This is a genomic window from Longimicrobium sp., from assembly GCF_035474595.1.
Classification (GTDB): domain Bacteria; phylum Gemmatimonadota; class Gemmatimonadetes; order Longimicrobiales; family Longimicrobiaceae; genus Longimicrobium.
This window is the reverse complement of sequence record NZ_DATIND010000091.1, coordinates 1-57,671: the sequence shown is the minus strand read 5'-3', so window position 1 is coordinate 57,671 and position 57,671 is coordinate 1. Positions and strand designations below refer to the sequence as shown.

The 57,671-nt window shown below is 71.2% G+C and carries 44 protein-coding genes (1 of these 44 running past the window's edge); 25 read left to right on the top strand and 19 right to left on the bottom strand.

Features of this window, described 5'->3' with window-relative positions:
• The 3 genes from VLK66_RS16550 to VLK66_RS16540 form a co-directional block, all read left to right on the top strand.
• Positions 1–1,167, top strand: partial view of a YihY/virulence factor BrkB family protein gene (locus VLK66_RS16550; protein ID WP_325310560.1) — the 3' portion only. 48 nt of this gene lie to the left of the window's left edge; the window shows 1,167 of its 1,215 coding nt (coding positions 49–1,215); its start codon lies beyond the left edge, outside the window; its stop codon occupies positions 1,165–1,167.
• A 72-nt stretch (positions 1,168–1,239) separates the two neighbouring features.
• Positions 1,240–2,199, top strand: a complete 960-nt coding sequence (locus tag VLK66_RS16545; RefSeq protein ID WP_325310559.1) for a hypothetical protein — start codon at positions 1,240–1,242, stop codon at positions 2,197–2,199.
• Between the two features lie 289 nt (positions 2,200–2,488).
• On the top strand, positions 2,489–3,769 hold the full coding sequence (locus tag VLK66_RS16540) for a M12 family metallo-peptidase (protein ID WP_325310558.1): 1,281 nt from the start codon (positions 2,489–2,491) through the stop codon (positions 3,767–3,769).
• Between the two features lie 187 nt (positions 3,770–3,956).
• On the opposite strand, the gene VLK66_RS16535 is transcribed toward VLK66_RS16540, so the two are convergent.
• From VLK66_RS16535 to VLK66_RS16460, 16 genes are all read right to left on the bottom strand, one after another.
• Entirely contained in the window at positions 3,957–4,133 is a 177-nt protein-coding gene (locus tag VLK66_RS16535; protein ID WP_325310557.1) for a hypothetical protein, read from the bottom strand.
• A gap of 25 nt (positions 4,134–4,158) precedes the next feature.
• Positions 4,159–4,323, bottom strand: coding sequence for a hypothetical protein (locus tag VLK66_RS16530; RefSeq protein WP_325310556.1), 165 nt, complete (start codon positions 4,321–4,323; stop codon positions 4,159–4,161).
• A 96-nt stretch (positions 4,324–4,419) separates the two neighbouring features.
• Positions 4,420–4,578 carry a hypothetical protein gene (locus tag VLK66_RS16525; RefSeq protein ID WP_325310555.1) on the bottom strand — a complete coding sequence of 53 codons (159 nt, stop codon included), beginning with the start codon at positions 4,576–4,578 and terminating at the stop codon, positions 4,420–4,422.
• A gap of 101 nt (positions 4,579–4,679) precedes the next feature.
• The gene (locus VLK66_RS16520; protein ID WP_325310554.1) at positions 4,680–4,838 is read right to left on the bottom strand and encodes a hypothetical protein; all 159 of its coding nucleotides are present in this window, start codon (positions 4,836–4,838) and stop codon (positions 4,680–4,682) included.
• 404 nt (positions 4,839–5,242) lie between these two features.
• Positions 5,243–6,415 carry a hypothetical protein gene (locus tag VLK66_RS16515; protein WP_325310553.1) on the bottom strand — a complete coding sequence of 391 codons (1,173 nt, stop codon included), beginning with the start codon at positions 6,413–6,415 and terminating at the stop codon, positions 5,243–5,245.
• Positions 6,416–6,426: 11 nt separating this feature from the next.
• Positions 6,427–7,884, bottom strand: a complete 1,458-nt coding sequence (locus VLK66_RS16510; protein WP_325310552.1) for a radical SAM/SPASM domain-containing protein — start codon at positions 7,882–7,884, stop codon at positions 6,427–6,429.
• 110 nt (positions 7,885–7,994) lie between these two features.
• Positions 7,995–8,141, bottom strand: a complete 147-nt coding sequence (locus tag VLK66_RS16505) for a hypothetical protein (RefSeq protein ID WP_325310551.1) — start codon at positions 8,139–8,141, stop codon at positions 7,995–7,997.
• 366 nt (positions 8,142–8,507) lie between these two features.
• A complete protein-coding gene (locus VLK66_RS16500) occupies positions 8,508–8,657 on the bottom strand; it encodes a hypothetical protein (RefSeq protein ID WP_325310550.1) in 150 nt (49 codons plus the stop codon).
• 407 nt (positions 8,658–9,064) lie between these two features.
• Positions 9,065–9,220, bottom strand: a complete 156-nt coding sequence (locus VLK66_RS16495) for a hypothetical protein (protein WP_325310549.1) — start codon at positions 9,218–9,220, stop codon at positions 9,065–9,067.
• Positions 9,221–9,436: 216 nt separating this feature from the next.
• The gene (locus VLK66_RS16490) at positions 9,437–9,589 is read right to left on the bottom strand and encodes a hypothetical protein (RefSeq protein ID WP_325310548.1); all 153 of its coding nucleotides are present in this window, start codon (positions 9,587–9,589) and stop codon (positions 9,437–9,439) included.
• 71 nt (positions 9,590–9,660) lie between these two features.
• Positions 9,661–9,822, bottom strand: a complete 162-nt coding sequence (locus VLK66_RS16485) for a hypothetical protein (RefSeq protein ID WP_325310547.1) — start codon at positions 9,820–9,822, stop codon at positions 9,661–9,663.
• 293 nt (positions 9,823–10,115) lie between these two features.
• Positions 10,116–10,277: a hypothetical protein gene (locus tag VLK66_RS16480; protein WP_325310546.1), complete on the bottom strand. Its 162-nt coding sequence runs from the start codon at positions 10,275–10,277 to the stop codon at positions 10,116–10,118.
• A 298-nt stretch (positions 10,278–10,575) separates the two neighbouring features.
• The gene (locus tag VLK66_RS16475; protein WP_325310545.1) at positions 10,576–10,728 is read right to left on the bottom strand and encodes a hypothetical protein; all 153 of its coding nucleotides are present in this window, start codon (positions 10,726–10,728) and stop codon (positions 10,576–10,578) included.
• A 301-nt stretch (positions 10,729–11,029) separates the two neighbouring features.
• Positions 11,030–13,162, bottom strand: coding sequence for a dehydrogenase E1 component subunit alpha/beta (locus tag VLK66_RS16470; RefSeq protein ID WP_325310544.1), 2,133 nt, complete (start codon positions 13,160–13,162; stop codon positions 11,030–11,032).
• Positions 13,163–13,328: 166 nt separating this feature from the next.
• Positions 13,329–14,465 carry a hypothetical protein gene (locus tag VLK66_RS16465; RefSeq protein ID WP_325310543.1) on the bottom strand — a complete coding sequence of 379 codons (1,137 nt, stop codon included), beginning with the start codon at positions 14,463–14,465 and terminating at the stop codon, positions 13,329–13,331.
• 147 nt (positions 14,466–14,612) lie between these two features.
• The gene (locus VLK66_RS16460; protein WP_325310542.1) at positions 14,613–15,533 is read right to left on the bottom strand and encodes a type II CAAX endopeptidase family protein; all 921 of its coding nucleotides are present in this window, start codon (positions 15,531–15,533) and stop codon (positions 14,613–14,615) included.
• Positions 15,534–15,880: 347 nt separating this feature from the next.
• Between VLK66_RS16460 and VLK66_RS16455 the strand changes: the two genes are divergently transcribed.
• The 4 genes from VLK66_RS16455 to VLK66_RS16440 all read left to right on the top strand — a co-directional run bounded on the left by VLK66_RS16455 (position 15,881) and on the right by VLK66_RS16440 (position 18,711).
• Positions 15,881–16,837 carry an MBL fold metallo-hydrolase gene (locus VLK66_RS16455; RefSeq protein WP_325310541.1) on the top strand — a complete coding sequence of 319 codons (957 nt, stop codon included), beginning with the start codon at positions 15,881–15,883 and terminating at the stop codon, positions 16,835–16,837.
• 18 nt (positions 16,838–16,855) lie between these two features.
• Entirely contained in the window at positions 16,856–17,254 is a 399-nt protein-coding gene (locus tag VLK66_RS16450; RefSeq protein ID WP_325310540.1) for a type II secretion system protein GspG, read from the top strand.
• Positions 17,255–17,435: 181 nt separating this feature from the next.
• Positions 17,436–18,050 (top strand): dephospho-CoA kinase, encoded by a 615-nt coding sequence (coaE, locus tag VLK66_RS16445; protein ID WP_325310539.1) that lies wholly within the window; start codon positions 17,436–17,438, stop codon positions 18,048–18,050.
• On the top strand, positions 18,043–18,711 hold the full coding sequence (locus tag VLK66_RS16440; protein ID WP_325310538.1) for a PHP domain-containing protein: 669 nt from the start codon (positions 18,043–18,045) through the stop codon (positions 18,709–18,711). Before coaE ends, VLK66_RS16440 begins: the two co-directional genes overlap by 8 nt.
• Positions 18,712–18,766: 55 nt before the next feature.
• Here VLK66_RS16440 and VLK66_RS16435 read toward each other — a convergent pair whose 3' ends face one another.
• Entirely contained in the window at positions 18,767–18,973 is a 207-nt protein-coding gene (locus VLK66_RS16435) for an AbrB/MazE/SpoVT family DNA-binding domain-containing protein (RefSeq protein WP_325310537.1), read from the bottom strand.
• A gap of 38 nt (positions 18,974–19,011) precedes the next feature.
• Here VLK66_RS16435 and VLK66_RS16430 point away from each other — a divergent pair, with 38 nt between their 5' ends.
• Positions 19,012–19,692, top strand: a complete 681-nt coding sequence (locus VLK66_RS16430) for an endonuclease/exonuclease/phosphatase family protein (RefSeq protein ID WP_325310536.1) — start codon at positions 19,012–19,014, stop codon at positions 19,690–19,692.
• A 79-nt stretch (positions 19,693–19,771) separates the two neighbouring features.
• On the opposite strand, the gene VLK66_RS16425 is transcribed toward VLK66_RS16430, so the two are convergent.
• Positions 19,772–20,191, bottom strand: coding sequence for a hypothetical protein (locus tag VLK66_RS16425; RefSeq protein WP_325310535.1), 420 nt, complete (start codon positions 20,189–20,191; stop codon positions 19,772–19,774).
• Between the two features lie 278 nt (positions 20,192–20,469).
• Here VLK66_RS16425 and VLK66_RS16420 point away from each other — a divergent pair, with 278 nt between their 5' ends.
• A complete protein-coding gene (locus tag VLK66_RS16420) occupies positions 20,470–22,413 on the top strand; it encodes a pyridoxal phosphate-dependent decarboxylase family protein (protein WP_325310534.1) in 1,944 nt (647 codons plus the stop codon).
• Between the two features lie 289 nt (positions 22,414–22,702).
• Here the strand turns inward: VLK66_RS16420 and VLK66_RS16415 are convergent, their stop codons facing one another.
• The gene (locus VLK66_RS16415) at positions 22,703–23,068 is read right to left on the bottom strand and encodes a hypothetical protein (RefSeq protein ID WP_325310533.1); all 366 of its coding nucleotides are present in this window, start codon (positions 23,066–23,068) and stop codon (positions 22,703–22,705) included.
• Positions 23,069–23,919: 851 nt separating this feature from the next.
• Between VLK66_RS16415 and VLK66_RS16410 the strand changes: the two genes are divergently transcribed.
• The 16 genes from VLK66_RS16410 to VLK66_RS16335 all read left to right on the top strand — a co-directional run bounded on the left by VLK66_RS16410 (position 23,920) and on the right by VLK66_RS16335 (position 57,456).
• Positions 23,920–26,049 carry a hypothetical protein gene (locus VLK66_RS16410; protein WP_325310532.1) on the top strand — a complete coding sequence of 710 codons (2,130 nt, stop codon included), beginning with the start codon at positions 23,920–23,922 and terminating at the stop codon, positions 26,047–26,049.
• Positions 26,046–27,539, top strand: a complete 1,494-nt coding sequence (locus tag VLK66_RS16405) for a GspE/PulE family protein (protein ID WP_325310531.1) — start codon at positions 26,046–26,048, stop codon at positions 27,537–27,539. The genes VLK66_RS16410 and VLK66_RS16405 overlap by 4 nt, the downstream gene beginning before the upstream one ends.
• Positions 27,536–28,144, top strand: a complete 609-nt coding sequence (gene gspG, locus VLK66_RS16400; RefSeq protein ID WP_325310530.1) for a type II secretion system major pseudopilin GspG — start codon at positions 27,536–27,538, stop codon at positions 28,142–28,144. Before VLK66_RS16405 ends, gspG begins: the two co-directional genes overlap by 4 nt.
• The gene (locus VLK66_RS16395) at positions 28,135–29,361 is read left to right on the top strand and encodes a type II secretion system F family protein (RefSeq protein WP_325310529.1); all 1,227 of its coding nucleotides are present in this window, start codon (positions 28,135–28,137) and stop codon (positions 29,359–29,361) included. Before gspG ends, VLK66_RS16395 begins: the two co-directional genes overlap by 10 nt.
• A gap of 429 nt (positions 29,362–29,790) precedes the next feature.
• On the top strand, positions 29,791–31,161 hold the full coding sequence (locus tag VLK66_RS16390) for a PilN domain-containing protein (RefSeq protein ID WP_325310528.1): 1,371 nt from the start codon (positions 29,791–29,793) through the stop codon (positions 31,159–31,161).
• Entirely contained in the window at positions 31,158–31,820 is a 663-nt protein-coding gene (gspM, locus tag VLK66_RS16385) for a type II secretion system protein GspM (RefSeq protein WP_325310527.1), read from the top strand. The genes VLK66_RS16390 and gspM overlap by 4 nt, the downstream gene beginning before the upstream one ends.
• Positions 31,817–32,338: a hypothetical protein gene (locus tag VLK66_RS16380; protein ID WP_325310526.1), complete on the top strand. Its 522-nt coding sequence runs from the start codon at positions 31,817–31,819 to the stop codon at positions 32,336–32,338. Before gspM ends, VLK66_RS16380 begins: the two co-directional genes overlap by 4 nt.
• Positions 32,339–32,613: 275 nt before the next feature.
• Positions 32,614–34,296, top strand: coding sequence for a type II secretion system protein GspD (locus VLK66_RS16375; protein WP_325310525.1), 1,683 nt, complete (start codon positions 32,614–32,616; stop codon positions 34,294–34,296).
• Positions 34,297–34,492: 196 nt separating this feature from the next.
• Positions 34,493–34,951: a GspH/FimT family pseudopilin gene (locus VLK66_RS16370; RefSeq protein WP_325310524.1), complete on the top strand. Its 459-nt coding sequence runs from the start codon at positions 34,493–34,495 to the stop codon at positions 34,949–34,951.
• Positions 34,938–35,336 carry a type II secretion system protein gene (locus VLK66_RS16365; RefSeq protein ID WP_325310523.1) on the top strand — a complete coding sequence of 133 codons (399 nt, stop codon included), beginning with the start codon at positions 34,938–34,940 and terminating at the stop codon, positions 35,334–35,336. The genes VLK66_RS16370 and VLK66_RS16365 overlap by 14 nt, the downstream gene beginning before the upstream one ends.
• Before the next feature lie 294 nt (positions 35,337–35,630).
• On the top strand, positions 35,631–36,371 hold the full coding sequence (locus tag VLK66_RS16360; RefSeq protein WP_325310522.1) for a prepilin-type N-terminal cleavage/methylation domain-containing protein: 741 nt from the start codon (positions 35,631–35,633) through the stop codon (positions 36,369–36,371).
• Positions 36,295–37,212 (top strand): type II secretion system protein GspK, encoded by a 918-nt coding sequence (locus VLK66_RS16355; RefSeq protein WP_325310521.1) that lies wholly within the window; start codon positions 36,295–36,297, stop codon positions 37,210–37,212. Before VLK66_RS16360 ends, VLK66_RS16355 begins: the two co-directional genes overlap by 77 nt.
• A gap of 62 nt (positions 37,213–37,274) precedes the next feature.
• Positions 37,275–38,288 carry a sigma-54 dependent transcriptional regulator gene (locus VLK66_RS16350; RefSeq protein WP_325310520.1) on the top strand — a complete coding sequence of 338 codons (1,014 nt, stop codon included), beginning with the start codon at positions 37,275–37,277 and terminating at the stop codon, positions 38,286–38,288.
• A gap of 1,083 nt (positions 38,289–39,371) precedes the next feature.
• The gene (locus VLK66_RS16345) at positions 39,372–44,810 is read left to right on the top strand and encodes a multicopper oxidase domain-containing protein (protein WP_325310628.1); all 5,439 of its coding nucleotides are present in this window, start codon (positions 39,372–39,374) and stop codon (positions 44,808–44,810) included.
• 765 nt (positions 44,811–45,575) lie between these two features.
• Positions 45,576–51,005 (top strand): multicopper oxidase domain-containing protein, encoded by a 5,430-nt coding sequence (locus tag VLK66_RS16340; protein ID WP_325310519.1) that lies wholly within the window; start codon positions 45,576–45,578, stop codon positions 51,003–51,005.
• 796 nt (positions 51,006–51,801) lie between these two features.
• Positions 51,802–57,456, top strand: coding sequence for a multicopper oxidase domain-containing protein (locus VLK66_RS16335; RefSeq protein ID WP_325310518.1), 5,655 nt, complete (start codon positions 51,802–51,804; stop codon positions 57,454–57,456).
• Positions 57,457–57,671 lie beyond the last annotated feature (215 nt).

Below are 57,671 nucleotides of genomic sequence, written 5' to 3'. Positions count from 1 at the left end.
AAGGACTTCGGCGAGGACGAGTGCCCCACCTCGGCGGCGGCGCTCGCGTACTCCACCGTCTTCGCCCTGCCGCCGCTGCTGATCCTGATCCTGATGCTGGTGGGCGCCTTTGTCAGCCGCGAGCAGGTGCAGGAGGCGATGAGCGGGCAGATGGGGAGCATGGTGGGCCCGGACGGCGCGAAGACGATCCAGACCATGCTCACCCAGGCCAAGCAGCCCGGCGGCGGCGCGCTCGCCACGATCATGGGGATCGTGGCGCTGGTGCTGGGCGCCACCGGGGCGTTCATGCAGCTGCAGGGCGCGCTGAACCGCGCCTGGGAGGTGAGGCCCGACCCGAACGCCGGCGGGCTGAAGAACTTCATCTTCAAGCGCCTGCTGTCGGTGGGAATGGTGCTGGTGATCGCCTTCCTGCTGCTGGTGTCGCTGGCGCTGAGCGCCGCGCTCACGGCGGTGGGCGGCGCGGTGAGCTCGCTGATCCCCGGCGCGTCCAGCGTGGTCGTGGGCATCCTGCAGACGCTGGTCTCGCTCGCGGTGGTCACGCTCCTGTTCAGCGCCATCTTCTACGTCCTTCCCGACGCGAAGATCGCGTGGAAGGACGTGTGGGTGGGCGGGCTGGTGACCGCGATCCTGTTCGAGATCGGCAAGTGGGCCATCGGCCTGTACCTGGGGAACAGCAACCCGGGGAAGGCGTACGGCGCGGCGGGGTCGCTGGCGGTGCTCCTGGTGTGGATCTACTACACGGCCATGATCGTGCTCTTCGGCGCCGAGTTCACGGAGACGTGGGCCACCGAGCGCGGGTCGGGGATCGAGCCCGAGGAGGGCGCGGTGTGGCGCGAGGATGCGTCCGGCGGCAAGGGGAAGACCGGGGAGGGGGAGAAGGATTCCGGCAGCTCCGCGCGCGGCGGCCAGCGGGAGAGCGCGCTCAGGCGCGAGGACGTGTCGAAGCGCGCCGAGGCCGCCGCGAAGAAGGACCGCGCGCCGGACTCGTCGCCCGGCAACCAGAGCGGCCTTCCCGGCGGCGGCGTGGGGCGGCGCGAGGCGGTGGGCGGCTCCGGCATCCATCCCGTCTCCGCCGGCACGGCGCCGAAGAACGCCGAGACGCGCACCCCCGCCGACATCGCCGATCCCGACGCAGGAGCGGGGGAGGACGACGAGCGCCGGCGGTGACGCGGCATCCCCGCGTCTCCGCGTGAGACCCGCTTCGATTGAAAGACGCAGAGATTTCCGATCGCGCCCCGCTTGGACTATCCCGGCGGGGCGCGTAGCTTTCCGGCGCCGTCCATCTCCCGCCCCATCCCCATCCCCATCCCCATCCCCCAACGCCGCCCGATGCAGAGCCCCGCACCCGAATCTCCCGATCCCCAGCCGCAGACCGGGCCGCCCGGCGAGGCGCGGCGGATCGAGCTGAAGTACCGCGCGTGGAACCGGGCGCAGCCGCCGCGGCGCATCCGCATGGCTATCCCCGGCTGGGCGGGGGAGCTGCAGCCGGCGGAAGACGGGGCGACGCCGCAGCCGTGGCACTGCCGCCCCTTCGCCGACGCGTCCACGTACGGAATCGAGCTGGTGTACGCCTTCGAGACCGAGTGCCGGGTGACGCGCGAGGATGGCGCCATCCGCTTCGACGGCGACTTCTCGGGCGAGATCGCGCGGGCGGCGGAGCGGGGGGAGAAGGTGGAGGTGCCGTTCGGGGCGTTCGCGCCGCACCACTACGGGATGACGACGGCGATCGACATCCTGCCGCCGCCGGGGCACGTGCTGCGGGTGGAGCCGCACCCGCGCTTCTTCACCGACACCACGGGCGAGGTGCCCGCCGCGGTGCCGGGGCACATCGAGCGCTTCTGGCCGCGGATGTTCTTCGCGGTCTTCAAGGCGCCGCGCCCGGGCGAGACGCACGTGTTCCGCCCCGGCGAGCCGTTCGCGCAGCTGCTGGTGGTGCCCGCGTCGGCCGGCTACACGCTCACGCCGATGGAGGAGGAGGAGGCGGAGGAAAGGCGGACGCAGGAACAGCAGGTATCGTCGCTGAAGTGGCTGCTGGCGAAGCACATCTGGCGCGCGGACAGCGGGCTGTGGTTCGACGACACCTACAAGCAGCTCCAGCGCATCCACCGCGCGTCGGGGCCGGACGGCGTGCGCACGCACCTGCGCACCCTGGCCGTGCTCGCGCGCATGGGCGGCACCGGTACGGATCCGCGGGGATGATGGATGGCACGTGGAGACATTGAGCACCTTTAGAGACAAGGATAGATTAAAGGTCGTTTCTCCCGGGGAACTGTCTGCTTCGATGCATTGGAGCCCATAAAACAAGTTGTTGCCTCAGATCGGTGCGGTCCGCCCCGGGCTGCATCGCCACCTGCGTACACATGTTTACGCACGGTTTCGGCTAAAACCTGCATCTCCAGAGAGTTGGCGCGCGCGGAGCGGAATGGCCTGGAGGATGCCTTCAGCGTGGCTGCTCCTTCCAGCCCACCCCACTCCTGGAGTCGTACCGATGAAAGCACCGCTCGTGCTGGTCCTCGCCGCATCCGTCGGTCTGGCCGCGTGCCAGAGCGACGACATCACCCGCCCCGCCGACACCTCGATGAGCGCCGCCGCGGCAGGCCAGCAGGACCTGCTCACCCTGGTTCCCCAGGCCGCGCTCGACAACGTGCAGGCCGGCCGCCTCGCCGCCATCCGCAACCGCCCGAGCACCGCCGAGGTGCACCTGGCGCGCATCGCGGCGGCGCCGGGCCAGCTCCTGCGGCAGGGGAGCGTCCTGCGCCTGGGCGTGGCGCCGGGGCTGCAGGTGGTGGCCACCGGCGAGCACGCCACGCAGCGTGCCGCGCAGGACATCTCCTGGTCCGGGCCCATCCGCGGAGGCTACGGCTGGGTGCAGCTGGTGATGATGGACGGCGAGGTGACGGCCACGGTGACCGTGGGCCAGACGCAGTACAGCATCGAGCCGATCGGCAACGGGCTGCACGCCGTGTCGAAGATCGACCAGAGCGGCTTCCCGCCGGAGCACACGCCCGACAACCCCAGCGGCGCGCTGACCACGCAGATGAGCGACGCCGCCGGCCGGATCCAGGCGTCGCGCGTTTCCGGCGCCCTGAGCGCGACGGCGCTCACCACCATCAACGTCATGGTGGTGTACACCGCCTCGGCCGCGTCGGCGGCGGGCAACATCACCAGCAAGATCCAGCTCGCGGTGGATGAGACCAACCAGTCGTACGCGAACAGCGGGATCAACATCTCCTTCAACCGCGTGTACACCGGCCAGGTCACGTACAGCGAGGCCGGCCGCAGCTTCTCGCAGCACGTGAGCGCGCTGCAGAGCACCACCGACGGCATCATGGACAACGTCCACACGCTGCGGAACACCTACGCGGCCGACCTGGTGATGCTGGTGGTGAACGACACCGAGGCGTGCGGCCAGGCCGCGGCGATCAAGGCGACCGCCAGCTCGGCCTTCGCCACGGCGGACCAGAGCTGCATCACCGGCTACTACTCGTTCGGCCACGAGCTGGGCCACCTGCAGGGCGCCCGGCACGACCGCTTCGTGGACGGCACCCTCACGCCGTACCAGTACGGCCACGGCTACATCCCGTCCACCAAGAACTGGCGGACGATCATGGCGTACGGGAACAACTGCGCCAACTGCACGCGCATCCAGTGGTGGTCGAACCCGCTCAAGACCTACCCGGCCACGGGGCAGGTGATGGGGACCACCGCGTACGAGGACAACGCGCGGGTGCTGAACCTGACGGCGCCCACGGTGGCGGCCTTCCGGTAAGCCGCACCACGCCCGGCAACGACCAGCCCCGCCCGGAGCACATCCGGGCGGGGCTGGTTGCTTGCTGACGATCGGTGGATCAACCGCGTCGATCAGGAGACGGGTTCACGCAGAGCAGCGGAGAACAGAGAATCTGTCTCTGCTCCTCTGCTTTTCTGCATGAGCCCGTCTTTGCCCGATGGCGAATTCACCCGCCGTTCAGGCCGATGGTCGGCGCGCAGTTGTGGTCCAGCGAGCACGCGACTCCGCAGTTCGCGTTGGGCTCGTTGTCGATCCCGCCCGCAGCGTCGTCCAGCTCGTGCACCGCGAGCGGCTCGTCGGGCGCACGGTCCGGCGGGTCGGGGTGTGGCGTCGGCTTTCGCATGGGTCCGCCTTCGTGGGCGCGTGGCTCAGATGGCGCTCGCGGCGGCCTTGCAGCCGCTGTTCACGGTGCAGGCGTACACGCAGTTGGTGTTGTCGCCTTCCACGCCGCCGGCCACCACCTCGAGCTCGTCCACCGAAAGCTCGTCGTCGTGCGCGGCCGCCGGAATCCTGTCGTCGTCGGGTCTGGACATGCTCCTCCTGGGGAAAGACGGCCGGGCGCGGCCGCGGCGTGATGTGCGTGCGCGCTTCCGCCGCCGGGTGCGGGCGGGGAGGCGCGCCGACCCTCGTCAGGCCAGGAGCGGCGGCTTGCAGCTGTTGTTGACCGTGCAGGCTTCCACGCAGTTGGTGTTGTCGCCTTCCACGCCGCCTGCCACCACCTCGAGCTCGTCCACCGTAAGCTCGTCTTCATGCGCGGCGGCCAGGGGCCGGTCGTCGGGTCTGGACATGCTCCTCCTTGGGGAAAAGTCGGCCGGACGCGGCCGCGGCGTGGATGTGCGTGCGTGCCTCCGCCGCCCGGGTGCGGGCGGGGGAGGCGCGCGGGCCTTCGTCAGGCCAGGAGCGGCGGCTTGCAGCTGCTGTTGCTGGTGCAGCTCTGCGAGCAGTTGGTGTTGTCGCCCTCGATGCCGCCGGCGGCGGACTCGAGCTCCTCGACCGACAGCTCGTCGGAGTCCTGCGGGGCGGGTTCGCGGTCCTTGCGGTCGGCCATGGCTTCCTCCGATGGCGGGAGTGTTGGGAGAGCAGGACGGAAAGGTCCTGTCCGGGTGATGCAAAGGCACGCCTCGTACCGGTTTCCGCGTCGAACGCAAGCAGTTCAGCCGCAACTGCTTACGCCTGAACGTACCGCGCGGGGACGCACCTTTCCCCGGCGCTCCGCATCTAACCGATAGAGCGGCGGGTCTATCCATCGGAGCACCCCTCGTGGCGACCCGGATCTCGAAAAACCGATCCTCACGCGGAGACGCGGAGACGCAGAGAACTACGGGTCCTCCGCGTCTCCGCGTCTCCGCGTGAGATTACGGGATCATGGAGGGAGAAGGGATGACGGAGACGCGAAAAGGCCCGGGAGCGAGCCCGGGCCTTTTCTCCGCGTGCTGATTGCCGCGCCGGCGCTCAGTACGCGAACTGGTCCAGCAGCTCGTCGAAGAGCGTTTCGATCTCCAGGTCCTCGACGGGGCCGCCCTTGCGGAACTTGGCGTAGCGCGTGGTGGCTTCGAGCCGCGACAGCTCGTCCGTCCACCGCGCGTGCTCGGCGTCGTCAGGAATCCCGGCCAGGAGCCGCAGCGCCTCGATCTCCAGCACCTGGTCGCCGCCGGCGCGGGCACCCTCCAGCATGGCCCGCCCGACGCTTCCCGCGTGCTCGTGGCTCCCCGCCTCGCGCAGGGTGCACCCCAGCCGGTTCAGCACGTACACGGTGTTCAGGTCGCCCCGTACCTCGGGGGAGAGCTGCACCACCACGCCGGCCATCTGCGCGAGCAGCCCCGTGGCGCGCTCGGTCTGGCCGGCGGCCAGCAGCGCCTCGCCGCGGCGCACCCGGAACACCGCGCGGTGCCATCCGCTGGTCTGGCGCTCGGCGGACAGCGCCACCTCGTGCGCCTCCTCGGGATCGCCCAGGCGCGCGAGGGCCACCACCGCCGCCTCGTCGCCCACGCGCTGCAGGGTGGGGCGGGTGTCGTCGGCCAGGGCGGCCCGGAAGGCCATGATCTCGTCCCAGCGGCGGTTCAGCAGGAGCGCACGGAAGGTGTCCATCACCCGCACCGTCTCCAGGAACGCCTCGAACTCCTCGCGCGTGGGCGTCACGGCCGCCCACGCGCCCGAGTCGATGCGCGCGCACCCGGCCATCAGCTCGCCGTCGCGCGCGTACTGGGCCAGCGCCCCGAAGCGCGCCACGGCCGCCTCCCACTGGCCGCGCAGCACCTCCAGCCGCCCCAGGTTCACCCAGGGCTGGGCCGCGTAGGCGTTCAGCCCCGGGTCGCCCAGCACGCGAGCGCGCCGGGCGTGCCACTCGATCTGCGTTTCGCACAGGGTGCCGGCCAGCGTGCCGCGCCCCAGGTGCGCGGCCATCAGCGCCGCGTTGTTGCCGATGGAGCCGACCTCGCCGGCCAGGTTGCGCGCGTCCAGCCCGGCGGCGCGCGCGGTCTCCAGCCGGCCCATCAGCTCCACCGCCCAGTCCACCAGCGGCTTGCGGCCGATGCGGTCGGTGGGGCTCAGGAGCACCGCGCCCGGGACGGTTGCGGCCGCCGGGGCCGCGGCGCGCGGCGGGGCGGGGGAAAGGGTGGCGGTCATGGGCGCGCTCCTCAGACGGGCTGGGGTTCGGCGGCGCGCGCCGCGGCGGCCTCGGCCATGTCGGCCATGGTGAAGCGCATCTCGCGCTTCAGGTTGCTCTTCACCGTGCAGCAGGTGCGCGTTCCGCTGGTCACCCGCGACAGCGGGCAGTGGCCGCCCTGGCACCCCGGAAGGACGTGGCAGCTCTGGCACATGGCGTCGGTCTCGAAGTGGGGGTTCACCCACTTGCTCATGTTCAGGTCGTCCAGCTCCAGCGAGCCGTCGGGGTGCAGCTGCCCCACGCGGTTCTCGGGCATGTCGTACAGCGCGATCGTGCACTTCATCAGCTGACCGGTGGCGCCCACGATCAGGTTGAAGGGGCGCGCGGCGTAGCACACCTGGCTGCCCAGCGTGGCGATCTCGCGGATCCCCGCCTCCTGGCCCAGCTGCAGCTGCTTGGCCCGCTCCTGCAGCTCGCGCATGTAGGTGCGGCTGTCGGTGGTGCCGCAGGTGTCCAGGTTGGCGTCGTTGGCGCCGCCCCACTTGCCCACCGCGCGGAAGCGCATGCGGAAGCGCGTGTCGCCGCCGAACTCCTCGCTCATGGCCTCGAGGAAGGGCCCCAGCTTGGGGAAGTTGCTGCGGTCGAAGTTCACGCGCAGGTCCACGCCGAACTCCTCGCCGCGGCGCTCGCGCAGCGAGCGCAGGTTGTCGAGGATGGTGGAGAAGGTGCCGCTGCCGTCGCGCCCCACGCGCTTGCAGTCGTGCTCCTCGGCCAGCCCGTCGAGCGTGATCTGGAAGTTGCGGCACCCCCACTCCAGCAGGTGTGTGGCGCGCTCCTCGGTCAGGAGGTACGCGTTGGTGGTCATGTGCTGGCCGTAGCGGATCCCGTGTTCGTCGCAGGTCTTGCGGAAGTAGGGCGACAGATCGCTCACCGCGTCCCAGCCGTACAGCGGCTCGCCGCCGAACCACGAGACGCTGAACTCCTTCAGCCGCGGCGCGCGCTGGTCCAGCAGCGCCTTGATCCCCTGCCGCGTCTCGGGGGTCATGGTGCCGCGCTCGAACTTCTCGTAGCAGTACACGCAGCGGAAGTTGCAGTCCTCGCTGGCCAGCAGGATCAGCTGCAGGGTGTCCTGCCGCCACTGGTCGTTGGCGTAGCGGTAGCGGAAGATGTCCAGCTCGTTCACGCCCTCGCGCACCAGGTAGCCGCGGCGCGTCAGGTACTCGCCCGCCTTGCCCAGCGGCTCGCGGACCCCTTCCACCGACAGCGCCTCGAGCACGCGGTCGCGGTCCTTGGGGGCGAAGACGCTGATCGTGCCGTTCAGCGTGTTCCACAGCATCAGCCGGCCGTCGTCGCCGACCGCGCGCGCGTTGTAGCGCGAGGGGACCCAGCGCTGCGCGGCCTTGTAGCGCAGCTGCACCAGGGATGTCGTGGCGAGGGCGGTACCGTTGCGGTCGTGCGGGGACTCGAACATGTCGGTGGTCGGCGTCATCACTCGTCATCTCCTGGTTCGTTGGGTCGCCGCCCGGCGCGCATCGCCCGGCGCCCTCTCCACCTTCGCCCGGGCATGGCGCCCGGGCGAAGGTGCGGCACCGTCCCGCGTCAGCCGAGAGCGGGCTCGCGGCCGCAGTTGCTGTTGGACGTGCAGCCCTGCGAGCAGTTGGTGTTGTCGCCGATGATGCCGCCGGCGGCGTCCTCGAGCTCCTCGACCGACAGCTCGTCTTCGCGGATGTCCTTGGGGTCGGCCATGTGTGCCTCCGGGTGTGGGAGAGATAATGAGACGGGTGAGCCTGCGGGGGGAACCGGGAGGCAGGCGTTGTGCCGTTTCCCGCCCCTTTTACAAGCGCTTCCGCCGCACTCACTTGCGCCGCGCACGCCTCCGTCCGGCGCGGCTCTCCCACGGCGCCCGGCGTCTACGGATAGACCGGGGGCTCTACTCGCCCGTGCCGGTGCTCCATCGTGTTCGAAGGTGTCTGTATTGCTCCCCCGCGCGTGCGCCGGTGCGATTCCGCACTTCCCGAACTGCCTCCCGGCCGCCTCACCGAGTACATTCCTCTCGCCTCCGCCGCTATGCGCACCCGCTACGCCGCGGCGGTGGCGGAGAAACCGACCTGGTCACTGAGGATCTACTGTGGGAAGGCAGCCCTGGGTGCAGTTGGTGTTGATGGTGCAGTGGAGGTTGTCACCGTCTCCGCCTGCTGCTGCTTCGAGTTCTTCGACGCTCAGCTCCCCGTCTTCGGCGCGGAACTCCTTGGGGTCGGACATGCATTCCTCCACTGATAGGGTTGAGTGGGATCGTACCGTCGGGGACATACTTGAGCATATCATGCGCCATTTGGGTCATTCGATTGAAGTACGTGCGGGGCGGCCCATTACGCGTTTTCTGCCAATGAATTGCGAATTGGCCCATAGAGTTCTGCTGCCTGTTGTAGACCAAAGGCTCTATCGCGGTAGTGCCACACCGCTACACACAGGCATGCAGGATTGTTGGCACAAACCGACGGGGATCGTGGGCGGGGCGAGATCACTTCTGAGCGAACAGGGGGTTACCGCAAATAGACACATAGAATTACTCACAATGTCCAGAAAGCCCAGCGGCCCCGCGCATCCGTGGATGCGCGGGGCCGCTGGTCGCGCGCGCGCGCCCTCGCGCGCGATGCTGCTTCTGAGCCTTACAACGCCTGGGCGGAGCAGCCGCCGCTGCAGTTGGTGTTCGACGTACAGGCCTGCGTGCAGTTGGTGTTGTCGCCCTCGACGCCACCGGCCACGGTGTCGAGCTCGTCGACGGACAGCTCGTCGTCGTCGCGCAGATTCATGGGCTCGGACATGGTGCCTCCATTCGCGGTGATAGATGTGCAGGATGACCGCGGCGGGGGAAGGCACGAGACATACCGGTTCCTGCCAAACCGCGATGTTGTTGCAGGATAGGAGTTTGCGCGGACGGGGCCGCACCCGGCGCGGATCGCGGATGCGCGCCGGGCGTCTACCGGTAGACCGGACGCTCTATCGTCCCGGGCCCGGGCGTCGCGCCGCGGCCATCTCCGTCATAGCGTGGCGGCCTGGCAGCTGGCTCCGTTCGGAGGGGGCGGATCGCAGACGCAGTTGATGTTCGGCTCGATGCTCCCTCCGGCGGCCGAATCGAGCTCGTCGACCGAAATCTCCTTCTCCTCTTCCCGCGGTTCCTCTGGATCGGCCATGATCGCCTCCGGAGCGAAATGAAAACCGCCGCACGGCGGGAGCCGGGCGGCGGAGCGACGCGCGGAGGCCGTTACGCGTAGATCGGTCCCTGGGTCGGTTCCTTGACGACCGGGCCGCAGCTGCTGTTCGACGTGCAGCTCTGCGAGCAGTTGGTGTTGTCGCCCAGCCCGCCTGCCGCCGCGTCGAGCTCTTCCACCGACAGTTCGTCGTCGCGCCTGGGATCGTCGGCCATGGGTGCCTCCGTTTGCGGTGATGAGATGTGCATCCCTCTGCGTCCGGAAGAAGGCACGAGGCATACCGTCCGGGCCCGAATCGCCAGGCCAGTGCAGGGCAATAACTTGCGCCGATTCGACAATATCCTTGAGCGATCGGGGACGCGCGCCGGGGGTCTACCCGTAGACCGGATGCTCTATCGCGGGGGCCCCGCCTCCACCTTCGCGCGAGCGGAGAAGCCGTTCCACCGCCGGTAGAAACGAGAACCGCCGCCCGGCGGGAGCCGGGCGGCGGAGCGACGCGCTGGCGGCGTTACACCCAGACCGGTCCCGTGGTGGGTTCCTTGGTCCCGCCGCAGTTCGAGTTCGAGGTGCAGCCCTGCGAGCAGTTGGTGTTGTCGCCGATCACGCCGCCGGCCACGCTGTCGAGCTCTTCCACCGACAGTTCGTCTTCGCGCCTGGGATCGTCAGCCATGGGTGCCTCCGTTTGCGGTGATGAGATGTGCATCCGTCTGCGTCCGGAGGAAGGCACGAGGCATACCGTTCGCGCCCCGATTCGCCAGGCCGGTACCGGGCATGAACTTGTGCCGATTGCGACCATATTCTTGGGGGTCGTCGTGGCTCGCGCCGGAGATCTAACCATAGACCCGATGCTCTATCGCGAGGGCCCCGCCTCCACCTTTTTCGCGAGCGGAGAAGCCGTTCCATCGCCCGATAGAAACGAGAACCGCCGCCCGGCGCGAGCCGGGCGGCGGTGTGCACGCGTGCGGAGGTTACACCCAGATCGGTTCCTTGGTCCCGCCGCAGTTCGTGTTCGAGGTGCAGCTCTGCGAGCAGTTGGTGTTGTCGCCCTCGACGCCGCCGGCGACCGTGTCGAGCTCCTCCACGGACAGTTCGTCGTCGTGCGCGTTCCTGGGATCGGACATGAGGTGCCTCCAGGGTAGAGATTCCACCGGGTGAACGTCCCTCTGGAAGGCAGGCTGCATACCGTTTTTCACCCTGTGGGCTAAGTCCCTGCGTTGCAAACCATTTGCGTGGATTCCGGGCCGGATCTCCAGGAACGGCGGCGAGGGGCGGGGATTCTATCCATAGAAGGCGCGCTCTATCGCCAGCGCTCCCGTTCCAGCACCGTCAGGCATCTCCCGGCAGCGACCAGCCCCGCCCGGAGCGCGTCCGGGCGGGGCTGATTGCGTTCTGTCGATCGATCAGGATGAGCCGATCAGGCGATCAGAACTCCTTCACCTGCTGGATGGCCTTGAACACGTCCTCGGGCTCGGGAAGAATGGCGCGCTCCACCTGCGGCGCGTAGGCCACCCACGTGTCCAGCGAGGCCACGCGCTTCACCGGCGCGTCCAGCCAGGGGAACAGCTCGTCGGCGATGCGGGCGGCGATCTCGCTGCCGATCCCCCAGCTGAGCGAGTCCTCGTGCGCCACGATCACGCGGTTGGTGCGCTTCACGCTCCCGGCGATCGATTCCATGTCGAACGGGCTGAGCGTGCGCAGGTCGATGACCTCGGTGCTGATCCCCATCTGCTCCTCGGCCATCTTCGCCGCCACCACCGAGCGCTGCACCAGCGCCCCGCAGGCGACGACGGTCACGTCGGTCCCCTGGCGCACCGTGCGGGCCTTGCCGAAGGGGATCATGAAGTTGGCGCCCGGATACACGCCCTTGTTGTAGACTTGGCGGTACAGGTGCTTGTGTTCCAGGAAGAGCACCGGGTCCTCGCTGCGGATGGCCGTGCGCAGCAGCCCGGCCGCGTCCATCGCGGTGGAGGGGAGGACCACGCGGAGGCCGGGGCAGTGCGCGAAGATCGACTCGCCGGTCTGCGAGTGGTAGATGGCGCCGCCCTTCAGGTACCCGCCGTAGGTCACGCGGATGACCACGGGCGAGGCGTAGGTGTTGTTGGACCGGTAGCGCATGGTCGCGAGCTCGTCGCGGATCTGCATCATGGCCGGCCAGATGTAGTCGAAGAACTGGATCTCGACCACGGGCTTGAGCCCCCGCACCGCCATCCCCACCGCGCGGCCCACGATGTTGGCCTCGGCCAGCGGCGAGTTGAACACGCGCGTGCCGCCGAACTCGCGCTGCAGGCCGGCGGTCACCTTGAACACGCCGCCCTTTCCCTTCACCTGCTCCAGGATCTCCTCGCGCGAGCAGTCGGCCACGTCCTCGCCGAAGACCACGATGCGCGGGTCGCGCCGCATCTCGTCCTTCAGCGTGGCGTTGATCAGGTCGACCATCGTGGTCTCGTTCCCGCTGAAGCGCGGGTCGTCCTCGGTGTCGAACTGCTCGGCCGTGGGGTCCACGTCGGGCGAGAACAGGTAGCGCATGGCCGTCGACGGGTCCGGCTGCGGCGACTGGAGCGCCTCGTCGGTGGCCGCCTGCACCGCGGCGTTCACCTCGGCCTCCACCTGCTTGAGATCATCCTCCGTGGCGTACCCCAGCTCCTGCAGGAGCGCGGCGCAGCGGACCAGCGGGTCGCGCTTCTGCTCCTCGGTGCGCATGGCGTCGGTCTTGTAGAACTTCTCGTCGTCCGACAGCGAGTGCGAGTAGGGGCGGATGACCCTGGCGTGCACCAGCGCCGGGCCCTGGCGCGTGCGGCAGTACTCCGCCGCGCGCCCGATGGCCTCGTAGCTGTCCACCACGTCGGTGCCGTCGCAGGTCTGGATGAAGAGCCCCGGGAAGCCCGACACCAGCTTGCTGATGCTGCCGCCCGCGGTGTTCACCTCGACGGGGACGGAGATGGCGTACTCGTTGTCCTCGACGATGTAGAGGACGGGGAGCTTCAGGTTGCAGGCGGTGTTCAGGCTCTCCCAGAACTCGCCCTCGCTGGTGGTTCCGTCGCCCGTCGTCACCCAGACGATGTCGTCGTCCTTCGCGCGCGTGGTCTCGATCAGCGGCTCGCCCACCTTCAGCGCGCGGACGCCCGCCTCGGCGGTGCCCACGGCCTGCAGGAACTGCGTCCCGGTCGGAGACGACGTGCTGACGATGTTCAGGTGCGGATGGCCCCAGTGGCTGGGCATCTGCCGCCCGCCGGAGCCGATGTCGGCCTCGGCGCCCACGGCCTGCAGCATCTGCTCGAGCGGCGTCATCCCCAGCGCCAGGCAGAAGGCGCGGTCGCGGTAGTAGAAGTAGAACCAGTCGTAGCCGGGGCGGGCGTGCGCGGCCGCGGCCACCTGGATGCCCTCGTGGCCGGCGCCGGAGATCTGGAAGAAGATCTTGTTCTGCTGCTTGAGCTGGATCTCCTTGTCGTCCAGCCGCCGCGCCAGGAGCATGGTGCGGTAGAAGCCGAGCAGGGTGCTGCGGTCCAGCGAGGTGGCCGGCTCCGCCCTGGGCTTCCTGCGGGTCGTGGTCGCCATTCGTCTGCTGATCCTGAGATTGTTCAACGACCGGCCAGAGTCCCGGCCGGGCCCGTTCACTGTAGTGAGTTAGACCAGTACCAACATACCCCGCGTGCAGGTCAGGGGCCAGTAGCGGCGGTGCTCTGATCAAGGTCCCTGGCAGTGGTAGCGCGGCCTCACAGAGCTACTCTAACCACTCTATCTCGTAGGTTGCTCCGGCGGGGGAGTAGAGGCGCACTCCGGAGTCCGTGTGAACTGATCGCCAATCACGCTCAGCAATATTTTCAAGTACTTGGTCCGGAAGATCACGATACCTTTGGTAGCGCGTGACTGCCTCGAGGGCATCGAGCGGTAACTCACCGCTGAAGCGTACGCCTCGGTACGCGCGAAGTGCTCTCGGAAGGGGTGTCGCCCATCGAATATCTCGTTGAACGCGGATCGTGTTGTCTATTACGGTTCGACCGGCCGCACGGCTCTGATCGATGTCGATTCGTAACGCGGTATCCAGCCGCTCCGGAGCCTCTCGGACATACGAGAGACTTGCCGCCGTTGCCGAAAGCTCAAAAACGGCGAGCTCCTTTGCAAAGGAAACCTGCTCTGTGCTACGGCGAATCTCTCCCTCGGAGTATTTGCGGAGTTCTTGTCGGGAGTCGGGCTTCTCTGGATCATGTACAGCGATAAGGGGCTGCTCGGTCTGCTCGTATTGTGGGATGTAGACTCCGACCACGAGTTGATGGATCAGGCGCTGGGCTCCGAGTGCGGTCAGACTTCGCTTCTGGGGCGTTCCTCGCGCCAGCGCTCGACGCAACTCTGCCTGCGACGTCTGAGTTCCTTTGCACTCGACAACGCTGATTGCACCCGTCGCATCGTAAGCGATGTAGTCGGGGGATTTTGCCGGACCGCGCTTGGCTTGGCGCCGAAGGAGCCACTGACCGCGCTCGAGTACGTTGACGACGTACAGCGTGTCGGCATACCTGCGGAAATTCAGCAGATGCTGTAAGACCCATGTTCCGAATCCCACCCCGAAGTCGTCGCTTGCAACGGTTTTCTGATGTGGATCAATGTGGGTCCATTCGCGACGCAATCGGGTCACGCCACCAGGAAGGAATGCAGGATAATACCTCAGCCATGCCCAACAGTCTGCTAATGTGAACCCATGCAATGCTGGCGGGCGTGTCCAGATGCCTGCGAAAAGCAGTGCGGCATCAAGATCGATGTCGATCGACCCTTGCCGCGCTGCGGCAACCAGTGCACCCGGCGGCGGAACGTTGCCCCAAGTTGCAGGGTCAATCTCAAACCGAATCGGACGGTAGTCAGGCATCCCTTAAGAGGGTAGCTAGGTGGAGATCCGAGCGGGTAGAACGCCCTCTCGACGAACGCTCGTATTGGACTAACTCACAAACTCGTTTTCGCAACTGTGCCCCGGCCCGGTGTTTTCGCAAGGGCGAACTGCGGTACGCACCCGGCGTCACGAACCAGTGGCCCGCGAACGCCCGCGCCGCGCGATAAGCAGCACGGCGCCCAGCACCACCACCAGCGCCACGAACGCGAGCCACCCATCCACCAGCTTCCGCGTCCCCCAGAAGACCGGGTCGACGCCGGGGACGGCCTTCGTCAGGTAGCCGTAGAACTTCAGCCAGAAGATCCAGCCGGCGTGGATGCCGATGGAGGTGAGGATGTCGCCGGTGAAGTGGTAGGCGAGCGCGAGCACGCACCCGGCCAGCGTCAGGTTCAGGAACGCGGGGACCAGGCCGCCCGACTGCGCCATCCCGCCGAGCATCGTCGGCAGCACGCGCAGGCCGCTGAGCCAGCCGATCTGCGGGGGGTTGGCCGGACGCGCCATGAAGTGGACGATGGCGTAGATGGCGCTGCTGGCCACCAGCGCCGCGCCCCACGGCATCGCGCGCCTCAGCCCGCCGAAGATGGCGCCGCGGAAGAGCAGCTCCTCGATCACCGCCACCGCGAGCGCCGTCGCCAGCGCGCCGGCGAAGTGGCCGGCCAGCTGCCCCGGCGTGCGCGGGCTCAGCGCGCGTCCGCCCGCCGCCAGCGCGACCCCGCACACCGCCGCGAGCGAGACGAAGCCCAGCGCGAACCCCGCGGCCACGCGCCGCCAGCGGATGGCGCGCGGGTCCAGCCCCACGTCCGCCCAGCGCCGGATGCCCGACGCGCGGACGTAGAAGGGAACGCCGACCAGCGCCACCAGCAGCAGCGAGCGGTTCACCACGCGCGCGAACGACGTCCGCGCCAGCTTCGTCCCCGGCGCGACCGCCTGCAGCGCGTGGTACAGCCACGGCGCCAGCAGCGCCCCGCCGATGAAGACGGCGATCAGGAACAGCACGAGCGCCAGCAGCGGCCGCCCGGTGCGGCCGTTCTCGGAAGATCGAGTCACGTGCGATGAATTCGGGATGGAAGCCCGGTCGGCTGTGCTTCGTGAGCCAACCATAGACGCGGACGCCGGTTGCGGTTCCGCGCCCCCTCGGGAGGCGATCGGCGCGAGACGGACGCCGCCAACCGCCGCCGGGCCGGCATCCCCAGGAGTCGGGAATCTTACCATTCCCGCGGCTGTCCCGTAATGTTCGGCAGGTGGATTGTGCTCACCGCGCGGCGCTCATGGAGCGGTTTCCGCGATTTTCCTTGTGTCCCGCTGCAAGGCAGGTCCATATTTCGTCCGATCCCACCGCAACCCAGTCCCCACCGGCTCCCCGCGCGCCCGCGGCCGCGCGGGTCGCGCCGGAGGTGTGGCGCATCACCACCCCCATGCCCGGCCGCCCGCCGGAGGTACACGCGTACCTCGCCCGGCTGGACGCCGGGTGGATGCTGGTGGACGGCGGATTGGGGACGGAGGAGGCCTGGGCCGCGCTCGAGGCCGGCGTCCGCGAGGCGGCGGGGGGATGGAGATCGGTGTCGGTGCACGTGGTGACGCACATGCACATGGACCACGTGGGGCTGGCCGCCCGCGTCCGCGAGGCCAGCGGCGCGCCGGTGCTGATGGGCCGCCTGGATGCCGAGCGAATGGCGCACGCCGCCGCGCACCCCGACGACGAGGCCGCCTACCGCCGCGACCTCTTCCGCCGCTGCGGAGCCCCGGCCGACTGGATCGACGCGGTCGAGAGCGGCCATGCGCGGGCCCGTCCTCTCGCCCCGCCGGTCACGGTGGACGGGGTGCTGGACGGGGAAGCGGGCGACCTGTTCGGCGCGGCGGGGTGGCGGTTCGCGTGGACGCCGGGGCACACCGCGGGGCACATCTCCCTGCACCGCCCGATGGACGGCGTGCTGATCGCGGGGGATGCGGTCCTCCCGCGCATCACCCCCACGCTGGGCGTGAACCGGCAGCGCGCGGACCCGGTGGGCGACTACGTGGCGGCGCTGGACCGGCTGGAGGCGCTGGGCGCGCGCCTCATCCTCCCCGGCCACGGCGACCCGGTGGCGGACGGCGGCGCCCGCATCGGCGAGCTGCGCGCCGCCGCCGGGGGCGAGACGGAGACGGTGGCCGCGCTGGTGGACGAATCTCCCGCCACACCGTGGGAGCTGGTGGAGCGCCGCTATCCCGGGCGCGAGATGGGCGCCGCCACGCGGATGCTGGCGCTGCGCGAAACGCTGGCGCACCTGGACCGGCTGGCGGGCGCCGGGCGGGTGGCGCGCGAGCGGGGCGGGGACGGAGCCGAGCGCTTCCGGCGGATGCCGGCGGGCTGACACACGGAGCGAAAGTCGATGATCCAGAAGCTTTTCCTGCTGCTGCTGGTGGGCGTGGCCGCGGTGGTGATGGTGCCGCAGCTCCGCGCCAGGGTGTGGCCCAAGGTGCAGCCGGCGCTGAACCCGCTGTACGAGTGGAGCGCCAAGAACCGGGTGAACGAGATCCGCGAGCTGGTGAAGCGCGCCGACGCGCAGGGGCACACCGTGCCGCCCGGCAACGGCTTCGCGCACTTCGTGGACAGCGAGGACCTGACGGAGAACGCGTCTCAGGACCCGTGGGGAAACCCGTACTACATCGTCTTCAGCGGCACCACCTTCCAGATCGGGTCGGCGGGGAAGGACCGCGAGGCGGGCACGGCCGACGACATCCTCTCCAACCCCGACGCGGTGACGCACGCGCCGGAGCGGAGGTTCTAGAACAGATAGTCCTGAGTGCCAAGTCCTAAGTCCTAAGTAAGTGCTGAGTGCTGAGTGCGCCCGGGCGCGAAGTCTGCTTTCTCCACTTAGGACTTAGGACTTAGGACTTAGGACTTAGGACTTGGCACTCAGCACTCAGCACTTCGTTGGAAACGAGAATGGGGATGGGAGGCGAGGGACGATGCTGAAGGTGGGCTTGACGGGGAACATCGCCGCGGGGAAGAGCACCGTGGCCAGCGTCTGGCGCGGGCTGGGGGCCACCGTGATCGACGCCGACGAGCTGGCGCGGCGCGCGGTGGACCCGGGCACGCCGGCCTTCGCCGCCATTGCCGCGGAGTGGAACGAGGTGGTGGAGCCGGGCGGCGGGCTGGACCGCGCGGCGCTGCGCCGCATCGTGTTTTCCGACCCCGACGCGCGCGAGCGGCTGGAGCAGATCGTCCACCCCGCCGTCGCGGCGCTCCGCGGCGAGCTGTACGCCGAGGCCGAGGCGCGCGGCGACCGGGTGATCGTGGCCGACATCCCCCTGCTGTTCGAGGTGGGGCTGGTGGACGAGTTCGACGTGGTGGTGCTGGTGGACGCGACCGAGGAGGTGCGGCTGGCGCGGCTGGTGGGCGACCGCGGGCTGGATCCCGAGGAGGCGCGCCGCATCATCGCCGCGCAGATGCCGGCGGAGCTGAAGCGCGCCCGCGCCGACTTCGTGATCGAGAACACCGGCACCGTGGAGGAGGTGGAGCGGCGCGCCCGCGAGGTGTGGCTGGAGCTGCAGATCCAGTCGGCGGAGCGCGCGCGTGGCTGAGGGCGGCCGGCTGCGGGTGGAGATGCACTGCCACACCCGCGCCTCGAAAGACTCGCTGAACCCCTACGACGGCATCCTCCCGGCGATGGACGCGGCCGGGATCGACCGGCTGATCGTGACCGACCACGACCGCGTGGACGGCGCGCTGCGGATGCACAGTCTGGCGCCGGACCGCATCATCGTGGGCGAGGAGGTGCGCACGAAGGAGGGGCCGGACCTGATCGGCATCTTCCTGACCGAGCTGATCCCCAGGTACACGCCCATGCGCGAGACCTGCGAGCGGATCCGCGCGCAGGGCGGCATCGTCTACGTTCCCCATCCCTTCGACACGCGCCGCCGCGGCGGCGGCGAGCTGCTGGACGGGATCGCCGATCTGGTGGACGTGGTGGAGGCGCACAACGCCCGCACCTTCAAGCCCGAGGTGAACCAGCAGGGCGAGGCGTGGGGGCGCGAGCACGGCAAGCTGCTGGGCGCCGGGAGCGACGCGCACACGCTGGGGGAGATCGGCACCGCGTACGTGGAGGTGCCGCCGTTCGAACCCGACCGCGACTCGTTCCTGGCCGCGCTGGCGAGCGCCACCCTCGTGCGCGGCACCTCGCCCTTCCGCGTCACCGTCTACTCCACGTACGCAAACCTCCGCAAGAAGATCGTGCCGGAGTGAGGGCGGAGGCGCGGAATCGAATCGTCGATTCCCCGCCTTCTTGCGTCATCCGACATCAAAGCCGGTCGGGCTCGCGCTCAAAGTCGATGTTCATCCCCGACAAAAACCCGCGGAGTTTGCGCGGATCCCGGGCAGGAACGAGTGTGATCCCGGTCGCCGTAGCGGCGATCACGAGTTCGTCCCCCGGGCTGATCCCGAGCTTCCGGCAGAGTTCCGGCGGCAGCGAAAGCTCGTAGCCGGGCGATATCGTCACGGTCTTCACCGCGGCCTCCTCCCCGGTTTCGATCTCCCAAGGTAGTCGTGCGCATCGTCACCTGGAACTGCTGCCGCGGGCCGTTCGCGGCGAAGACGGCGTTCCTGCGCGAGCTGGCGCCGGACGTCGCCGTCGTGCAGGAGTGCGCGCGGCCGGCGGAGGAATCCGAGCGGGTACGATGGATCGGGGAGAACCCGCGGCAGGGGATCGCGGTGATGGCGGGGGAGGGATGGGCGGTCGATCCGGTCGAGGCCGATGCGGCGCTGCCGAGGTGGATCGTGCCCTTCCGCGTCAGCGGACCAATCAGCTTCACGCTGATTGCCGTGTGGGCGATGCCGGACCGGGGGAGCTACTCGCGCGCGGTCTGCCACGGCATCGACGCGCTTTCGGGACTCATCACCAGCGGGCCGGCGGTGATGGCGGGCGACTTCAACGCGAACCCCGTCTTCGACCGCAAGCGCCTGCGGTGGACGTACGCGGCGATCGAGGCGCGGCTGCACGCGCTGGGGCTGGCCAGCGCCTACCACGAATTCCATCGCGAGCCGCCGGGCGGGGAGTCGCGCGCCACGTACTACCACATGTGGCGGCCGGACCTCGCGTATCACCTCGACTACTGCTTCGTCCCGCGCGAGTGGCTGCCATCGATCCGCGACGTACGCGTCGGCTCGTTCGACGGGTGGCGCGGGCGCAGCGACCACCGGCCTGTCGTGGTGGATCTGCATCCGTGAACAGACACGGAGGCACGGAGGACTGCATGCGAGTCCTCCGTGCCTCCTTCGATGTCCGCTGGCTCGGCGTGGCGACGGGTTACGAGACGATCGCCAGCACGACGTGGATGACCCAGATCATCGAGACGAGGATCACCGGCATGAGGGTGAGGCCCACGGCGAAGATGAGGCCCTGCCGGAAAAGGAGCGGCCCCACGTCCGGCGCGCGCCGCCCCCACACCGCACGCGCGGCGAGCTCCAGGAGCCAGCCCATCGTGTAGCACGCGTTCGCCGCCACCGCGTATGCCGCCGCGAACGCGAGCATCGGCAGGGCCTGGGGCGCGCCCATGGTGTGCGGCGGGAGCAGGAGGAAGAGCGAGACGCACGCGAGCGTCGCCAGCCCGGTGGCGCCCACGACCTTGTTGAACAGCAGGCGCCGCGACTCCCACCAGCGCAGCGTGGACAGCGGCGTGCGCCGCAGGTCCGGCACGGGATACAGCACTTCCACCAGCTGGGACATCGATCACCTCCACCCGATCTCGTGTTTCCGTTCGACTGGCCGAAGAGTAGCCGGTCTCCCATCGTCCGTCAAGTACTTTGTGTTGCAGAGTCGATACCGTGGGACATTCATCGGCCTGGATGCGTGAAGCGCCAGCCGGGATCTCGATCCTCCTTCCGCTTCTCCGACCCTCCGTGCGATCCACCTGCTTTTCATCGGCCCGAAAACGTCTGCGGTTTACGCTGGGTGCGGGCGGCGCTAGGTTCGTCGCCTCACATCCAGATCGAGTGAAAGCGACGATGACGGACTACAGCGATTCCCCGCGACGCGAGGCCCCGGTGGACCTCGCGTCGGTGTTTCTGGGGCCCAAGGCCGAGAACGCCGACGTCTTCGAGCGGCTGCTGCTGGAGGCGGTGCGCGACCATGTATTCTGGCGGCGCAACTTCCACCCCGAGGACGGCTTCGAGGTGACCGAGGCGGAGAAGCGCACGCCGGCGTACGAGCGCTCCATCACCACGCTGGCGCAGGAGCTGATGGGGCTGCTGGGCGAGCTTAAGGCCGGCGTGCCCTTCTTCAGCCCGCGCTACATCGGGCACATGAGCAGCGACCTGACCATGGCCAGCCTGGTGGGGTACTTCGCCACCATGCTGTACAACCCCAACAACGTGGCGGCCGAAGCCAGCCCGGTGACCACGCGGATGGAGCTGGAGGTGGCCGGGCAGCTGGCGCGGATGATCGGGTACGACCCGGCGCGGCAGTGGGGGCACCTGACCTCGGGCGGCACGGTGGCCAACTTCGAGGCGCTGTGGGTCGCGCGGAACGTGAAGTATCTCCCCGTGGCCGTGCGCTGGGCGGCCGACGAGCTGGGGCTGGCCGGCATCGGCGTGCGGCTGCCGGGCGGCGAGGGCGCGGACCTGCGGGCGATGGACCTGTGGCAGCTGCTGAACGTGGCGCCCGAGGCGTCGCTGGACCTGCTGGAGCACTTCCGCGACCGGGTGGGCGACGGGATGGCGGCGGCGAACGCGGTGACGCGGCACTCGCTGGCGGGGCTGGGCTACCAGGAGTTCGGGCGCCGCCTGGCCACGCAGTTCGGCGACGCCTTTCCGCCCGCGGCGGTGCTGGTTCCGTCCACCGCGCACTATTCGTGGGAGAAGATCTGCCGCGCGCTGGGGATTGGCGGGGCGCAGCTGGTGCACGTGCCGGTGGACGCGCGCTTCCGCATGGATCCGGACGCGCTGCGGTCCACGCTCGGCACGCTGGCCGGGCGCCGCCAGCCGGTGATCGCCTGCGTCTCGGTGATCGGGACGACGGAGGAGAGCGCGGTGGACCGGCTGGATCTCGTGGCCGAGGTGCGCGACGAGGCGGCGCGGCGGCACGGGATCGCCTTTCATCTCCATGCCGACGCCGCGTGGGGCGGCTACGCGGCGTCGATCACCCGCGGCGCCGACGGCGAGCGGCGGAGCTACGAGCGCGCGCTGGCCGACTACGCGCCGGAGCCGTGGCCGCAGGAGGGGGTGTACCGCGCGCTGGTGGCGCTGGAGCGGACCGACTCGGTGACCATCGACCCGCACAAGCTGGGGTTCATTCCCTATCCGGCCGGCGCGGTGAGCTTTCGCGACCTGCGCGTGCGCGACCTGGTGGCGGTGGAGGCGCCGTACGTCTTCCACGCGGGCGGGAGCGACGCGTCGTACATCGGCCGCTTCATCTTCGAGGGATCGAAGCCCGGCGCGGCGGCCGCGGCGGTGTGGATGAGCCACAAGGTGCTGCCGCCGGACGCGCGCGGGTACGGCCGGCTGGTGGGCGAGACGGCGCGCGGCGCGCTCCTCCTGCACCGCCGCATCGCCGCGGGCGACTGGGCGCCGTTCCGGCTGGTGGCGCTCCCGGAGCCGGACCTGAACATCGTCTGCTTCGCCATCGGCCACCCGTCCCTCGTCTCGCTGGAGGAGACCAACGCGCTGGCGGACCGCGTCTACGGGGCCATGAGCGTTTCCGCCGGGCGGTCGGCGCGCGACCTGGAGTACGTGGTGACGAAGACGGTGCTGCGCGCGCACGAGTACGGCCGCGCGGCGGAGCCCGTCGTGCGCGAGTTGGGCTTCACGTACGACGACTACGAGCGCGCGGGCGGCGTGGGCGTGATCCGCTGCACGGTGATGGATCCGTTCTTCGCCGCGCGGCGGGGGAAGGAGGACTTCGTGGCCGGCTTCGCGAAGGCGCTGAGGAAGGTGCTGGAGCAGGTGCTCTGAACGGCAATCTCACGCAGAGACGCAGAGACGCAGAGACGCAGAGACGCAGAGAGCTCATCATCGAGCCGAATGGAAAGTCGCGGGCCTGGCCCAACACCGGCGACTGAAGTCGCAGCGTCGCAGCAACAACTACGGGAAGCCTCGCAAACTGCGCGAGGCTGTTCGGCTCGGAAGCTGGTTCCGGCTGCGGTGGACGAACGTCAGGGAAACGAAGCGGCAGCCGCGTCTGCGTGACGCGGCCGCCGCTTGCGCGGGGTTCCCTGTCCCCCGTCCCCTGTAACCTGTCCCCCTACTCCTGCACGTCTTCCTTCGCGGCGCGGAGATACTCGGACAGCGACGCCGGCGTGAGGTTGGACAGCTGGCGCAGGATGTCGGCCGTCTGGTCGACGATGGACGCGTTCTCGTCGCGCGTCAGCTCGTCGTCGAAGTCGAAGGTCCACGGCTCCTGCTCGCCCTCGTCCTCCTGCGTGGGGTCGATGCCGGCCAGCGGGTGGAACACCAGCGTGACGCCCAGCGCGCTGGTCTGGTCCTCGTACGGGCTGATCTCGGCCTCGGCCAGGTACAGCGCGCCGCCGTCCTCGAAGATCCGGAACCCCACCGCCATCCCCAGGATGTCGCCGCCCCCGTCGCCGTGCGCGTGCTCGTGATCCGTCATCCCATCATCTCCCGGCTCTTGAGTCCATGGATGGCAGGCCGCCCTCGGCCTGGCGGCCTGAAGATAGCCGCCCCCGCGATGAAGCGTAAGGCGCGTCCGGCCCTTCATCTTCCGTTCCACCGCCTGACCGCCGGCATCCCGGCGCCGCAAGAGAGTCAACGGAGGGAACATCCGTCGGGGCGCGGTCGGCTGCGTCCGCTTTCTCGCGGCACTTTCCCGCCACGGACGGGCATCGAGGTGCGGAAGTGCGGAAGTGCGGAAGTGCAGAAGTGCGGAAGTGCGGAAGTGCGGAAGTGCGGAAGTGCGGAAGTGCGGAAGTGCGGAAGTGCGGAAGTGCGGAAGTGCGTGAGGCAGCGTGTTGGACTTGCTGCCGGTGTAATCCCGGGCTCGTGTGAAAATGGACGGTGAAAATTGTGACTGTATGCTTCGTTACCTGCTACATAATCCTGCGGCAGATGGGTCGGTAGAAGTTATGAAAAATTACTTTAAAAGATCTTAACAGCTCGCATGGGCCGTAACGTTCCAACTGTCACCTCTGTTTCCGCGAAAATGCAATTATCTGCACTGTAGACAGATATGGTGTGTAGATGAACGGAGCGGGAGGGCTGGCGCGAATCTCCGAGGGCGTTTAGCTTCGGTTTCCCGATCTGAAAGATGTCCGATCCCGGTGTGTTTCCCCCCGGAAGCTGTTACTCGCAGCAGGACGAATCGATCAGCTTCGTGACAAACGTCTGTTTCTGACCGCGCACCCTGTGGACATCGTCCACACGGATTGCTGAGCCGACCCACCACACGGTTCGCACGCCGCGCCACAGATCCCGAAGTGACGTAGTGCGGACGGGAGGTGCACCTTGCGCCCCTTCGGTCTCGTTCTGGTTTCCGCCTCGGCCGCCGCGGCCGCGCTCCTGGCCCCGCACGCCGCGGCGGCGCAGGACCCGCACGCCGGGCACGCCGCCCACGCCGACACCGCGCACTCGATGCACGGGATGAGCGGGATGGGCAGCCCCGCTGCACCGGCAACATCTCCCCCATCCTCCGCCCACGACGGGCACGCCGCGCCCGGGCCCGACGCCCACGCGGCGCACGGTGCGTCCCCCCACGCCGCCTCGCGCGAGAGCACGGCGGTGCGCGTGCTGCGCGCGGACCTGGTGGCGCGCGGGGTGGGCGGCGGCGCGGCGGTGCAGGACGGCGAGACGGAGCTGCGCGTGCGCATTACCGACCCCGCGACCGGGCGGCCCGTGTCGCGCCTGGCGCCGTCGGCGTGGATCGACGTGCGACGGGGCGCCGGCAACACGCCGGCCGCCGAGTGCGAGCAGCGCATCGGCGCGCTGAACGAGAGCTCGATGATGGTGAAGCACGGGCAGATCTCGCTGGCCTCGCCGGTCGAGGACCTGAACGGGCACGTGCTGGCCGTCCTCGCCCGCCAGCCCGTCGTCGCGGTCCTCGATCCGCTGAAGGGGTTCGGGCGCACCAAGCTGCTGGCCGCCGTTCCCCTTCCCGCGCCGGGCGAGGACTGGGCGTCGACGCCGGACGACCGCCTGCTCTTCATCTCCATCCCCGACAGCGGGTCGGTGGCGGTGATCGACACGCACGACTGGAAGCTGCGCACGGTGATCCCCGCCGGCGCGCGGGCGGGGAAGATCGCCATGCAGCCGGGCGGGCACCGCGTGTGGGTGGCCACCGAGGGCGCGCAGCCCGGCTTCACCATCATCGACGTCGACCGCCTCGCCGTGGCCGGGCGCGTTCCGGCCGGTGCGGGGCCGCACGCCATCGCCTTCTCGGACGACGGGGCACGGGCGTACCTCACCAGCCGCACGGCGGGGACGCTCACCGAGGTGGACGCGGCCACGGGGCGCATCACCGCCGTCGTGCAGTCCGGCGACAGGCCGGCCGACGTGGCCTGGTCGCCGCGGCTGAAGCAGGCGTTCGTGGCCAACGAGGGCGATGGCACCGTGGCCGTCTTCGACCCCGCGCGCGGCGCGCTGGTGGGGCGGGTGCGCTTCGAGCCGGGGATCACCTCCATCCGCTTCGCGCCGGACGGCGACGGCGGCCACGCGATGCACGCGGGCGGCGGCGAGGAGCAGGCGCCGCCGCCGGGCGGGCGGCTGGCCTTCATCCTGAACCCCCGCGCGGGAACGCTGGAGCTGTACGACGCCGTCAGCCGCCGCTCGCTGCGGTCGCTCTCCGGCGCCGCGCAGGCCGACCAGGTGACGTTCACCGCCTCGTTCGCCTACGTCCGCGCCGCCGGCACGCCGCAGGTGGCCATGATCCCCCTCGCCAACCCGACCACGGGGGCCACGGGGATGCACGACGCCTTCCCCGCGGGCGACCTGGCGCCGGGCGCCGTGGGCGACACGCTGGGCGACGTGCTGGTGGCGCAGCCGGGGATGCACGACGCGATCTACGTGGCCAACCCGGCCGAGAAGATGGTCTACAGCTACCACTACATGGAGGGGATGCCCGTCCCCCACGGCGGCCTGAGCACCTACGACTTCGTTCCCCGCTCCATCCGCCCGGTGTCGCGGCGGCTGCGCGAGACGGAGCCGGGCGTGTACACGGCCACCGTGCGCATCGAGGACGCGGGGAACTACGACCTCGTCATGCGCAGCGCCGACCCGCACGTGGTGGGCTGCTACGCCTTCACCGTGGGCGCCGACCCGAGCCGCGCGACGGGTGACGCGGTGGCGGTGCAGCCGGTGGACGCGGTGCGCACGCTTCCCGTGGGCGCGGCGACGGTGCGCTTCCGCGTGGTCCGCCAGGGCGGCGCACCGGTGGACGGGCTGGCCGACGTGCGCGTGACGCTGGCCTCGCCCGAGGGGTGGCAGGGGCACGGCGACGCGCGCGCGATCGGCGGCGGCGTGTACGAGGCGCGCTTCGACGTTCCCGCCGCCGGGCTGTACGCCGCCGCGGTCGACATCCCCTCGCTGGGGGTGACGGCGCACGGGCGGCCGCCGCTGTACTTCCGCGCCGGCGGCCAGTGATCGCCCCCGCTTCCGCCGTGGCCGGCCCGGTGCGCGCGGACGAGCTTCCCGCGCAGGACTTCCTGGAGGAGGCCCGCCTTCTCCCCCGCGAGCGCGCGGGGGGGCGGCTGCGCGTGGCCTGCGCCGGGCGCCCCGATCCGCAGGCGATCGCCGAGCTGGAGGTGCTGTTCGGGCTGCCGGTGGAGCTGGAGCCGATGGCCGAGGCGGAGCTGCTGGACGAGATCCGCCGCGCCTGCGGCCAGCCCACCGCCGCGTCGTACGCCGCCGGGCTGGGCGGGGACGGGTCGGCGGCGGGGGGAGATGCGGACCTTGTCGCGCACGGCCTGGAGGAGATCGCCAACCAGGCGCCGGTCGTCCGCCTGGTGAACCTTCTCCTGGCCGAAGCGGTCGAGGCGGGCGCGAGCGACGTGCACCTGGAGGCCGAAGCGCGGACGATGCGGGTGCGCTACCGCGTGGACGGGGTGCTGCAGGAGGCGCCGACCCCGCCGCCGCACCTGCGCGCCGCGGTGGTCAGCCGGCTGAAGATCATGGCCGAGCTGGACATCGCCGAGCGGCGGCTGCCGCAGGACGGCCGCGTGCGGCTGCGCACGGGCGACCGCGAGCTGGACGTGCGCGTCAGCACCCTGCCGACCCTGCACGGCGAGTCGGTCGTCCTCCGCCTGCTGGACATCGAAGGGCAGCGGATCGACCTGGAAGGGCTGGGGATGGCGGAGGACACGCTCTCCGCCCTTCTCGGCTTCGCGGCGCGGCCGCACGGCGTGCTCCTCTCCACCGGGCCCACGGGGAGCGGGAAGACGACCACGCTGTACGCGCTGCTGGACCGCGTGCGCACCGGGCGCGAGAAGATCGTCTCGGTCGAGGACCCGGTGGAGTACGAGCTTCCCGGCGTGGCCCAGGTTCCCGTCCATCCGAAGCTGGGGCTGACCTTCGCGCGGGCGCTGCGCTCCATCCTCCGGCAGGACCCCGACGTCCTGCTGGTGGGCGAGATGCGCGACCCGGAGACGGCGGAGATCTGCATCCAGGCCGCGCTCACCGGGCATCTCGTCCTCTCCACCCTGCACACCAACGACGCGCCGGGGGCGCTGACGCGCCTCGTGGACCTCGGCGTCCCCGACTACCTCGTCTCCTCCACCGTCCAGGCCGTCCTCGCCCAGCGGCTGGTCCGCCGGGTGTGCGCGGCGTGCGCGGAGGCCTCGGCGCCGGAGCCGGCGGTGGCGCGCGAGATGGCGGCGGCCGGCTTCCCCGCCGACCGCGTGCTCCGCGGGCGGGGATGCGCCGCCTGCCGCAACACCGGCTACCGCGGGCGCACGGGGATCCACGAGCTGCTGACGGTGGACGACGAGCTGCGCGCCGAGCTGCTGCGCGCGCCCGGGACCGACCGGCTGCGCAAGGTGGCGCTGGAGCGGGGGATGCGCCCGCTGCGGGCAGACGGCTGGCGGCAGGTGGCCGCCGGCGTGACCACACCCGAGGATGTGCTGAGGGTCGCATGACGGAGCACCTGCTTCTCGCGGACATCGTGGAGCGGATCCTGGCCGCCCCGCCGCGCCCCGCGCACGAGATCGCGGCGGCGCGGCGGGAGCGCATCGGCGCGCCGCCCGTAGCTGAGGGCGTGGAGCCTAGGGCCGCCGATCCGCCGCGCGGCCGCCACTGGAGCGACGCCCGCGGGCATCGCCGTCCGGTGATGGGCTTCACCCTGATCGAGGTCCTCGTGGTGATCGTGGTGATCACCGTGCTCGCCACCCTCGTCGCCCCCAACGTCTTCCGCCACGTGGGGAGCGCCAAGGAGGCCACGGCGAAGACGCAGATGGAGATGCTGGGCTCGGCGGTGGACGCGTACCGGCTGGACAACGACGAGTATCCCACGACCGAGCAGGGGCTGGCCGCGCTCCGGGCGCGCCCGCAGGCGGGGCCGCAGCCGCGCAGCTGGCGCGGGCCGTACCTGCGCCGCGACGTGCCGCTGGACCCGTGGGGCCGCCCGTACGTCTACCGCATGCCGGGGATCGCGAACCCGGAGGGCTACGACCTGCTGACGCTGGGGCGCGACGGCCGCGAGGGCGGCGAGGGCGAGGACGCCGACGTGCTGGGGTGGAAGTAGCCGCCGTGCCGGCCTTCGCCTGGCGCGCCGCGACGCCCGCGGGCCGCACCGTCCGCGGGGTGGAGGACGCCGACACCGCCGCCGCCGTGGAGAAGCGGCTGGGCGACCGCGGCCTCTTCGCGCTGGAGGTGTCGCCCGCCACGGCGTCGCGCGCCGCGGAGGACCGGCCGCGCGCCGCCTTCCGCGGGCGGAGGGCGGACGTGGCCGAGGCGGTGCGCTACCTGGCGATCCTGCTGGAGTCCGGCTTTCCGCTGGACCGCGCGCTGGCCGCCGTCTCCCGCGTGGTCGCGCGGCGCGACGTGGCGGCGGCGGTGCTGGACGTGCGCGACCGGGTGCGCGGCGGCGCGCGGCTGGACGAGGCGATGGCGGCGCACCCCGCCGCCTTCCCGCGCTTCGCGGTGGGGATGGTGCGCGCCGGCGAGCGCGGCGGGAAGCTGGCCCCGGCGCTGGACCGGCTGGCGGGGCAGATGGAGCGCGACCTGGCGCTGCGCTCGCGCATGGTCTCGGCGATGATCTACCCGGCGGTGGTGGCATCGGCGGGGGCGGGGGCGCTGGCGGTGCTGTTCGCCTGGGTGCTGCCGCGCTTCGTGGCGCTGCTGGCCGACACCGGATCCGCCATCCCCCGCTCCACGCAGCTGCTGCTGGCCACGGGAAAGTTCGTGGGGCAGTGGTGGTGGGCGCTCCTGCTCGTCCCGGTCGTGGTCGCGGCGATCGTGGCGGCGGTGCGGTCGACCGACGAGGGGCGCGCGGGGGTGGACCGGGCGCTGCTGGCGGTGCCGCTGGTGGGCGGGCTGCGGCGGCGGGCGGCGTCGGCGCGGCTGGCGCGGACGCTCTCGGCGCTGCTGGAGAGCGGGCTGCCGATCCTGGGCGCGCTGGAGGTGGCCGCCGCGAGCCAGTCCGACGGCGCCGTGGCGGAGGAGGTGCTGCGGGCGCGCGAGGACGTGCGCGCCGGCGACCGGCTGGCGGCGGCGCTCCGGCGCAGCGGCGCCTTCCCTTTCCTGTTCGTGCAGATGGTGGAGGTCGGCGAGGAGGGCGGCCGCCTGCCGGAGATGCTGGAGCGCGCCGCCGCGAGCATGGAGGGAGAGCTGGAGCGCGGGCTGGACCGCATGCTCCGGCTGGTGGAGCCGGTGATGATCGTGTTCTTCGGCCTTCTCGTCGGCGCCGTCGCGCTGTCGCTGCTGCAGGCGATCTACGGCATCCAGCCGGAAGGGCTGTAGGACGCGGGCATCTCCCCCTCCCCCCGACCGAGGTCGGGGGCAACAAGAGCACAAAGTCCCTGCGGGACTGCGGTCCTGCATTCGTGCGAACGATCGTTCGACGGTGCGGAGTCGAACGACAGTCGTTCTCACGCGGAGACGCGGAGGAGTTCGAGACGCGGAGAGCTCTGGAGACGCGCAGAAGCTTCCTCCACGCTGAGCTCTCCCCCTCCCCCTGGCTGTTTTGGGGGGCGGGGGCCGGGGGGAGAGGGCCAGCCAGGCGGGCAGGATGTAGATCAGGTGTGAAGATGCAGGACAGCAGCCCTGTTTGATGGATGAGCGTCGGGATGGATGCAGATCGTGGTTAGAAGCCGGAAACGCGGTTCCCCGAAGTGATGTGTGACCATGAGCCCATCCTCATTGGTTGATGCGCGGCGCCGGCGCGGGTGGATGCCCGCGCGGCTGGCGCTGGCGCTGGCGCCGGACCACCTCGTCGCCGTCCGGCTGCGCGGCCTGCTGGCGCCGCGCCCGGCCGAGGTGCTGTCGTGCCCGCTGGCGCCGCCGTCGGACGACGGGTGGCCGGCGCTGGAGGAGGCGCTGCGCGACCTGGCCCGCGAGCTGGGCGCCACCCGCGGCACCGTGGACGTGGCGCTGCTGCGGCGGCTGGCGCACGCCCGCGTGCTGTCGCTGCCGCCCGTGCGCCGCGGCGAGCTGGCCGCGCTGGTCCGCCGCGGCGCGCGCCGCCACTTCGCCGTGCGCGACGAGGCGCTGGTGGCCGACGCCGTGCGCCTGCCGCTGCCCCACACCGGCTCGCTCGCGCCGGCGCTGGCCGCCTGCGCCCCGGCCGCCCTCGCCGAGACCATCGCCGCGGCGTGCGCGGCGGCGGGGTTCCGGGTGGGAACGATGGTGCCCGCGGCGGCGGCGCTGGCGGCGGGGGTCCGCGCGCTGGTGCCGTCCGCGAAGTTCGGTCGCACCGCCGTCATCGCCTGCACGGCGGCGGGGCCCGAGCTGCTGGTGCTGGTCGCCGGGCAGCCCGCGCGCATCCAGCCCCTGGCCGCGTTCGCATCTCCCGATCACCCCTCGCTGGCCGAGCGCGTCCTGGCGGCGCTGCATGGCGACGAGGAGCTGGCCGGGTGCGGCGTGATCGCCGTCTGCGGCGCGGAGGACGGGGCGGCCGAGGTCCGCGCGGCGCTGCTGGACGACGAGCGCTTCGCCGGCCGCGTGGCATCGAACGCCGCGCTGGAGCGGCTCCCCGCCGAGGCGGTGATCGCGCTCGGCGCGGCGCGGGCCGGGGGATCGGCGCCGGCGCTCCTTCCCGAATCGATCCTCGTCTCCCGCACCCGTGCGGCGAAGCGCAGGGCGATGGTGTTCTCCGCCGCGTCGGCGGTCCTGCTCGCTTCCGCGGCGGGGCTGCACCTGGACGGCGTGCGGCGCGAGGTGGCGGCGATCGAGGCCAAGCGCCACGAGATCCGCAAGCCGGTGAACGACGCGCTGGAGGCCCGCGCCGCGGTGGAGCGCGTCCGCGGGCGGCTGCAGACGCTGGCCGCGCTCGAGTCCGCCGCGCCCGCGTGGACCGGCGAGATCGCCGCGCTGGCCCGCGCGCTCCCCGACTCGGCGCACCTGCGCACCCTGGCGGGCGACTCGGCGGGGATGCGGCTGGCGGGGGTGGCGCGCTCGGCCTCCGCGGTCGTTCCTGCGCTGGAGGCCAGCCGCCACTTCGAGCGCGTCTCCCTCGCCGCGCCCGTCCGCTGGGAGCAGGGGGATGCGGGGGAGCGGTTCGACGTGGCCGCCTTCCGCGCCGCGCCGGGGAGGCGGCAATGAGGGCGATCCGCATCACCCCGCGCGACCGGCGCACCATCGCGCTGGGGATGGCGTTCGTCGTTCCCGCGCTGCTGTGGTCGCTCGTCCTCGCCCCCTATCTCCATGCTCTCTCTGCGGCGAAGGCGAAGCTGCGCGACGAGCAGGGGCTGCTCCGCCGCGAGCTGGAATTGCTGGCGCAGGCCAGGTCGTTCCCCACCGCGTTTGGGGACGGGGCGAAGAAGCTGCTCGCCGTTGCGCCGCGGCTGACGGGCGGGAACGACGACGCGGCGGCAGGGGCGGCGGTGGCGGGCTACGTCCGCTCGCTGGCGCGGATGGGCGGCGCCAACGTCACCCGCGTGGACCCCGCGCCGGTGCGCGACGCGGGCGGCGGCATCACCGCGCTCCCCGTGGCGGTGACCGGCGAGGCGGACCTGGAGGGGTTGATGACCTTTCTGCAGATGCTGGAGAACGGGCCCAAGCTGGTGCGCGTGGACGAGCTGAAGATCGAGGCGGACGACGGGCCGGTCTCGGCCGGCGCGTCGTACTCGCCGACGCCGTTCTTCGTCGCCCCGGGCGGCGGGAGCGAGATCATCCGCTTCGGCTTCACGGCCACTGGCTACGCGCTGGCGACGGGGAAGCCCGTTCCCGCGCAGCGCGACAGCGCGGAGGCGGGGCGATGAGCGCGCTGGCGAGGTGGACGCTGGCCTCGCGCGCCTCGGCCGCGGCGCTGGTCGCCACCGCGGCGCTGGCGGTGATGGCGTTCGCGGAGTGGCGCGACGTGCAGCCGCTCCCCCGCGCGCCGCGCGCCCGCGCCGTCGCGGCGATGCCGGAGGTGCGCGTGGCCCGGCGGGACGCGTCCGACCGCGTGGTCCTCACCGCGGTGGAGCGCGACCCGTTCCGCGCGGACCGCCGCCGGCCGCCCGGGCGCTACCGCATGCCCGGCGAGCCCGCGCCCGCCCCGGTCGCCACGCCGGCGGTGGCCGCCGCGCCGCCGCCCGTCTACGTCTACCGCCTCCTCGGCACCGTGGTCACCGAGAGCGGCGGGCTGGCCGCCATCGCCGGCCCGTCGGGCGAGGGGAAGGTGGTGCGCCTGGGGCAGCCGATCGACCAGTTCCGCCTGGTGAAGGTGACGCCCGGAAGCGCCACCCTGGCCGGCCACGACACCACCCTCGTCCTGAAGTCCGGAGGTTCGGAGTGACATCGGAAGCTGGAGCGCCCACCCGCCGCCGGGACCCGAGGGCGAATGAATTCGCGGCAACAACGGCCCAAAGTCCGCCTTCGCGGACTCGCGCCGGGACCTTCGCCGCGGCTTCGGAGGCTCGCGCGGGGACCGGCCGGGCCCAAAACCCGCCTTCGCGCACTGGCGCCGAACCGAACAGCCTCGCGCGGTTTGCGAGGCTTCCCGTGGTTGTTGCTGCGGCTTCAGCCGCCGGTGCGGGGCCTGGCCCCGCCACCGGGCCCGGCCGCGCACGGGTGGTCAGGCGCGCGGTCGCCGCGGCCGCCGCGGCGATCCTCGCCGCCACCGCCGTCATGACGACGCCGGCCGCGGGGCAGCAGCAGCCGGCGGGGGTCATCCGCACGCCGGGCGGCGTGCAGGTGGACTTCCAGAACACCGACATGCGCCTGGTCGTGGCCGCGCTGGCGGACGCGGCGGGGCTGAACGTGGTGTACGGCGACCTGCCGCAGAAGACGGTGACGCTGCGCACCACGCAGCCGGTGGCGCCGTCGCAGCTGCGCGTTTACCTGAACTCGCTGCTGCAGGCCAACCAGCTGGAGCTGAAGGACGAGGGCGCCGGGCTGCTGCGCATCGTGCCCAACGAGGCGGCGGCCGCGCGGGCGGCGCAGCCGCAGGCCGCGTCGCCGGCGTACGCGGGGCCGCAGGACGGCTCGGTGCGCGTGTTCGTCCACCGCCTGCGCCACGCGCCGGCCGAGGACATGGCCCGCAGCATCGGCGCGCTCTTCGGCATCGGCGACGGGGCGGCGGGGCAGGACCGCGCGCAGTCGCTCACCGAGCAGCTGCGCGGGCAGTCGCTGGACGCCAACGGCCAGCCGCGCGTCCCCCGCGCGCAGCCGGGGATGAACGCGGCGCTGCAGGGCCAGGTGCAGATCTTCGCCGACGCGCGGACGAACGCCTTGCTGATCCGCGCCACCCCGGCGGACTACGAGACGCTGCGGCAGGCCATCGACCAGCTGGACACGCGCCCGCTGCAGGTGATGATCGAGGTGGTGATCGCCGAGGTGCGCCGCAACAGCCAGTTCGGGCTGGGGGTGGACGTCCGGGTGCCGACGCAGACCATCGGCAACGAGGGGAGCACCACCATCGGCGGCGAGCTGATCGGCGGCACGGCGGGCGACGTGGCACTGCGCATCCTGAAGCTGGGGAACGTGCAGGCCAACGTCATCCTGCACGCGCTGGCGGCCAGCGGCGAGGTCACCATCCTCTCGCGCCCCGTCATCATGGCGCAGAACAACGAGCCCGCGCGCATCCTGGTGGGCGACCAGCGGCCGTTCATCCAGATCTCCCGCTCGCTGCCCACCGACAACGCGGTGCGCGACCAGGTGATCCAGTACCGCGACGTGGGCACGCAGCTCACCATCCGCCCCACGGTGAACCCGGACGGCTACGTGACGCTGGCCATCCTGCAGGAGGTGAGCAACGCGACCAGCGAGACGCAGTTCGGCGCGCCCATCATCTCCACGCGCGAGGCGGAGACGCGGCTGCTGGTGCAGGACGGGCACACGGTGGTCATCGGCGGCCTCATCGACCACCAGCGCAACAGCAGCAACTCGGGGATCCCGATCCTCAAGGACATCCCCATCCTGGGCGCGCTCTTCCGCTCCACCAGCCGGCAGAAGACGTCGACCGAGCTCTTCCTTTTCCTCGTCCCGCACGTGCTGTACAGCGACGCGGACATGGACAGCGCCACGCAGATGGTGCGCGACCGCACCGAGCGGCTGGACCGCGCGCTCCCGGACTCGATCCCGCTCTTCTGGAAGAGCCAGCAGGACACCACCGGCGCCCCCGGCCGCCCGCGCGCGGGCACGCCGCTGATCGCCCCGCAGCCCGCGCAGCCGCAGCAGCCCCCGCAGGGCGGCGGCACCCCCACGCCCGAGTCCGATGAAGTGGCATTAGTGGACGTAAGGCGGAGGAATTAGGGAGATGGAGATCTCCATCTCCCCCTGCCTCCTCCCTCCAGACCGATTGGGGGATGATGGGACCTCGGCGCGAGGAGAGATCGCCGCGCGGAGAGGATGCGCCCTGCCCGCCCGGCTGGCCCTCTCCCCCGGCCCCTCCGCCCGCTCCGCGGGGGAGGGGAGAACTCAGCGCGGGGGAGCTTTCGGAGATGCGGGGATGCTCGGGTGGGCCACGCGCGGCTTCACCCTGATCGAGCTGCTGGTGGTGATGGCGATGCTGGCGATCGCCGCTTCGGTGGCGGTTCCCGCGCTGCGGCCGCCGCACGAGCGGAGCGCCGGCGCCGCCGCGGACAGCCTGCTGCACGTGCTCGCCCGCGCCCGCGCCGATGCGGCCACGCGCGGCACCCCCGTCCGCGTGGAGGTGCGCCCCGGCGACGGCGCCTTCGCGGTCACCGCCGACGCGGACGACGGCGCGCGCGACACCCTGCGCGCGGGCACGCTCCCGCTCCCCGCCGACGGGCGCGTCGTGGCCGGCCGCGCGGGTGGAGACGCGGCGCGGGTGAGCTTCGACGCCGCCGGCCGCGCCCGCGCCGACCGCATCGGCGTGGCGGACGCGGGCGGGCGCATCGACATCACGGTGGACGCCTGGAGCGGGGCGGCGCATGCGGCTCGCTGACCGCGGCGGCTTCACGCTGATCGAGGCGGTGGTGGCGCTGCTGATCGTGGCCGTCGCCCTGGTGCCGCTCCTCGGCGCCGCGCGGCAGGCGCTGGTGAACGAGGCGAAGGTCGGCCCCGCGCGCGAGGCCGTGGCGCTGGCCGAGGCGCGGATGGAAGAGCTGTCGCTTCTCCCGCCCGACTCGCTGGCCGCGTACCTGGCGCCGCGCGAGGGACGGTTCGCGGCGCCGTACGGCGGATGGACGTGGCACGCGCTCCTGCGCACCGAGCCGCAGTCGCCCGCGCTGATCCGCGCCGCGGTGGTGGTCGACTGGCCCGGCGGCAGCTACTCGCTGGAGACGACGTTCCATCGCCCCGAGATGCTGCCGGAGTTCAGCGGGCGGTAGTGCGGAGGGGGACAGGGGACAGGGGACAGGAGGATTGGCGGGGGATGATGATGGTGCGTCTCCCGGCGCCGCGGCCCTCTCCCCCCGCCCCCTCCCCCAAAACAGACTGGGGAGGGGGAGACCTGATCGAGAGGAGAGGCGGCGGCCTGGTTGGGCGAGATTCTGCCCGCCTGGCTGGCCCCTCCTCCGGTGATGCGGGGATGGCTGGGTGGGCCGCTCCACGGGCACCGCGCCCGCGCACGAATGTCGAACCGGCGATGAGTACCACCATCCCAACTGTGCTTGATGATCGTCATGACGACCTTGCGATCCACCCGCTCCACCGCCGGCTTCACCTTGGTCGAGGTCCTCGTGGCCATCGTGGTGGCGGGCGCGGTGTCGGCGGCGGCGTACGGGGTGGTGGGGTCGCTGGCGGCGTCGCGGCGGGCGGCGGAGCGGGGCAGGGAGATGGCGATTCCCGGCGCCGGCGCGCGCGAGACGCTGCAGGAGTGGGTGCGCGCCGCCGCGCTCTTCGACGGCAGCGGGCGCTTCGACGGCGCGGACCGGCGCGCGGCCGGCCTCCCGCGCGACGAGCTGAGCTTCGCGGTGGAGGACGGCGGCGCGCTGCGTCCCGGACCCCGGCGGGTGCGGCTCTGGATCGGCCGCTCCTCCTTCGGCCCGTCCGGGCTGCTGGCCGAGATCTCCTCGCTCGGACCTCGGAGCGAGCCGGCCGAGACGCTGGTGGTCGCCCGCGCGGCGGGGGGGCTGGACGTGCGCTACCGCTTCACCCTGCGCGACCGGAAGGTTTGGACGGACGCGTGGGCGTCGGACTCGGTGCTCCCCGAGGCGGTGGAGCTTCGCGTGACCCCCGCCCCCGAGTACGCGGCCGACCCGCGCGCGGGCGGCTTTCCCAACCTGCTGCGGCTCCCGGTGCGGGTGCCGCTCAGGCCCGGCCTGCAGACCCTGAGCGGAGGAACGGATGCGCACCGACCGGCGGGGCTTCGCCCTGATTGCGGTGCTCTGGGCGCTGCTCCTGGCTGCGGCCCTGGCCGCTGAGCTCCAGTCCGGCGCCCGTGGCGACCTGCGCGGCGCCTCGGCGGCGCGCCTGGCCGGGCGCGCCCGCTGGGCCGCGCGCGGCGGGCTGGCCCATGCCGAGGAGGCGCTCCGCGCGCGCTTGAACGCCTCGTCCGCGGCCGGCCTTCCGCCCGCCACCGACACCTCCGTGGTCCGCCCCGGGGAGCTGGACTACGACGGCGTGAAGGTGCGCGTGACCGTCACCGACGCCCGCGCGAAGGTGCAGCTCAATCTCGCCCCCGCCGCCGAGCTGCGCGCACTGGGAACGGCAGCCGGGCTGTCGCCGGACGTGAGCTACGCCATGGCCTACGCGATCGTGGACTGGCGGGCGAAGAACGGATCGCGCTGGGCCGCCGCGCCGGAAGACACCCTGGCCGCCGCGGTCCGCCCCCCCGCCGGCGCCTTCCGGACGGTGGAGGAGCTGCGCCAGGTGCCGGGGGTGACGGGGGAGATGTACCGCGCCGTGGCCCCCCTGCTGAGCGTGGCGGGCGACGGCCGGGTGAACCTGAACTCCGCGCCGATGGCGGTGCTGCGGACGCTGCCGGGGTTCGACGCGAGCTCCGCGCGGGCGGTGATCGAGCGGCGGCGGGCCGCGCCCTTCCTCAGCGCGTACGAGGTGGTGGCGGCGCTCCGGCCCGGCGAGCGCGAGCGGGTGCAGGACCGGATGGCCGAGCTGCTGGCCCGCATCGCCTTCACCCCGCGTTATGGCGAGGTGCGGGTGGAGGCGCGGGGGAAGGGGCCGGCCGAGCGCGCGCGGATCCGCGCGGTGGCGGTGCTGGCGGGCGGCAGGCTGGCGCCGCTGACGGAGATCGAGGAACGCTGAATCGCGAGCCGCAAGGCAGACGCTCCATCCCTGACGAAACGATGCGGGAGCCCACCCGACCCATGGTTCCGTACCGCAGCAGCGCCGCCACCGCGGCCGCCGTGCCCGCGCGCGTGCTGAGCGCCGTGCCGCCGCGCGAGCCCGCCGAGGCCGCGTTCCTGGCGCGCAGCCCGCGCGCGCTGGCGGCGCTGAAGGTGGCGCGGCAGGTGGCCGACAGTACCGCCACCGTGCTGGTGCAGGGCGAGAGCGGCACCGGCAAGGAATTGCTGGCCCGCATCGTCCACGAGAGCAGCCGGCGCGCGCGCGGGCCGTTCGTGGCGGTGAACTGCGCCGCCATCCCCGAGACGCTGCTGGAGAGCGAGCTCTTCGGGCACGAGCGCGGCGCCTTCACCGGCGCGTCGGCGCGGCGGCTGGGGCGCTTCGAACGCGCCAGCGGCGGCACGCTGTTCCTGGACGAGGTGGGCGACATGAGCCCCACCATGCAGGCCAAGATCCTGCGCGTCCTGCAGGAGCACGAGATCGAGCGCGTGGGCGGCGAGACCTCCGTCCGGGTCGACGTGCGCGTCGTCGCGGCGACGAACCGCGACCTGGAGGCCGAGGTCGCCGCCGGGCGCTTCCGCGAGGACCTGTACTACCGCCTGGCCGTGGTCGTGGTGCAGCTCCCCGCGCTTCGCGAGCGGGGCGACGACGTGGACCTGCTGGCCAGCCGCTTCCTGGAGCACTTCGCGGCCGAGCACGGGCGCCCGGTGCGCGCGCTGGCGCCCGAGGCGGCAGACCGGCTGCGGGCGTACGGCTGGCCGGGGAACGTGCGCCAGCTCCGCAACGTGATGGAGCGCGCCGTCCTGGTGGCCGACGGCGACGCCCTCCGCGCCGAGCACCTGCCGCCCGAGGTGCTGAGCGCCACCGACCCGCCCGAGCCCGACGCCGACCGCTTCCTCCCGCTGCGCGAGCTGGAGCGGCGCCACATCCGCCGCGCGCTGGACCTCACCGGCGGCAACCTGGGCGACACCGCGCGCATGCTGGGCATCCATCGCAACACGCTGCGGCAGAAGCTGAGGCAGATACGAAGTGCGTGAGTGCGGAAGTGCGTGAGTGCGTGGCATCGGCGGGCCGCGTTGCATCAGTGTGTGGATGACCGCTGTGCCCGCTGCGGAGCCCTCCCCCCGCGGCTGGGGCCGCGTACCCCCTCCCGATAACGGGAGGGGGTAACTTCGTTCGGGGCGCGCAGGTGGTAGCGCACTCGTAGGATTCTCGCGTGGTGCGAGGCCCTGCCTAGCTTGGGAGGCGCTCCGGAAGCTCCTCGCGGTGAGTTCTCCCCTCCCCCGCGGAGCGGGCGGAGGGGCCGGGGGAGGGGGCCAGCCTGGCGGGCAGGATGCATCCAGCGCGCGCCGAAAACCCCTCCTCGCGATGAGGTCTCCCCCTCCCCCAGGCAGTTTCGGGTGAGGAGCCGGGGGGAGAGGGCCGCGGCGCCGGCCTGACGTGAAGGACTCTTCATCTCTCGTTACCTTGATTGTCACTAACGGTGCGTGTTCGGGATTACTGCCGCTCGCCTTTCGCCGGTTCTCGTGACCATAAAGTGTGAATTGCTGCTTCTGCTCGTCCCCAGATGTTTCTGAACCCATCGTTATCTCCGTCATCACGCATTCCGTCGCACAGCGGGATTGTTGCATCTGCTACTTAGTTGTGTAATAGCAGTGACTTAGTGACGCTCATGCCGCTCGTCGTCTCCCTCCCGTCCTGCTCGTCCGATACACAGATCCTGTGCTCGATCGGGCGCCCTTGCACATCATCTGTGCACGCGGGGCGGGGTTGCGGAATGTCTGGTTGAGGGCCATCTCGCCGGTTTGCAGATACTTGGCGTAAAACATCTGTAGTGGAACGCATGGTGCCTTGGGCGGCGGCGGATTCCCCGCGCACCGGCGCCCGCGTACCCGCCGGCTCGGCATGGCCGGCACCCGCGGCGCCACACGTCTCCAGACGCCCGGCGCGTCTCACCGCGCCCGGGCGTGGGCACGCTCCCGCAAAGGCCGGAGGCGCGGGCGCCGGTGCGCGGGGAATCCCACCCGGAACCATCCATTCACCAGGCAGGACGGACGACGCCCATGCGAAGTGCATCCCCATCCCTACCACCCTGGCGCGGAGCGGCGCGGCTGGTGGCCATGCTGCTGCTGACGCTGGCCGGCGCGGCGCCGCTGGCGGCGCAGTGCGCGAAGACCAAGGTCGCCCGCGTGGCGGCCCTGGAGCAGTTCATCTGGTACAACCGCCTGGGCGCCAACGCCCCCGACGCGCTGATGTTCGCGCTGGAGCAGGACGTGGTCAGCAGCACCGGCGGCGCCGCGAGCGCCGGGAACGCGCAGCTGCGCGCCGGCCGCCGCCCGCGTCCGCTCGTCCTGCGCGTGAACGCGGGCGAGTGCCTGCAGATCACCCTGCGCAACCTGCTTTCGCCGGCCGGGCCCACGCACCCGGACAGCACCCGCGACGTCTCGATCCACGTGAACGGGATGCAGCTGGTGCGCACCATCGCCGACGACGGGAGCGCGGTGCAGGCCAACGCCAGCTCGCTGGTCTCTCCCGGCTCGTCCCTCACCTACCTGCTGTTCGCGGAGAAGGAGGGCACCTACCTCCTGTACTCCACCGCGCAGATGACGGGCGGCGAGGGCAACGGCGGGCAGATCGGGCGCGGCCTGTTCGGCGCGGTGAACGTGGAGCCCGCGGGCGCCGAGTACTACCGCAGCCAGGTGACGGCCGAGGACATGCGCCTGGCCTCGCTGGACGCGGCGGGGAACGCGCAGACGGCCAACGGCTATCCCAAGATCAACTACCTGGCGAGCTACGCCTCGGGCCCGCTGGCCGGGCGGCCGATCCTGTCGATGCTGAAGGGCGACACCCTCGTGTGGAGCGACATCAGCGCCATCATCACCGGCCCCAACCGCAGCAACTTCGCCTCGGCGGCGTACGCCAACCCCACCGTGCCCGTGTTCCCGGACCGGCTGAAGCCCTTCCGCGAGCACACGGTGATCTTCCACGACGAGGTGGGGCTGGTGCAGGCGTTCAACCCCATCTTCGACAGCACCACCTTCAAGTACACGCTGCAGGGCGGGCGCGACGCCTTCGCCATCAACTACGGCACCGGCGGCATCGGGGCCGAGATCCTGGCCAACCGCTTCGGCCTGGGCCCGATGTGGAAGTGCAACGACTGCAAGTTCGAGGAGTTCTTCCTCTCCGCCTGGGCCGTGGGCGACCCGGCGATGGTGGTCGACGTTCCCGCCGCGGCGGACTTCGACCCGCTGCACCCGCCGGCACCGGGGCCCCGGGCGACCAAGGCGCTCTTCCCCGACGACCCGAGCAACGTCTTCCACAGCTACATCAACGACCACGTGAAGATCCGGAACCTTCACGCCGGTCCGAAGGAGCACCACATCTTCCACCTGCACGCGCACCAGTGGATCAACACGCCGAACGACTCGCTCTCCAACTACAAGGACAGCCAGGCGATCGGTCCCGGCGGGGCGTTCACCTACGAGATCACCTACGGCGGCAGCGGCAACCGCAACGACACGCCGGGTGACGCCATCTTCCACTGCCACTTCTATCCCCACTTCGCGCAGGGGATGTGGGGGCTGTGGCGCAACCACGACGTGTTCGAGGGCGGCACCGTGCTGGACGTGAACGGCCGTCCCGCCCCCGGCGCGCGCGCGCTTCCCGACGGCGAGATCGCCGCCGGCGCGCCGATCCCCGCGGTGGTGCCGATGCCGACCTACGCGCTGGCGCCGCTGCCCACCGACAGCATGAAGGGCTTCCCCTTCTACATCCCCGGCGTCGCGGGCCACCGTCCGCCGCAGCCGCCGCTCGATCTCGCCTTCGACGGCGGGCTGCCGCGGCACGTGGTCACCGGCGGCGTCTCGGTCTTCCCGGCGCTGAACACGCGCGACTTCAGCAAGGCCGACTCGCTGCTGACCGTGAACTGGCTCCCGAACACGGGAACCACCGACGAGCAGGTGGCCATGCGCTTCCACGCGCGCCTGGGCTACACCACGCCGATCGCCAACCTGTGGACGACCAACGGGACGTTCGAGACGAACGGCCTGCCGGCCGCGCCGGGCGCCCCCTTCGCCGACCCGTGCGGGATTCGCGGGGTGCGGATGGGCGACTCGGTGGACTACAAGGCGGCGGGGATCCAGATCACCGCGTTCTACAACAAGGCGCAGTGGAGCTACGGCCAGCACCGCATGTTCAGCCTGTGGGGCGACGTGGCGGGCTTCACCGCGCGGACGAAGGCGCCGGAGCCGCTCTTCTTCCGGGCGCGCAACAACGCCTGCCTCACCTACCACCTGGTCAACCTGATCCCCAAGGACTACAAGGTCGACGACTTCCAGGTGCAGACGCCCACCGACATCATCGGGCAGCACATCCACCTGGTGAAGTTCGACGTGACCTCGTCCGACGGCGCGGCGAACGGGTGGAACTACGAGGACGGCGCGCTGGCGCCCGACGCGGTGCGCGAGATCATCCGCGCCATCCGCCTGCAGAACGGCTGCACCGGCCGCAACTCGGGCGACGCCCGCGACGGGACGACGGCGTGCCCGGTGGCGCAGTATCACCCCTACGCCGGCTTCCAGGGCGACACCGCCTGGAAGGGGGCGCAGGAGAACCTGCAGCGCTGGTGGGTGGACGCGGTGCCGCGCGGCGCGGGAACCAGCACGCCGCTGCCCACCATCTTCACGCACGACCACTTCGGGCCCAGCACGCACCAGCAGACCGGGCTGTACGCCGGGCTGCTGCCCGAGGACTCGGCCACGCAGTGGCGCGACCCCGAGAACCCCACCGTGTTCTACGGCACGCGGTTCGACGGCGGGCCCACCAGCTGGCGGGCCGACATCCTCTACCCGTCGGCGCCCAGGCGCAGCTTCCGCGAGTTCGGCATCCAGATCGCCGACTTCTCGCTGGCGTACGGGCAGGAGGGCTTCGCGGGGAGCGCCGGGCGCACGCCGCCCATCAACCCGCCGGGCAAGATCGACGTGGGCCTCCCGCACCTCCTTCGTCCCCCGCTGGCGGGAACCTGCCCCAACGGCTCGTCGTCGGCGCTCGGCTGCCCGGAGATCATCTCGGCCGACGACCCGGGGACGATGCTGATCAACTACCGCAACGAGCCGCTGGCGCTGCGGGTCAGGAATCCCGCGACGAACTCGCAGCCGGCCGACACCACGGGCGACCTGTCGCTGGCGTACAGCAGCCGCCCCATCCGGCGCGACACGCGGCTGAACACCTTCGGGCCGTACGGCGCGCGGGTGGGCGAGCTGCCGCGCGACCCGTACACGCCGCTCATGCGGACGTACGAGGACGACCGCATCCTCATCCGCCTTCTCGTGGGCGCGCACGAGGAGGGGCACAACTGGGGGATCAACGCCACGCGCTGGCTGTTCGAGCGGCTGGAGCCCAACTCCGGCTTCCGGGCCAGCCAGATGGCGGGGATCAGCGAGTGGCACGAGTTCGCGCTGAACCCGCTGCTGGCCAACAAGAGCGACACCGTGGCCGACTTCCAGTACCGCGGCGGCAGCGCCGTGGACGACCAGTGGAACGGCACCTGGGGGATCATTCGCGCCTACCGCTCGCCGCGGAAGGACCTGGCCCGGCTGGACGACTTCCGCCCGGTGTCCAGCAGCCGCGACGGCGCGCTGAAGGACGCGGCCGCCGGCCGCCGCGCCCACAGCGACGGCGAGACGGCGTACCGCACCAGCACCACCTTCCCGGCGTCGGACGATTCGACCACCTGGAAGGGCGACGTGGCCACGCTCGACGCCACGTCTCCCACCTCGCCCGCGACGGCGCAGCCGGGCACGTCGACGATGAACGCCACGGCCATCGCCACCAGCAGCGACAGCGTGCAGGCGGGGTACGGCAACGACGCGCAGGGCGGGATCCAGTACGACATCTTCGAGTACGACCCGGATACGGGCACCGAGTACGTGGCCACCTCGGACCCCAACGCGCCCAGCAAGGCGCTGCAGCCGAGCAGCACCCAGCTCACCGCCGACACGGCGTCCACGGCCCCGGCGTCGCCGGGCACGCTGTCGATGTCGGCCAACGGCACCTCGAGCGGCACGTCGAGCGCGCCGGTGTTCCAGAGCATCTCGGGGTCTGGCAACGTGGGCTTCTGGGGGGTGTGCCCGCGGCTGGCGCCGCTGCGCCTGTACGAGATCAGCGCCATCCCGGCCACGGCGCTGCCGGGCGGCCGGCTGGTGTACAACACGCGGACCACCAACGGCGGGCCGCTGTACGACCCCACGGCCGTGGTCTACGTGTACGACGCCGACCTGGTGAGCGGAAAGCTCACGCGCAACCCCGAGCCGCTGATCCTGCGCGCCAACGCGGGCGACTGCGTGCTGGTGCGGCTGCGCAACCGGCTGCCGAACGCGCTTCCCGACATCAACGGGTTCAACACCCTGCCGATGATCGTGGACCAGTTCAACGCCAACCAGGTGGTGCCGTCGGCCCGGGTCGGGCTGCACGCGCAGCTGGTTTCGCTGGACGTGCAGTACTCCGACGGCTCGCAGGTGGGCGCCAACCGCAACACCACGGTGGCCCCCGGCGGGTGGCGGTGGTACCAGTGGTACGCGGGCACGGTGTACCCGATGTCGAACGGGCACCTGCGCGCCACGCCGGCCGAGTTCGGGGCCATCAACCTGACCTCGTCGGACCGCATCCAGCACTCCAACAAGGGCGCCATCGCGGCGCTGATCGTGGAGCCGGCCAACACCAAGTGGGTGGTGAACCCGGCCAACCGCGCCGCCGCGGTGATCCAGAACCGGAGCACCGGGGCCACGCTGTTCAAGGAGGGGGTGCTCCTCTTCCAGGACGACGTGAACCTGCTGTTCGGCAGCGCCGTCACCCTTCCGGCGGTGAACTGCGCCGCGCCGCTGGACGGCGAGCTGCCGCCGGAGTGCAGGACGGCCAGCGGCATCGCCAGCCACACCTTCGCGGCGGGCGCGCCGGTGCCCAACCTGGGCGGCGAGGACGACGCCGAGGACAGCGGCGAGAAGGGGCTGAACTACCGCACCGAGCCGCTCTGGTTCCGGAAGGGGTTCGCGCCCGACGCGGACTTCGGCCTGACGCGCAACCTGCAGTTCAAGTCGGTGCTGCAGGGCGACTCGGCGCAGACGCCCATCTTCCGGGTGACGGCGGGCGACAGCGTGCGGCTGCGGGTGCTGGAGCCGCAGGGGCACGCGCGCAACCACGTGTTCGTGCTGCACGGGCACGTGTGGGAGCAGGAGCCGTACGCCGACAGCTCGCGGGTGATCGCGCACAACCCGTGGAGCGAGTGGAAGGGCTCGCGCGACGGCCACGGCCCCGGCGAGCACTTCGAGGTGATCCCGCGGCACGGCGCAGGCAGCATCAACCGCGTGCCGGGCGACTACCTGTTCCGCGACGAGGCCGCGTTCGGCTTCGATTTCGGGATCTGGGGAATCCTGCGCGTGCTGCCGCCCTCGGGCGCCACGACCACGACGACCACCGGCGGCGCGTCGAACCCCGGGCAGGGGAGCGCCACGCTGGACAACTGCACGGTAGATCCGCAGACCGGCGCCACCGTCTGCAACTGACGGCGAGGGCGATGGACTGAGATTCCGGATCGGGCACACTTCAACCCCGGCCCGCGGAGACATCCGCGGGCCGGGCTTTTTTCTCTCGCGCGGATGGAGTAATCACCGCTCGATCAGGACGAAGATACTCACCGCAGTCCAGGCTTGCCGCGCGTTCCAGCGTCCCCCGCGAACCCCACCCCGGCATTGCGGCGATGCGACGAAGGCTCGCCATGCACTGAGTTCTCCCCTCCCGCGCGGAGCGGGCGGAGGGGCCGGGGGAGAGGGCCAGCAAGGCGGGCAGGATGTCTCCGTTCCGCACTGAAAGCCTCTCCTCGCGATGAGGTCTCCCCCTCCCCCCAGTCGGTTTTGGTGGACGGGGTCAGGGGTCCGCGGCGTGGGGAGACGCACCAGCCTCATCCCCCGCGAGAAATAACCCGATCGAATCTCCTCAATAATGCGATCCATCTCTCGGACGACCCGCATCTCCCTTCCCTCTCATCCGCTACACAGAACCTGTGCCGCCATCCAGCGCCCGTGCACACCTTCTGTGCGCGCGGGGAGAGGACGCTTTGTCGCACCTTCGCCGCATCTCCCGGCTCTGCATCTAGTTGGCGGTAAACGTTAGTGGGGAGCGGCGCTTGCCTCTGGAAGCCGCTATCCACCCTCTCCGCCCACCCGGTTCCCAGGAGAAAGCCCCGCCTCGCATCACCCCCATCCGGCGGCGCGCGCCACGAGCCGCGGCCGCCGCCGTCCCGCTCACCGGTCCCACGGAGGAGCCCCATCATGGTCTGGCAACACCGACCCCGGCCGCCCGGCCGCGGCACACCCCGCATTGCGCTGGCGCTGCTCCTGGCGGCGGCCGGCGCGGCGCCGCTTTCCGCGCAGTGCACGAAGACCAAGGTCGCCCGGGTGGCGGCCCTGGAGCAGTTCGTGTGGTACAACCGCCTGGGCGCCAACGCCCCCGACGCGCTGATGTTCGCGCTGGAGCAGGACGTGGTCAGCAGCACCGGCGGCGCCGCGAGCGCCGGCAACGCGCAGCTGCGCGCCGGCCGCCGCCCGCGCCCGCTGGTCCTGCGCGTGAACGCGGGCGAGTGCCTGCAGATCACGCTGCGCAACCTGCTCTCCGTCCGCAACGCCGCGCACCCCGACAGCACCCGCCAGGTGTCCATCCACGTGAACGGGATGCAGCTGGTGAACAGCATCGTGGACGACGGCTCGTGGGTGCAGAAGAACGCAAGCGGGCTGGTGGGCCCGGGCGCCTCCATCACCTACACGCTCTTCGCGGAGAAGGAGGGAACGCACCTCCTCTACTCCACCGCGCAGATGACCGGCGGCGAGGGCGACGGCGGGCAGATCGACCGCGGCCTGTTCGGCGCCGTGAACGTGGAGCCCGCGGGCGCCGAGTACTACCGCAGCCAGGTGACCGCCGAGGACATGCGGCTGGCCTCGCTGGTCTCGGGCGTGGCGCAGACGGTGAACGGGTATCCCAAGATCAGCTACACCGCCCTCTACCCGGGCGCCCATCCGCTGGCCGGGCGCCCCATCCTGAACATGCTGAAGGGCGACACCATCGTGTGGAGCGACATCAGCGCCATCATCACCGGCCCCAACCGCGGCAACTTCGCGTCGTCGGCCTATCCCACCCCGGTCGTTCCCGTCTTCCCTGACCGGCTGAAGCCGTTCCGCGAGCACACGGTGATCTTCCACGACGAGGTGGGGCTGGTGCAGGCGTTCAACCCCATCTTCGACAGCACGACCTTCAAGTTCACCCTGCAGGGCGGGCGCGACGCCTTCGCCATCAACTACGGCACCGGCGGCATCGGCGCCGAGATCCTGGCCAACCGCTTCGGGCTGGGGCCGATGTGGAGGTGCAACGACTGCAAGTTCGAGGAGTTCTTCCTTTCCTCCTGGGCCGTCGGCGATCCCGCGATGGTCGTCGACGTCCCCGCGGCGGCGGACTTCGACCCGGCGCACCCGCCCGTCCCCGGGCCCCGGGCCACCAAGGCGCTCTTCCCGGAAGACCCGTCGAACGTCTTCCACAGCTACATCAACGATCACGTGAAGATCCGGAACCTTCACGCGGGGCCCAAGGAGCACCACATCTTCCACCTGCACGCGCACCAGTGGACGAACACGCCCAACGACGTGAACTCCAGCTACAAGGACAGCCAGGCCATCGGGCCGGGCGGGGAGTACACGTACGAGATCACCTATGGCGGCAGCGGCAACCGCAACGACACGCCGGGTGACGCCATCTTCCACTGCCACTTCTATCCCCACTTCGCGCAGGGGATGTGGGGATTGTGGAGGAACCACGACGTCTTCGAGGGCGGCACGGTGCTCGACGCCAGCGGGCGCCCCGCCGCCGGCGCGCGCGCCCTGCCCGACGGCGAGATCGCCGTGGGAACGCCGATCCCCGCGGTGGTCCCCATGCCCACCTACGCGCTGGCGCCGCTGCCGACCGACAGCGTGCCGGGCTACCCCTTCTACATCCCCGGCGTCGCGGGCCACCGCCCGCCCCAGCCGCCGATGGACCTGGCGTTCGACGGCGGGCTGCGGCGGCACGTGGTCACCGGCGGCGTGGCCACCTTCCCGGCGCTGAACACGCGCGACTTCAGCAAGCACGACTCGCTGCTGACCGTCACCACGCTGGCCAACAACGGCACGGCCACGGAGCTGGCGGCCATGCGCTACCACGCGCGGCTGGGCTACACCACGCCCATCGCCAACAGCTGGGCGTCGACGGGAACCTTCGAGACGAACGGGCTTCCCCCCGCGCCCGGCGCCCCCTTCGCCGACCCGTGCGGCATCCGCGGGGTGCGGATGGGCGACTCGCTGGACTACAAGGCCGCGGGGTTCCAGATCACCGCGCTGTACAACAAGGCGCGCTGGTCCTTCTCCCAGCACCGCATGTTCGCGCTCTGGGCGGACGTCGCCGGGTTCGTCAACGGCACGCGCGCGCCCGAGCCGCTCTTCTTCCGCGCGCAAAACAACTCGTGCCTCACCTACCACCTGGTGAACCTGATTCCGCCCGAGTACCGCGTGGACGACTTCCAGGTGCAGACGCCCACCGACATCATCGGGCAGCACATCCACCTGGTGAAGTTCGACGTGACCTCGAGCGACGGCGCGGCCAACGGGTGGAACTACGAGGACGGCGCGCTCTCGCCCGGCGCCGTGCGCGAGGCGATCCGCGCCATCCGCCGCCAGAACGGGTGCACGGGGCTGAACTCCGGCGACACCCGCGACGGCAACGCCACCTGCCCGGTGGCGAAGTACCACACCTACACCGGCTTCCAGGGCGACACCGCCTGGAAGGGCGCGCAGGAGAACATCCAGCGCTGGTGGGTGGACCCGGTCCCCCGTGGCGGCGACACCACCGCGCTGCCCACCGTCTTCACGCACGACCACTTCGGGCCCAGCACGCACCAGCAGGTGGGCCTCTACGCCGGCCTCCTTCCCGAGGACCGGGGAACCACCTGGCGCGACCCGGAGACGGGCACCACCTTCGGCGGCCGCTTCGACGGCGGGCCGACCAGCTGGCGCGCCGACATCCTCTACGCGGCCGCGCCCACGCTGAACCACCGCGAATTCGGCATCCAGATCGCCGACTTCTCGCTGGCGTACGGGGCCGAGGGGTTCGCGGGCACGTCCACGCGCGTGCCGCCCATCAACCCCCCCGGCAAGTTCGAGGTGGGGCTGCCCAACCTGATCCGCCCGCCGCTGGCCGGGCAGTGCCCCAACGGCACCTCGTCCGCCCTGGGCTGCCCGGAGATCATCTCGGCCAACGACCCCGGCACGATGCTGATCAACTACCGCAACGAGCCGGTGGCCATGCGGGTGCGCAACCATCCCAACAACTCGCAGAGCGCGGGGAACGGGGGCGACCTGTCGCTGGCCTACAGCAACGAGCCCTTCCGCCAGGATGCCCGCTTCGACTCCATCGGCCCGTACGGGCGGCGGCCGGGCGAGCAGGACCGCGACCCCTTCACCCCGCTGATGCGCACCTACGAGGACGACAGGATCCTCGTCCGCCTGCTGGTGGGCGCGCACGAGGAGGGGCACAACTGGGGGATCAACGGCACGCGCTGGCTGTTCGAGCGCCTGTCGCCCAACTCCGGCTACCGGGCCAGCCAGATGGCGGGGATCAGCGAGTGGCACGAGTTCAACCTGAACCCGCTGATGACCAACCGGCTGGACACGCTGGCCGACTACCAGTACCGCGGCGGGAGCGCGGTGGACGACCAGTGGCACGGCCAGTGGGGGGTGATCCGCGCCTACCGCAGGACGCGCACCGACCTGCTGCGGCTGAGCACCACCGCGCCGGTGTCCACCAGCCTGAACGCGGCCGACGCCGACGCGGCCGCGGGGCGGAAGGCCACGCTTTCGGGCGCGTCGACCTTCTCCACCGCCAGCACCTTCCCCAACCCCAACGACCCGGCCACGTGGGAGGGCGACGTGGCCACGCTCGACGCCTCGGCGTCCACGGCCACCGCTACGCAGCAGCAGGCTTTCGCCACGGGAACGGCCACGGCCAGCGACAGCGTGCAGGCGGGGTACGGGACCGAGTCCGAGGGGGGGATTGACCACGAGACCTTCGACTACGATCCCGCCGCCGGGCAGGAGACGCTGACCACCTCGGACCCCAACGTGGCCACCAAGTCGCCCAGCCTGGCGCTGCAGCAGGACGCGACCTCGGTGTCGTCGGCGGCCGTCATCGCCCCCGACGAGTCGTTCGCTCCGGCGACCACCACGTACACCAGCCAGCCGGGGTCGCTGAACGTGGGCTTCTGGGGAGTGTGCCCGCGGGTGGCGCCGCTGCGGGTGTTCGAGGTGAGCGCCATCCCCGCCACGGCGCTGCCGAACGGGCGGCTGACGTACAACACGCGGACCACCAACGGCGGGCCGCTCTATGATCCCACGGCCGTGGTGTACGTGTTCGACGCCGACCTGGTGAGCGGGAAGCTGAACCGCAACCCGGAGCCGCTCGTGCTGCGCGCCAACGCGGGCGACTGCATCCTGGTGCGGCTGCGCAACCGGCTGCCGGCCACGCTGCCGGACAGCAGCGGCTTCAACACGCTGCCGGTGATCGTAGACCGCTTCAACGCGAACCAGGTGCGCCCCTCGTCGCGGGTGGGGCTGCAGGCGCAGCTCCTGTCGCTCGACGTGCAGCGCTCCGACGGCGCGTCCATCGGGCTGAACCGCAACACCACCGTGGCCCCGGGGCGCTGGCGCTGGTACCAGTGGTACGCCGGAACGGTGCTGCCCACCGGGACGGGAAGGCTGCGCGCCCGGCCGGTGGAGTTCGGCGCGGTGAACCTGGTTTCGCCGGACCGCATCCAGCACTCCAACAAGGGCGCCTTCGCGGCGCTGGTGGTGGAGCCGTCGCTCACGCACTGGACGGTGAACCCCGCCAACCGCGCCGAGGCGGTGGTCCGCCGCGACAGCGACAACGGGGTGGCGTTCAAGGAGGGGGTGCTCCTCTTCCAGGACGACGTGAACCTGCGCTTCGGCAGCGCCGCCACGCTTCCGGCGGTGAGCTGCGCGCACCCCGACGGCCCGGTGCCGGCGGCGTGCGCCACGTCGACCACGGGGGTGGCCACGCACACCTTCGCGGCGGGAAGCGCGGTGCCCAACACCGCGCAGGCGGAAGACCCGGAGGATTCGGGGCAGAAGGGGCTGAACTACCGGACGGAGCCCATGTGGTTCCGGATGGGCTTCGCGCCCGACGCAGAGCTGGGCTTCACCCGCGGGCTACAGTTCAACGACGTGCTGAAGAACGACTCGGCGCAGACGCCCATCTTCCGCCCCGTGGCGGGCGACAGCGTGCGGCTGCGGGTGCTGGAGCCGCAGGGGCACGCGCGCAACCACACCTTCGTGCTGCACGGGCACATCTGGGAGCAGGAGCCGTACGGCCGCAATTCGCGCGCGATCATCCACAACCCGCTGAGCGAGTGGAAGGGCGCGCGCGACGGCCACGGCCCGGGCGAGCACTTCGACATCGTGCCGCGGCACGGGGCGGGCGGGCTGTACCGGGTGCCGGGCGACTACCTCTTCCGCGACGAGGCGTCGTTCGGGTTCGACGGGGGGATCTGGGGGATCCTGCGCGTGCTGGCGAACTCCGTCGGCACGACCTCGCCCACACCCGCCCCGATGGAGCCCGTGGACAGCTGCACCATGGACCCGCAGACCGGCCAGACCGTCTGCCAGTAATGGCGATCTGACCGGCCCGCGAACGAAACCATTTTCCCCGGCCCGCGGACGTCTCCGCGGGCCGGGCTTTTTTGCGGGACGGGGGATGAAGATCAACGGCGGGATCGGTGCGTGCCCAGCTTCCGTGCGCGGCCGCGTCCCGTCGGGCGGTGGCGCGATGCGAGGCCCGATCCAGCATCGCGGCGTGTTCCGAAGGCTCTCTTCGCGCTGAGTTCACCCCTCCCCCGCGGAGCGGGCGGAGGGGCCGGGGGGAGAGGGCCGCGGTGCCGGGAGACGCACCAGCATCTCTTCACAACGCGATGGAGATGAGAGCGGATCGTCTACAGAAATGTCCATCGAATTGCGATTTATACCCAATCAGATTCACGCGATCCCACTGATCTGCTCCTGATCCACTTCCTCCCCTCCGCTCCCTCTTCGCCTTCCCATCTCCCCGGAATTTCCGCGCAGGAACAGGGTTTGTGCCTCTCCGTCGGCCGTTGCACATGATCTGTGCGCGGCGTATGGGGTCCATTCCGTATCAGATCGAAGCACATCTTCCGCCTGCATAAACACTTGGCTGTAAACGTATGTCGGGGAACGGCGGTTGCCTTTGCGGCGCGCCGGACCCCGTCACCGCGCCCTGCACCCCGGCGCCCGGCCCCGCTCCCGTCGGAGAACCGACGCACGCGTCCCGTCCCCGCGCCGAAGATGCGCGTGGCACGGCGCTCCGGAGCCCCGGGAACCGCCGCGCCGGCGTGCGCGAGCGCGGGGGCGGGTCCGGCAACGGCACTCACCCTATGCCGCAGGAAAGCCCATGCACCCGTTTCGTGCCCCACCGCCGCCCGGGCGCGGCATCCACCGCCTGGCGCTGGCGCTGCTGCTGCTGGTGGCCGCAGGAGCGGCCCCGCTGCAGGCGCAGTGCACCCGGACCCGGGTCGCCCGCGTGGCGGCCTTCGAGCAGTTCATCTGGTACAACCGGCTGGGCGCCAACGCTCCCGACGCGCTGATGTTCGCGCTGGAGCAGGACGTGGTGAACAGCTCCGGCGGCCCCGGCGCCACCGGCAACGCCCACCTGCGCCCGGGGCGCCGCCCGCGCCCCATCGTGCTGCGCGTGAACGCGGGCGAGTGCCTGCAGGTCACGCTGCGCAACCTCCTTTCGCCCACCGTCGACACGGCGCACCCCGACAGCAACCGCTTCGTGTCGATCCACGTGACCGGCATGCAGCTGGTCCGCTCGATCGAGGACGACGGCAGCGCGGTGCAGCAGAACACCCCCAGCCTGGTGGCCCCCGGCGGCACGCGCACCTACGTGCTGTTCGCCGAGAAGGAGGGCACCTACCTCCTGTACTCCACCGCCCAGACCACCGGCGGCGAGGGCGACGGCGGGCAGATCTCGCGCGGCCTGTTCGGCGCCGTGAACGTGGAGCCCGCCGGCGGCGAGTTCTACCGCAGCCAGGTGAGCGCCGAGGACCTGCGCCTGGCCAGCGCCATCACCAAGAGCTTCTGCCCGACGCCGTACGAGTCGCCACCGCAGCAGCAGACTTCGGCAACCACCGCGTCGGGGGAGACCACGTCGTCGGCCAACATGATGCCGACCACCGACCCCGTGCCGCCGGACACGGCGGTCGAGGAGCAGCCGGTGCCGGCCGATTCGGTGCTGTATCCCACCGATCCGGCGTGCGTCCCCGCGCCGCAGTATCCGCGCATCAGCTACGACGCGGTGTACCCGTCGGGGCACCCGCTGGCCGGGCGGCCCATCCTGAACATGATGAAGGGCGACACCATCGTGTGGTCCGACATCAGCGCCATCATCACCGGGCCCAGCCGCGGCGACTTCCCCGCGAGCTCGTTCGCCAACCCCGGCGTGCCCGTGTACCCGGACCGGCTGCGGCCCTTCCGCGAGCACACGGTGATCTTCCACGACGAGGCGGGGCTGGTGCAGGCGTTCGACTCGATCTACCGCAGCCAGCAGTTCAAGTTCACGCTGGCCGGCGGCCGCGACGCCTTCGCCATCAACTACGGCACCGGCGGCATCGGCTCGGAGATCCTGGCCAACCGCTTCGGGCTGGGCCCGATGTGGAAGTGCAACGACTGCAAGTTCGAGGAGTTCTTCCTCTCCTCCTGGGCGGTGGGCGACCCGGCGATGGTGGTCGACGTTCCCGCCGCGGCGGACTTCGACCCCAGCCATCCGCCGGCGCCGGGGCCGCGGGCGACGAAGGCGTTCTTCCCCGACGACCCGAGCAACGTCTTCCACAGCTACATCAACGACCACGTGAAGATCCGCAACATCCACGCAGGTCCCAAGGAGCACCACATCTTCCACCTGCACGCCCACCAGTGGATGAACACGCCCAACGACTCGCTGTCGAACTACAAGGACAGCCAGGCGATCGGGCCGGGGGCGGGCTTCACCTACGAGATCACCTACGGCGGCTCGGGGAACCGCAACGACACGCCGGGCGACGCCATCTTCCACTGCCACTTCTACCCCCACTTCGCGCAGGGGATGTGGGGGCTGTGGCGCAACCACGACGTGTTCGAGGCGGGCACGGTGCTGGACGCAGACGGCCGCCCCGCGGCGGGCTCGCGCGCGCTGCCCGACGGCGAGATCGCGGCCGGGACGCCGATTCCCGCGGTGGTGCCCATTCCCACCTACGCGCTGGCGCCGCTCCCGGCCGACACCATGCCGGGGTACCCGTTCTACATCCCGGGCGTGGCCGGGCACCGGCCGCCGCAGCCGCCGCTGGACCTGGCCTTCGACGGCGGGCTGCCGCGGCACGTGGTGACGGGCGGGGTGGCCACCTTCCCGGCGCTGAACACGCGTGACTTCAGCAAGCACGACTCGCTGCTGGCGGTGAACTTCCTGCCCAACAACGGGACGCCGCTGGAGCAGGCCGCCATGCGCTTCCACGCGCGCACCGGCTACAGCACGCCCATCGCCGGGCAGTGGACCACCTACGGGACCTTCGAGACCAACGGCCTGCCGCCCGCGCCGGGCGCGCCCTTCGCCGACCCGTGCGGGATCCGCGGGGTGCGCATGGGCGACTCGACCGACTACAAGGCGGCGGGGTTCCAGATCACCGCGTTCTACAACAAGGCGCGCTGGTCGTTCAGCCAGCACCGCATGTTCGGGCTGTGGGCCGACGTGGACAGCTTCCGCACGCAGGCCAAGGCGCCGGAGCCGCTCTTCTTCCGCGCCCGCAACAACGCGTGCCTCACCTACCACCTGGTGAACCTGATCCCCGGCGAGTACAACGTTGACGACTTCCAGGTGCAGACGCCCACCGACATCATCGGGCAGCACATCCACCTGGTGAAGTTCGACGTGACCAGTTCCGACGGCTCGGCCAACGGGTGGAACTACGAGGACGGCGCGCTGGCCCCCGACGCCGTGCGGGCCTCCATCCGCGCCATCCGCCGCCAGAACGGGTGCACCGGGCTGGACTCGGGTGATGCGAGGGACGGGACCGCGACCTGCCCGGTCGCACGGCCGCACCCGTACTTCACCGCCGAGGTGGGCGCGCAGGAGAACATCCAGCGCTGGTGGGTCGACGCCGTGCCGCGGGGCGGGGGGCGGAGCACGCCGCTGCCCACCGTGTTCACGCACGACCACTTCGGCCCCAGCACCCACCAGCAGACCGGGCTGTACGCCGGGCTGCTGCCGGAAGATGCCACCACCACCTGGCGCGACCCGGAGAACGGCCGGATCTTCGGCACCCGCTTCGACGGGGGGCCGACGAGCTGGCGCGCCGACGTGCTGTATCCCGACAGCCGCCAGAGCTACCGCGAGTTCGGCATCCAGATCGCCGACTTCTCGCTGGCGTACGGGCGCGAGGGCTTCAGCGGGAACACCGCCACGGGAACGGGAACGGTGGACGTGCCGGTGACGGAGGCGGGCACCTCCGACAGCCGCGTCGCCTTTATCGGCCCGGCCATCAAGGTGCAGTACCCCATCAACCCGCCGGGGAAGGACGAGGCGGGGATCCACGACCTGCTGCGGCCGCCGCTGGCGCGGGGGATCTGCCCCAACCACATCGACACGCCGCCGTGCCCGGAGCTCATCGCGCTCGACGATCCCGGCACGATGCTGATCAACTACCGCAACGAGCCGCTGGCGCTGCGCGTGCGCGATCCGGCCGGCAACTCGCAGGCGGGCGGCGTGCAGGGCGACCTGTCGCTGGCCTACGCCGACACCGTGGTGCGCGCCGACGCGCGCCTGAACGCGCCGGGGCCGTACGGGCGCCGCGTGGGCGAGCGCGACCGCGACCCCTTCACCCCGCTGCTCAGGACGTACGAGGACGACCGCATCCTCATCCGCCTGCTGGTGGGCGCGCACGAGGAGGGGCACAACTGGGGGATCAGCGGCTCGCGCTGGCTGTTCGAGCGGCTGGCGCCCAACTCCGGGTTCCGCGCCGGGCAGATGGCGGGGATCAGCGAGTGGCACGAGTTCGCGCTGAACCCGCTGCCGGGGAACGGGCGCGACAGCGTGGCCGACTACCAGTACCGGGGCGGCAGCGCGGTCGACGACCAGTGGAACGGGCAGTGGGGCGTCATCCGCTCGTACCGCCGCCCGCGCGGCGACCTGCTGCGGCTGACCACCGCGCGGCCGCTGGCCACCTCGGCCGAGATGGCCGACCTGGACGCCGCGGCGGGGCGCGCGGCCACCATCGACGGGGCGGTGGCCTTCCGCTCGGCGTCGACCTTCCCCGACCCGAACGACTCCACCACCTGGACGGGCGACGTGGCCACGCTCGACGCCAGCGAGCCCACGGTGACCCAGGCCAAGGCGGCCGAGTTCGACGCCGGGACCGCCACCGAGGCCGACAGCACCGCGGCCGGGTACGGCACCGACGCCGAGGGCGGCGTGAGCAACGTGGAGGTGTTCGAGTACGACGCCAGCAGCGGCACCGAGTACGTGGCAACCGAGGGGGCGACTCCCGAGGCCACGGACGCGAAGCTGCAGCCCAGCACCGAGGCGCCCGCGGCCGAGGCGCCGGAGGGAAGCACCACGTACAAGAGCCAGCCCAGCCCGAACGTGGGCTTCTGGGGCGTGTGCCCGCGCGTGGCGCCGCTCCGGGTGTACGAGATCAGCGCCATCCCGGCGTCCATGCTGCCGGGCGGGAAGCTGGTGTACAACACGCGCACCTCGCGCGGCGGGCCGCTGAACGACCCCACGGCGGTGGTCTACGTCTACGACGCCGACCTGATGCGGGGCCGGGTGCCGGCCAACCCCGAGCCGCTGGTGATGCGCGCCAACGCGGGCGACTGCGTGCTGGTGCGCCTGCGCAACCGGCTGCCGGCGACCCTTCCCGACCTGGACGGGTGGAACACCCTGCCCATGATCGTGGACCAGTTCAACGCCAACCACGTCGTTCCGTCGTCGCTGGTGGGGCTGCACGCGCAGCTGGTGACGCTCGACGTGCAGAACTCCGACGGCTCGTCGATCGGCATCAACCAGAACACCACGGTGCCCCCGGGCAAGTGGCGCTGGTACCAGTGGTACGCGGGCACGGTGTACCCGGGCACGCGGGGGATCTCGCTGGTGGCGCGCCCGGCCGAGTTCGGCGCCATCAACCTGATCTCGTCGGACCGCATCCAGCACTCCAACAAGGGCGCCATCGCCGGTCTGATCGTGGAGCCGAAGGGAAGCCAGTGGGTGACGGACCCGGGGACGCGCGCCTCGGCCACCATCCGCCGCAGCGACGGCACCACGCTCTTCCGCGAGCAGGTGCTGCTCTTCCAGAACGACGTGAACCTGCGCTTCGGCAGCGCGGTGGACCTGCCGGTGGAGAACTGCTCGCACCCCGATCCCGACGCCGACCCCGGGCTGTGCGCGGGGCGGACGGGAATCGTCACCGCGCACTACAACGCGGGCGACCCGGTGCCCAACCTGGCGCGCGAGGAAGATCCCGAGGACTCGGGGCAGAAGGGGCTGAACTACCGCACGGAGCCGCTCTGGTTCCGCAAGGGCTTCTCGCCCGACGCAACGCTGGGCTTCACCCGCAACCTGGACCTGCACGCGGTGCTGCAGGGAGATTCGGCGCAGACGCCGATCTTCCGGGCGGCGCCGGGGCAGGCGGTGCGGCTCCGGGTGCTGGAGCCGGGCGGGCACGCGCGCAACCACGTGTTCAACCTGCACGGCCACATCTGGGAGCAGGAGCCGTACGCCGACAGCTCGCGGGTGATCGCCAGCAACCCCTTCAGCGAGTGGAAGGGCGCGCGCGACGGCCACGGCCCGGGCGACCACTTCGACATCCTGCCCAGGCACGGGGCGGGCGGCGTGAACCACCTGCCGGGCGACTTCCTGTTCCGCGACCAGGGGTCGTTCGGGTTCGACGGCGGGATCTGGGGGATCATGCGGGTGCGCGGAACGGCGGCGCCGTACGGCGGCGACGACCCCGGCCCGGCCCCCGGCCCCAGCTGCACCATCGATCCGGAAAGCGGCATGACCGTGTGCACCGGCGGATGACGATCCGGGACGGCCGCTGACGTGAACCTTCACCCCGGCCCGCGGAGATCTCCGCGGGCCGGGCTTTTTGCTAATTATACCATTTCCTTAAGCTGATTGTGCAGAATAGATGTTCCGCAGGTACTCGTAGCCGGTGATGGAGGCGAGAGTTTCGTTGGAGTAGTTGCGAAGGATCGTGGCCACACGCTCCTTCAGCGCGGCGAGGTCGGCGGGCA

What these genes read in the sequence shown, in the direction of transcription:
- VLK66_RS16490 (WP_325310548.1), bottom strand. Translation starts at nt 9,589, where the DNA reads ATGGCCGATCCAGAGGAACCGCGGGAAGAGGAGAAGGAGATTTCGGTC.
- VLK66_RS16450 (WP_325310540.1), top strand. Translation starts at nt 16,856, where the DNA reads ATGATCCAGAAGCTTTTCCTGCTGCTGCTGGTGGGCGTGGCCGCGGTG.
- VLK66_RS16535 (WP_325310557.1), bottom strand. Translation starts at nt 4,133, where the DNA reads ATGCGAAAGCCGACGCCACACCCCGACCCGCCGGACCGTGCGCCCGAC.
- VLK66_RS16425 (WP_325310535.1), bottom strand. Translation starts at nt 20,191, where the DNA reads ATGTCCCAGCTGGTGGAAGTGCTGTATCCCGTGCCGGACCTGCGGCGC.
- VLK66_RS16415 (WP_325310533.1), bottom strand. Translation starts at nt 23,068, where the DNA reads ATGACGGATCACGAGCACGCGCACGGCGACGGGGGCGGCGACATCCTG.
- VLK66_RS16345 (WP_325310628.1), top strand. Translation starts at nt 39,372, where the DNA reads ATGCTGCTGCTGACGCTGGCCGGCGCGGCGCCGCTGGCGGCGCAGTGC.
- VLK66_RS16380 (WP_325310526.1), top strand. Translation starts at nt 31,817, where the DNA reads ATGAGCGCGCTGGCGAGGTGGACGCTGGCCTCGCGCGCCTCGGCCGCG.
- VLK66_RS16420 (WP_325310534.1), top strand. Translation starts at nt 20,470, where the DNA reads ATGACGGACTACAGCGATTCCCCGCGACGCGAGGCCCCGGTGGACCTC.
- VLK66_RS16540 (WP_325310558.1), top strand. Translation starts at nt 2,489, where the DNA reads ATGAAAGCACCGCTCGTGCTGGTCCTCGCCGCATCCGTCGGTCTGGCC.
- VLK66_RS16495 (WP_325310549.1), bottom strand. Translation starts at nt 9,220, where the DNA reads ATGTCCGAGCCCATGAATCTGCGCGACGACGACGAGCTGTCCGTCGAC.
- gspM (WP_325310527.1), top strand. Translation starts at nt 31,158, where the DNA reads ATGAGGGCGATCCGCATCACCCCGCGCGACCGGCGCACCATCGCGCTG.
- VLK66_RS16500 (WP_325310550.1), bottom strand. Translation starts at nt 8,657, where the DNA reads ATGTCCGACCCCAAGGAGTTCCGCGCCGAAGACGGGGAGCTGAGCGTC.
- gspG (WP_325310530.1), top strand. Translation starts at nt 27,536, where the DNA reads ATGACGGAGCACCTGCTTCTCGCGGACATCGTGGAGCGGATCCTGGCC.
- VLK66_RS16360 (WP_325310522.1), top strand. Translation starts at nt 35,631, where the DNA reads ATGACGACCTTGCGATCCACCCGCTCCACCGCCGGCTTCACCTTGGTC.
- VLK66_RS16485 (WP_325310547.1), bottom strand. Translation starts at nt 9,822, where the DNA reads ATGGCCGACGATCCCAGGCGCGACGACGAACTGTCGGTGGAAGAGCTC.
- VLK66_RS16390 (WP_325310528.1), top strand. Translation starts at nt 29,791, where the DNA reads ATGCCCGCGCGGCTGGCGCTGGCGCTGGCGCCGGACCACCTCGTCGCC.
- VLK66_RS16370 (WP_325310524.1), top strand. Translation starts at nt 34,493, where the DNA reads ATGCTCGGGTGGGCCACGCGCGGCTTCACCCTGATCGAGCTGCTGGTG.
- VLK66_RS16355 (WP_325310521.1), top strand. Translation starts at nt 36,295, where the DNA reads ATGCGCACCGACCGGCGGGGCTTCGCCCTGATTGCGGTGCTCTGGGCG.
- VLK66_RS16510 (WP_325310552.1), bottom strand. Translation starts at nt 7,884, where the DNA reads ATGACGCCGACCACCGACATGTTCGAGTCCCCGCACGACCGCAACGGT.
- VLK66_RS16470 (WP_325310544.1), bottom strand. Translation starts at nt 13,162, where the DNA reads ATGGCGACCACGACCCGCAGGAAGCCCAGGGCGGAGCCGGCCACCTCG.
- VLK66_RS16515 (WP_325310553.1), bottom strand. Translation starts at nt 6,415, where the DNA reads ATGACCGCCACCCTTTCCCCCGCCCCGCCGCGCGCCGCGGCCCCGGCG.
- VLK66_RS16350 (WP_325310520.1), top strand. Translation starts at nt 37,275, where the DNA reads ATGGTTCCGTACCGCAGCAGCGCCGCCACCGCGGCCGCCGTGCCCGCG.
- coaE (WP_325310539.1), top strand. Translation starts at nt 17,436, where the DNA reads ATGCTGAAGGTGGGCTTGACGGGGAACATCGCCGCGGGGAAGAGCACC.
- VLK66_RS16475 (WP_325310545.1), bottom strand. Translation starts at nt 10,728, where the DNA reads ATGTCCGATCCCAGGAACGCGCACGACGACGAACTGTCCGTGGAGGAG.
- VLK66_RS16530 (WP_325310556.1), bottom strand. Translation starts at nt 4,323, where the DNA reads ATGTCCAGACCCGACGACGACAGGATTCCGGCGGCCGCGCACGACGAC.
- VLK66_RS16480 (WP_325310546.1), bottom strand. Translation starts at nt 10,277, where the DNA reads ATGGCTGACGATCCCAGGCGCGAAGACGAACTGTCGGTGGAAGAGCTC.
- VLK66_RS16335 (WP_325310518.1), top strand. Translation starts at nt 51,802, where the DNA reads ATGCACCCGTTTCGTGCCCCACCGCCGCCCGGGCGCGGCATCCACCGC.
- VLK66_RS16505 (WP_325310551.1), bottom strand. Translation starts at nt 8,141, where the DNA reads ATGGCCGACCCCAAGGACATCCGCGAAGACGAGCTGTCGGTCGAGGAG.
- VLK66_RS16365 (WP_325310523.1), top strand. Translation starts at nt 34,938, where the DNA reads ATGCGGCTCGCTGACCGCGGCGGCTTCACGCTGATCGAGGCGGTGGTG.
- VLK66_RS16340 (WP_325310519.1), top strand. Translation starts at nt 45,576, where the DNA reads ATGGTCTGGCAACACCGACCCCGGCCGCCCGGCCGCGGCACACCCCGC.
- VLK66_RS16525 (WP_325310555.1), bottom strand. Translation starts at nt 4,578, where the DNA reads ATGTCCAGACCCGACGACCGGCCCCTGGCCGCCGCGCATGAAGACGAG.
- VLK66_RS16465 (WP_325310543.1), bottom strand. Translation starts at nt 14,465, where the DNA reads ATGCCTGACTACCGTCCGATTCGGTTTGAGATTGACCCTGCAACTTGG.
- VLK66_RS16520 (WP_325310554.1), bottom strand. Translation starts at nt 4,838, where the DNA reads ATGGCCGACCGCAAGGACCGCGAACCCGCCCCGCAGGACTCCGACGAG.